Below are 53,857 nucleotides of genomic sequence, written 5' to 3'. Positions count from 1 at the left end.
CTATATTGCCGTGCTGCTGCCGTCCTACCTGCTGGCGCTTGGTTTCGATTCGATGGCAGTCGGGCTCATCAGCAGCGCGACACTGATCGGCTCGGCCCTCGCCACCATCCTGGTCGGGATCGTCGGGCACCGCTACCCGCAACGCCGCTTGCTGATGCTGGCGGCCGCCCTGATGTTTGCGACCGGCCTCGGCTTTGCAGGTTTCTCCACGCTGTGGCCGCTTCTGGTGATCGCCTTCATCGGCACGCTTAACCCTGGCTCTGGCGATGTCAGTGTCTTCCTGCCGCTGGAACACGCGCGGCTGGCGGAATCGGCATCGCCTGACGCCCGGACGGCGCTGTTCGCACGCTACGGCCTGATCGGCGCATTCTCATCCGCTTTGGGGGCGCTGGCAGCGGCGCTACCGGCATGGCTGGTCGAGCAATCCCGGCTGTCCTCGCTCGATGCGATGCGCCTGATGTTCGGTTTCTACGGGATCATAGGGCTGCTGCTGTGGCGTCTCTATGCGCGCGTACCTGCCACGCAGCCACATGGAGCGGCACCCACGCCGACAACCCCATTGGGCCCGTCCCGTCCGATCGTATTGCGCCTGGCCATGCTGTTCAGCGTGGACGCGTTCGCGGGCGGGCTCGTCGTCAATTCGCTACTGTCACTGTGGTTGATGCAGCGTTTCGGTCTGAGTCCTGCCGCGACCGGCCAGTTCTTCTTCCTGGCAGGAATGCTGACGACGCTCTCGCAGCTCGCGGCGGTGCCACTGGCGCGAAAGATCGGCCTGCTCAACACGATGGTGTTTACGCATATCCCGTCCAGCCTGTGCCTGATTGCGGCCGCCTTCGCGCCCACGCTGGCCCTGAGCCTGGCCTTGCTGCTGGCTCGCAGCGCGCTGTCGCAAATGGATGTGCCGACCCGGACGGCTTATGTCATGGCCGTTGTCACCCCGCCGGAACGGGCCGCGGCGGCAAGCCTGACCGCGGTGCCACGCAGCCTCGCCGCGGCACTCAGTCCTGCGCTCGCCGCCGCGTTGATGGCCTACGGCTATGCCAGCACGCCGCTGGTGGCCTGCGGGCTGCTGAAGATCGCCTACGACCTCGCGATGCTGCGGGCGTTCCGTCGGGTCAAGCCACTCCACTGACCCATCGCAGCCCTTCGTGAGCCGGCACGTCCTAGTATTACTTCGCCACAAAGCGTGCCGTCACGGTCTTGCCGTTGGCAAACTTGATCGTCGCGACCAGCTTGGAGCCGGCTTTGAGCTGCAGCTTGTCGGACGCTACCAGCGCATTGTCCGTCCCGGGGTTCAGCGCCGTTTCCGTCATCTGGGCGCCGGTCAGCATCGTCAGCTTGCCGCTGGCACCAGCCACCGGCAGCTTCTTGTCATGGTCGTCGACATAAATGGTGACGGCGCCATCCTTGTTGACCAACTCGAACTGCAGGTCGCTGGCGGTCTGCACGATGCCGCCGTATTGCGCGGGCCTGGCGCCGTGGGCCATGGCCAGACCGGAAAGGCCGGACAGTGCGAGGCTGCCGGCAAACAACATGGCTGAGATCTGTTTCTTCATCGAATCCTCCGTTGGTGCAGCGACTTGCGGGCGTCGCTGCCAAAGCCCGTAATCAGTACGCGTCGCCCGGCTGTTGCGACAGGATCCGCTCCAGCGGGCGGCGCCCGAACAACCAGAACGCCAAGGGAGTCAGCACGGAATCCAGGATGGTCGAGCTGACCAGCCCGCCGAAGATCACCACCGCCACCGGATGCAGGATTTCCTTGCCGGGCGCGTCGGCCGACACCAGCAATGGCACCAGCGCGAACGCCGCAACCAGCGCGGTCATCAGTACCGGCGTCAGTCGCTCCAGCGACCCACGCACGATCATCGGGATACCAAAGGTTTCCCCTTCAAAGCGGCACAGGTTGATGTAGTGGCTGACCTTCAGAATGCCATTGCGCGTGGCGATGCCCGTCAGCGTGATGAAGCCGACCATCGACGCCACCGACAGCGTCAGGCCGCCGAGCCACATGGCGATCACGCTGCCGATCAACGCCAGCGGGATGTTCGCCATGATGATCAGCGTGAGTGTCGCGGAGCGGTAGCGCGAGTAAAGCACCAGGTAGATCAGCGCCAGCGACACTAGCGCCAGCAACACGATCAACTGCGTCGCCTGCTCCTGCGCCTGGAACTGACCCTCGATGCTGACGAAATAGCCACCGGGCAACCCGGCGCGCGCGGCCGCGCTGCGCACATCGCCGATGATCTTTGACATATCCGAGCCGTCGGTATTGGCATAGACCACAATGCGCCGGCGGCCGTTCTCGCGCCCGATCTGGTTCGGGCCGTCGCCATCCTCGACGTTGGCGATTGCCGACAACGGCACTGCGCCACGCGGCGAATCCAGCATGACGCGGGACAGGTCCTGCGGCGTACGGCCGGCATCGGGCAACCGCACCACCAGGTCGTAGCGGCGCACGCCCTCGATCACCTGCGTGACGCGCGTGCCATCCGACAAGGTCTGCAAGGCCTTCAGCGCCTCGCCTGCCGGGATGCCGTATTGCGCGGCCTTGCGGTAATCGAGCCGCACATTGACTTGCGGTATCAATACCTGGCGCTCGACCGTGATATCGACGAGTCCTGGTATGGCAGCAAGCCGCCCGCGCACGCTCTCCGCCAGGCCGCGCAGCGTATCGAGATCGTCACCATAGATCTTCAGCGCGATCTGTGCCCGCACGCCGGAAAGCAAGTGATCCAGCCGGTGGGAAATCGGCTGGCCGATCGCCACCGACGCAGGGAGACCAGCAAGCTGGACGCGGATGGCGGCCATCACTTGCTCCCGGCTGCGGTCGGAGCGTTTCAGGTCGATATCGATTTCGGACGAATGCACGCCTTCGGCATGTTCGTCCAGTTCGGCACGGCCGGTGCGCCGCCCGACCTGCGTCACCTCCGGTACCTGCCGGATCAGGGTCTCCGCCAGGGCACCCATGCGGTTGGCTTCGGCCAGCGATGTGCCAGGATTGAACATCAGCGACATCACCAGCGAGCCTTCGTTGAAGGCTGGCAGGAAGGCCCGCGGCATGAAAGGCACGGTGGCGGCCGCGAGCGCGACGGTGACGGCGGCGACGGCAAGCACGGTCTTGGCGCGGGGGAACGACCAGTCCAGGATCCTGGTATCGACCCGCTTGAGCCATGCCACCAGCGGGCTGTCCGGATGCTCCAGCCGCTTCATCCGCGGCAACAGGTAGTACGACAGCACCGGCGTCACCGTCATCGACACCAGCATCGATGCCAGGACCGACACGATATAGGCGATGCCCAGCGGCGCGAACAGGCGCCCTTCGATGCCCGGCAGCGCGAACAGCGGCACGAACACCAGCACCACCACCAGGGTGGCATAGACGATGCCGGAGCGGACTTCGACCGAGGCGCGCCAGATGGTCTCCAGCACGGACGGCGGGTCCTCCAGGCTTGCGCGCTGCCTGAGCCGGCGCTGGATGTTCTCCACGTCGACTACCGCGTCGTCGACGAGCTCGCCGATGGCAATGGCTAGCCCCCCAAGCGTCATCACGTTGATCGACTGGCCCAGCAGGTGGAAGGCCAGCGCGGTGACGGCCAGCGACAGCGGAATCGCCACCAGCGAGATCGCGGTGGTGCGCGCGCTCAGCAGGAAGGCGAACAGGATCACGGCCACCATGATGGCGCCGTCACGCAGCGCCTCGACCACGTTGCCGATCGAGGCCTCGATAAAGTCCGCCTGCCGGAACAGCACCTGCGGCGCGGACAGGCCCGGCGGCAGTCCCTGCTTCAGTTCGCCGAGCGCTGCTTCCAGGTTCCGCGTCAGGCGCACCGTGTCGGCCGCGGGCTGCTTCTGCACGCTGACTATCACTGCCGGCTTGCCGTTGAATCCGGCATCGCCGCGCTTGAGCGCGGCGGCATAGCGCACACCGGCCACCTGCTCGAGCAGCACCGGCGCGCCTTCCTTGTAGGCAACCGCCAGTCCCTTCAGGTCGTCGAGCCGGTTGGTGCGGCCGAGGTTGCGGATCAGGTATTCGCGGCCGTTCAGGTCGATGAAGCCGCCGCTGGTATTGGCGGCGAAGTCGCGCAACGCGCTTTCCACCTGTGGCAGCGCCACGCCGAACTGCGCCATCCTGGCGGTGTCCGGTTCGACCCGGAGCTGGCGCACCTCGCCGCCGATCGGGATGACCTGCGACACGCCAGCCACCGACAGCAGGCGCGGCCGCAGCACGAAGTCGGCATACTCGCGCGCCTGCATCGGACTGGCCCGGGCCGGGTCGATCGGTAACGCAATCAGCATGATCTCGCCCATGATCGACGAGACCGGCCCGAGGATGGGCGTCAGCCCGCCGGGCAACTGTTCCTTCACCAGCGCCAGCCGTTCCGACACGAGCTGGCGGTTGCGATAGATATCGCTGCCCCAGTCGAACTCGGCATACACGATGGACAAGCCGACGCCCGACACCGAGCGGACCCGCGTGACGCCTGGCATGCCATTGAGCGCGGTCTCGAGCGGGAACGACACCAGCAGCTCCACTTCCTGCGGCGCCATGCCGCCGGCTTCGGTGATCACGGTCACCAGCGGTTTGTTCAGGTCCGGGAAAACATCCACCGGTGTGCGCCATGCGGTCACGCCGCCGTACACCATCAGGATTAGAGCGATGGCCAGTACCATCAGCCGGTTGCCGAGGCTCGCGCGAACGATCCAGTTGAACATGCGCGCCCCTCAGCGGATCTGGTTGATCAGTGCCGCCCCGGACACCACCACCCGGTTCTCCGGTGACAGTCCCTTGACCACGACAACCGTTCCCGCATCCAGCACGCGGGCTTCAACCGGCTGAGCGATAAAGCGCTGCGTGCCGGACTTGATCCACACCACCGGCAGGTTGCTGCCATTGCGCACCAGGGCCTCGCTTGGCAATGCGATGCCCTTGACCGTCTCGGTCAGCGTCGCAACCACCGTCACTGGCTGCCCGATGGCAAGTGGTGCCGCATTGCCCGTCAGCCGGAACATCAGCGGCACGGCGCCGTTCTTCAGGCTGCGGCCGGCGCCGATGAATTCCAGCTTACCTCCGTCCGACCGGCCCAGGGTCCCACCCTGGATACGGTTGGCAAGCGAGGCATCCGCGGTGCTGGCCTCGATCAGCATCCGGACCGGGTCAACCACTTCATACAGCACGTCGCCAGCAGAAACGACCTGGCCCGCCAGCACATTGGCAGTGGCGATAACGCCGCTGGCTGGCGCGGTCAGCGTGTCGGTCTGGTGCAGGCTCTTGCCCACCGCCTCGCGCTGGCCGGAAAGACTCTGGACCTCGGCGCGCGCGGCTTCGATCTCCTTGCGCGGGATGCTGTCCTGCAGCGATTCCAACCGCTGCAGCCGTTGCCGGGCCAGCTTCAGGTTGGCGCTCAGGTTGGCGAACTGCGCCTGCTGGTTGCCGATATCGAAGGGCTCGCTCTTGTGCCGCAGCACGGCCAGCACCTGGCCCTTGCTGACACGCTGCCCCAGCAGCGGGAAGCCTCCCGGCGGCGGCTCGATCCAGCCTGGGTGCCCTGCCTGCAGGCGCCCACCCGCATTGGGGTCGATCGCCACCACGGCATTCAGCTCTACGGTTACGGGGTGCAAGGCTGCCTGCGGCATCGTGGTTCGTATGCCCATACGGCGTTGCGCGAGCTTGGGCACCTGGACACTGCCGTCGGGCAGCCGGGCCAGGCCGCCGCTGCCGGACACCGCTCCCGGTGCATCAAGGTGTTCGCCACCGGGCCCGTGCGCACCGGGGCCGGCCAGTGCCGGCATGGTTGCGCAGGCAGCCAGCGCAATGGCGATCGTTGCAAACCTGGTTGTCTTCAGCATGTCGGGCCTCAGCTTTTCTTATGGACATTGCGGCGCCTCACGCGCCAGGCCGCGGCCGCCAGGACAACCGCCACAAGCAGGACGATCCACGGCCAGCGCGCTTGCCACAAAGCCCCGAGGCCATGGGCGTGCCCATCCGCGGCAACGTTCAGGCTGCCCTCGATCAGGTCCGACTCATCGCCGGCAACAAGCGTGAACACGAGCGCATGGTGGCCCGGTTGGCGCAGCGCCTTGAGGAGTTTCTCGTCGGTAAAGGAGTAATCGCCGAAGTCGGCATGCAGCTTGCCTTGTGCCTTGATGCCGTTGAACTCGACCTCCAGCGTGCCGTTCAGCACCGGTTCGTTGGTGACGTAGCGGTCGACCATCACCGACAGCTCATCGGGGGCCAGCGTGCCAACCAGCTCGAACGCTTCCGTATTGGCTTCGATGACGGGCTGGGCATTCGCCGCGGCGCCGGTGCTCGCCGGCGCATCCAGATGCTCGCCATTGGGGCCATGGGCGCCCGGCGCCGCATGCGCGGCGCAGGCGAGGGACAAGAGCAGGGTAAGGAAGAACTGGCGGATCATGGCAGGACTCCGAGAGCCTGGTTCAGGTTGGCAGTGGCGATGCCGCGCCGGGCACGCTGGCGCGCCAGGTCGGCTTCGGCTTCGAGGGCCTGGTTCTGTGCGCGCAGCACTTCAGGCAAGCCGATTTCGCCGGCATTGAAAGTTCTGCGCAGTAGTGCCGCCCGTTCGGACAGCGTGGCGTTGCGCTCTTCGGCAAGTCTGAGCTGCTGCTCTGAGAGCGACAGCGTCGCCTGTGCCGCGTCGATCGCGGAGCGGACGATACGTTCGGTGCGATCGAGCTCGGCCCGGGCTGTCATCAGTTCAGTCTGCGCGGCAGTCTCGCGTGGCAGGTTGCGCGCGTCGGTAGCGAACGGGATCCTGATGAACAGGCCGACGGTCTGGTCGCTGGGCATGCCGCCGCCCGCACGGTCGTTGCGGTACATCACGCCGACTTCCGGCGGGTCGCGGCGCGATTTGCGCAAGTAGCCCACCTGGCGCTCGCTGCGCAGCACGGCCTGCTGCGCAGCTTCCAGCCTTGGATGGTTCACGGCACCGGCGGCGGGATCGGTCACTGGCGCTGCCGCTTCGTCATATCGCAGCGGCAACGCCGATACGCCAGTCGCTTGCAGCAGCCGCGCCCTGGCATCCACCAGCCGGGCCTCGCTGTCCGCGAGCAGGCCCTGCGCCGCCAGGTAGTCCTGCTGCGCCAGCAGCAGGTCGGTGCGCGCCAGGTCGCCGGCGGTGACCCGCCGCCGAACATCGTCGCGCAGCGACGCGGCGATCTCTGTGCGGCGCCGCAGCACATCGCGTTCCCCTTCCACGGCCACGAGCTGCCAGACGCGCTCGCGCACCTCCGCGGCAACGTTCAGCCGCGCCAGGGCGGCGCCGGCTTCGGCCTCGGCCGCTTGTGCGTCGGCCAGGTCCCCGCGTGCCGCACGCTGGCCTGGCATCCACACCGGGACGCCAAGCTGGACCTCGCTCTCACGCAGGCCGCGCTTTTCAGTCCAGCGGTCATCGCGGTGCAGCAGGCCAAGCGTGGGCGGCCCGGCGATCAGCGAATCCGCCTGGACCCGGCTGGCCGCCGCCTCCAGGCGCCGCCCCTCGGTCGCCTGGAGGGCAACGGACCGGTCCCACGCGGTATTGAAAAGCGCGTGCAGATCCGCCGGCGCAGGCTGGCCATGGGCCGACGGTGCCAGCAGCGCGGACGCAACAATGGAAATGAAGAACTTCTGCATGGAATCCCCAACGCAAATCGCGATAACACAGGCAATGCGGCGGGGCGCGGCGCAAGCCATTGCGCCACGTCAGGCAATCAGGAGGTCAAATGCCCCGCCGTCAGGCGGGCGCGTGAGGGGGGCGTAAGGGTGGACTGCCGCCGGGGTCAGGCATGCGGCCGCCGAGGAATAACGGCTCGGGCTGCGTCTGCTGCGCCAGCGGCAACAGCAGGCCCGCGGGCAGCGGTGCCTGGAAGTGGGTGCCGTAGTCGAAGTCGAGTTGATGCGACGCGGATGCTGTGGAATCGTCGAACGCGATTTCCCCGTCGTCATCGTGGTGATGGGGGACATGCTCGGCGTGCGCCGCCATATGGTCCGGCGGGAAGCCCGCTGAATGCGTGAGTTGCCGCTGCGCTGCGGCCAGGGCCTGCAGCGGCAGGATCAGCATCAGGAGGATGGCAATCACGCGCGACATAGGGCGGGATTCTACCTGACCTAAAGGGGGCTGGCGCGGGACTGGCGGGACGACCGTGTAACCGATTGTGGCGGCAAGGCCGCCGAACGTTAATCTCTTCGTAGCTCTAGCTGACGTACGCTCTACCCACTGCGCAGCGCCTCACTTTCGCAGCAGGTACGAGCCTGTGGGTTCTTGGCCGATAGCAGGCGCACGTAGGCGGACCAAGGCAAGGAGAACGCCTGGGCAAGGGTGGTGAGCTCAAGTGATGTTCTGGGCGCACATTTGCCAGGCAGTGTCTGGAAAATTCCATGAACGGGCGATTTGGGCAGATACCGTCCGGCAGATCCGATCGAACGGCCACGCTTGATGCGGCTTTCACGAGGACTGTCTGACGGTGCCGAAGCACCGCCAGCCCAGAGGCACTGCTATGCCGCAAGCGGCCCGGCTGCCATCAAGGCATCCAGCTTTGCCTTCACCATTTCAAGCAGGCAGAGCGCGCTGAAGCACGCTTCCGAGCGCACGCTTTGCTGCTCCAGCAGCACGAGCACGCCTTCAATGCCGGCACGCACTTCATGCAGGCACGCGTTGGTTTCGATTGTATCGACCATTACTGACTCCTTACCGGGTTAATGCGCGCCACTCATTTGAAGGTGAGGGTGGCGGGCCAGACAGCGAGGGTGGAAACCCGGTTAGAACAGGGAAGAACCCGGTCAGCCTTTCAGCTGCCTCGCTCGGCCCGCCATAGAACCAGACATGTTCGTGCGAGCAGAGGCGTTGCCGTTTGAAAGCGCAACGCCTGTCCCTGTTCCGACCTTCGGGTTTCCACGCCCGGTCATCGGCGATCCGATGACGTGACCAGTATTTCCTGCCGGAGTCGTGCACGCGCTAAGAGATGTCGCATTTTGGAGCGGTTGGGCGAAGCTTGCCGCAACGCGATTGAGTAGGAAATCGCTGAGTCTTGGAATGCGAGGTGGTCGCTGTGCGGTTGGTTGTCGCTCTTGACTAGCGTGGGCTGTTTCGCCGGCTACGCCGGCGAAACAGCCACGCCCGCCAAGCACGACAACCGACCGCATGGAACCAAGCCAAATCATGAGTTCCCGATCCCGCCACCGATGATCTTGGCCAGAGATCCGTCCACACCATGCTCCCCCACCTGAGCCACAAAATCCTCCCCCTCCGGCAACCCCAACGAAAACCTCACCGGAAAATTCACAGCAATCCCGCCTTCCCCAGGCACCGGCCGAACCACCTCCCGCGCCTGCACATGCGGATCCTCAAACAGCGCCGTCGCCCCCAGCACCGGCGAGAACGGAACATCCAGCGGCCCGAAGAACGCCTCCCACTCGGCCAGGTCGCGCGTGCAGAACACCGCCGCCATCAGGTCATTGACCTCCAACTTGTGCCCGTACCGTCCAGCCCGCGTGGCAAAACGCGGATCGCGCAGGGCCGGGAATTCTTCGCCCAGCGCCTCGCACAGATTGACCCAGAACTTGTTCTCGAGGATGCCCATCGCCAGATGCAGGCCATCACGCGTTTCGAAGAGATCGTTCTCCGGCATCACGGTAGGGGATGCCTGCGGCGATGCCTCATGCCCGCGCGCGGCCCAGGCGCCATGGGCGGTCCACGACAGGATCGCGTCATGGATCGAGACATCCAGATGTTGACCCTGTCCGTTCTGGCGCGCACTCATGATTGCCACCGCAAGCGACAGCGCCGCGTAGCCGGAGGCGGCGTAATCCGACACCCGCACGCGCGGGCGCGAGACCTTGTCGTGCACCTGCACCGGCGTCGCCCAATAGCCGGCCAGCGCCAGGTAGTTCAGGTCATGCCCGGCGTGGCTGGCATAGGGGCCAGTCTGGCCGAAGCCCGAGACCGAACACAGCACGATGGCGGGATTGACCGCCGCCAGCGCTTCATAGCCCAGCCCGAGCCGCGCCATCACGCCGGGGCGGAAGCCTTCCACTACGGCATCGGCATTGCGCACCAGGTCAAAGAAGGCTTCACGGCCTGCATCGGTCTTCAAGTCCAGCGCAACCGAGCGCTTGCCGCGGTTGAACTGCGCGAATACCGTCGGACCGAGCTGCCGCGCAGTATCGCCGGTGCCGGGTTGCTCGACCTTGATCACATCCGCGCCCAGTTGCCGCAGCAGGCTGCATGCATGCGGACCGGGCAGCAACTGGCTGACGTCGATGATGGTGACGTCCTTGAGACAGGACCATTCTGGCTTCATACAGGGCCTTGGGGGAGAAGGAAAGAAGGGGTGCCGCACGCGCGGAAGGTGGCGTGCGGCGCGGGGCGGGCAGGGCGCTCAGCCCAGGTCGCCGACCATGCCGATCGACTTCATCAGGTCGCCGTAACGCGCGTTGTCGCTGACGACAATGGTGCCGAACTGCGCGGGCGAGGCGCTGCGGCGCAGTTCGCCGGCATTGGCCTTGAGCTGGGCATCAAACACGCCGGCCGTCTGCAGGGCACCAACGGCGGCGTGGAGCTTCTGCGCCAGTTCGGCCGGGAAGTTGGCCGGTGCGAACAGGCCGCTCCAGTTGTCGATGACGAAGCCCGGGGGCAGGGCTTCGGCCATGGTCGGCACGTCCGGGAAGAACGGCGAACGGGCGGCCGCAGTGACGGCAAGCACCCTGACCTGGTTATTGCGCACGTACTGTGTCGCGGTGCCGAGCACCGGCATGCCGAACTGGGTTTGTCCTGTCAGCATGGCGGTGATGATCTCCGGCGCACCCTTGTAAGGGATATGCACGGCGTCACAGCCGGTCTGGTGCAGCATGGTTTCCACCGCGAGATGGGCGATGCTGCCCTTGCCGCCGGAGCCGTAGTTGAACTTGCCCGGCGCCTTCTTCATGGCGGCGATCAGTTCGGCAGCGGTCTTGTAGGACGACGAGACCGGCACCACCAGCGCGGACGGCCCGCCAGACAGTGCGGTGATCGGCGTGAAATCCTGCGCCGGGTCATACGGCATCTTGCGGTACATGTGCACGTTGATCACGTGCGTATTGGCCAGGATGCCCAGCGTATAGCCATCGGGCGCGGCACGGCGCAGCGCGCTGGCGCCGATGATGCCGCCAGCGCCGGGCATGTTCTCGACCACCAGCGGCTGGCCGAGCTTCTTGCCCAGCTCCGCCGACAGCGTGCGGGCCACGTTGTCGGGCGTGCTGCCGGCGATAAACGGAACGATCAGCCGGATCGGGCGGCTGGGGTAGCTGGATGAAGCGCTGGCGGCGCGGGCCGGCAGCAGCAGGCTGCCCAGCGCGGCGGCGCCGGCGGTGGCAAGCCAGTTTCGGCGGTTCATGCTTGGTCTCCGTGGTCTTGTCTTATGGTCTTCATGCCGGCGGCGACCGTGCCGCCGGCACGGTCAGGCCTTCTGCTGCTGCAGCGGTTCAAGGATAGCGCGCGCAATGGTATTGCGCTGGATCTCGCTGGTGCCGGTGAAGATGCGGAACATGCGCAGCTTGCGGAAGGTCTGCTCCACCGGGTGGCCGCGCGTGACGCCGACGTTGCCGTGGATCTGCACTGCCTTGTCCGCCACCTCGAAGCAGCGTTCCGAGACAAAGAGCTTGCACGCCGCGGCCTTCATGCGCAGGTCGGCGCCGGCATCGGCCAGCGCGGCGGTATGCGTGATCATGCTCTCGCAGGCCCACAGCGCGGCGGCCATGTCGGCCAGCATGTGCTGGATCGCCTGGAAGCGCGCGATCGGCCCGCCGAACTGGCGGCGCTGGCCGGCATATGCCACCGACGACTCATATGCCCTGGTGGCCAGCCCCAGCATGCTGGGGCAGTGCAGCAGGCGGTTCACGTTGATGCGCGACATGCCCAGCTTGAAGCCGTTGCCTTCGCCGCCAAAGATATTGGCGCGCGGCACGCGCACGTTCTCGAAGCGGATGTCGCCGTCGATATGCTGGCCCGACATCGGCACGTACTCGTTGCTTACCGTCACGCCGGGCAGGTCCAAGTCGACCAGCACCGCGGTGATGGCCGGCGGCGTGGTGGTGGTGTCGGTCACGCACATGACGATGGCAAAGTCGGCGAACGGCGCGCCGCTGATGTAGTGCTTGCCGCCGTTGATGACCAGCTCGTCGCCATCGGCCACGGCCGAGGTCCTGATGCTTTGCGCGTCGGAGCCGGAATGCGTTTCCGTCAGTGCGAAGCAGGTCGATTTCTCGCCGCGGATCACGGGCTCGAAGTAGCGCTTGAGCTGGTCCGGGGTGGCGTACTTGAGCATATTGCCCACGCGCGGCGGGCCGCCCAGGTCGCCCAGCACGTGCGCGGCCAGGGTGGAGCCGCTGGCGGCCAGGTCGGCCTTGAGCGCGCATTGCTCCTGGATGTTCAGGCCCTTGCCGCCGAGCGATGTCGGCAGGCAGGCGGCGTAGAAGCCCAGTTCGCTGGAGCGGCGCCAGACCTTGCGCAGGGTCTCGCGCGGCCACGGGTCTTCAGAGCCCAGGCCGAGTTCCTGTTCCAGCGGGCGCAGTTCTTTGTCGATAAAGCGGCGGATGCCGGCGCGGGTTTCCAGCAGTACGGGATTGGTCAGGTGGTCGAACATGGCGGACTCCTTCAGTTCACGCGGCGCCCGACGCCTTGCCAGTAGCGTTCGCGCACGATCTTGCGGGCCAGCTTGCCGCTGGCGTTCTTGGGCAGCTCGGCGACAAAGTCCACCGAGCGCGGCGACTTGTAGTCGGCAATGCGCTCGCGGCAGTGCGCGATCAGCTGCTGCGCGGTGGCCTCGCGCCCGGGGCGCAGCGTGACCACGGCCTTGACGCTTTCGCCCCAGGTGTCGTCCGGCACGCTGATGACGCAGGCTTCCAGCACGTCGGGGTGCTGGTACAGCGCGGCTTCCACCTCGGTCGGATAGACGTTGAAACCGCCGGAGATGATCATGTCCTTCTTGCGGTCGACCAGGTACAGGTAGCCGGCCTCGTCCACGCGTGCCATGTCGCCGGTGTGCAGCCAGCCATCGATGATGGTCTCGCGCGTCAGCGCGGGCTCGTTGAAGTAGCCGTGGAACACGTCCTCGCCGCGGATCACCAGTTCGCCGATCTCGCCCACGGCGACCTCCTTGCCGTGCTCGTCGACCACGCGCACTTCGGTCTCGCCCAGGGCGCGGCCGCAGGAGGCCAGGCGCTCAGGATGGTTGGCAATGGCGTCGGCATGGTCGGTGGTGGACAGACGCGTCACGCCTGAGGTCGATTCGCTGGCGCCATAGCCCTGCGACAGGATCGGGCCGATGCGCTCCCAGGCCTCGCGGATGCGTGCCGGCGCCATCGGCGCGGCACCGTAGGCCAGGGTCTTCAGGCTGGACAGGTCGGCCTGGGCCAGCGTGGGCTCGGCCAGCAGCATGTTGATCATGGCCGGGACCATGAACACGTGGGTGATGCGCAGCCGCGCCACCTCGGCCAGGAAGTGCGCGGGCTCGAATTTCTCGAACAGCACCAGCGTGGCGCCCTGGTACAGGTAGGGCTGCATCAGCATGCCGGAGGCGTGCGTGACCGGCCCGATCAGCGCCAGCCGGTCGCCCGGGCGCGCCGGGCGGTCCATGCCGGACACCATCTTGCGCAGCGCCGCCATGCGGTTGCCGTAGCTCTGCATGGCAGCCTTGATCTTGCCGGTGGAGCCGGACGAGAAGTGCAGCACGGCCAGGTCGTCGGGGGCAGGGGTGATGTCAGGCGGCGTGGTGCCGGCGTTGGCCAGCAGCGCCTCATATTCGACATAGCCCGCCGGCGTATCGCCGATGGCGATAAAGGTCTCGATGCTGCCGAAGCCGGCCGTGGTGCGCGCATAGCCGGTGTAGCCGGGGCCGGCGATCAGCGCGCGCGGGGTGCAGTTCCCGACCACGTCGCTGGCCTCGGCCGCGGTGAAGCGCGGGTTGAGCGCCGCCTTGACCAGGCCGGCCTTGTACAGCGCGCATTCCAGTTCGACCAGCTCGGGCCGGTTGCGCGACTGCACCGCGACGCGGTCGCCGGGCCGCAGGCCCAGTGCCAGCAGCGCATTGGCCAGGCGCGTGGAACGTTCGTCCAGCTGGCGATAAGTCACCACCTGGTCCTGGTAGAGGATGGCGGGCTGGTCGCCCCAGTAGCGCGCGGCGCGGCGCAGGAAATACGCGAAACCCATGCTGTCTCCGTTGATGCCTGTTGATTCCGGTGAGCTTTTACGTGTGCTCGTGCGCCGTAGTCTGTAAGATGACAGGCATCACCACAATGACGCATTGGCTATAAAGTCATAACCATCAGGAATGTGAGGCAATGGAGACGCGGGATATCGAGTACATCCTTGCCGTGGCGGCGCACGGCGGCATCGGCCGTGCCGCGGACGCGCTGGGGATCAGCCAGCCGGCGCTGACCAAGGCGGTGCAGCGGGTGGAGACCCAGGCCGGGCTGCCGCTGTTCGAGCGCACCGCCAACGGCATGACCGCCACCTACGCCGGCACGCGCTTCCTGGAGCGGGCGCGGCGCATCCAGCTGGAATACGAGGACGGCATCAAGGAGATGCTGGGGATCCGCACCGGCGAGCAGGGCATCCTGCGCGTGGGCTATTCGCCGTCGATCCCGGGCAGCTTGATCCTGGGCGCTTGCCGGCAACTGGTGCGCGAGCGGCCCGTGGCACGGCTGCGGCTACGCCGCAGGCTGGCGCGCGACCTGCTGGACCTGCTGGCGGCCGGGGAACTGGATGTGGCGGTGGCGCCGGCGCCGTTGGCAGCCTCATCGACCGGCCTGGCGGTGCAGCCGCTCTTCGACGACCGGCTGGTGGTGGTGGCGGACGAAGGCCATGCCTTGCTGCAGCGGCGCAAGCTGCGGCTGGCGGACCTGGCGGACCAGGAATGGCTGCTGCCTGAAGGGCATATCACGCTGCGCCAGCAGGTCGACGCGGCGTTCCGCCAGCGCGGCCTGCCGCAGCCGCAGCCGCGCATCGAGATCGACTTTGGCAGCAGTTCGCTGTTTGCGCTGATGCAGGGCACGCAGATGCTGAGCATCGCCAATGAAGGCGGCGATGCCATGCAGCATGGCCTGCGTGTGCTGCCGCTGGGCGTGGAGGAACTGGACCTGCGCCGGAGCATCGGCGTGATCTCGCGCGAGGGCGCCTACCTGTCGCCGCTGGCGCAGCGCCTGACGGTGCTGCTGAGCGAGCACAGCCGCTGAGCCGTCAGGCCCCCCGGGCAAGCGGCTACTGCAGTGGAATCTTCGCCACCGTCGCCAGCCGCTTCCAGCGCTGGATCTCATCCTTCTGGTACTGCAGCATCTCGCCCGGTGACGACAGGATCAGCTTGGTCGACTGGCGCGTGTAGTACTCGCGCACATCCGGGGCGTTGCCGGCCTGCGCAAACAGGTCCTGCAGCCGTTTCACCACCGCCGGCGGCGTCTTTGCCGAGACCGCCGCGGCCACCCAGTTGTAGGCCAGGAAGTCCGGCAGGCCGGCTTCGACGATGGAAGGCACCTCCGGCAGCAGCGGCGAGCGCTGCGGCGCGGTGAAGGCCAGCGCGCGGACCTTGCCGCCACGGACCAGTTCGATGGCGCCGGTGGCATCCACCACGGCGAAGTCGACATTGGCCGCCATCACGCCGTTGATGGCATCGCCCGCGCCCTTGTACGGCACGGCGGTGGTCTTGATGCGGGCCAGTTCGTTGAGCCACTCGGAGTAGAGCGTGTAGGAGATAGAACCCGAGCCATAGTTGAGCGCACCAGGGCGCTTGCGGGCATCTTCCAGCAACTCGGCCAGGGAGCGGTAGGGCGAGCTTGCCGGCACGATGATCACGCATGGCCCGCGAGACAGCAGCGTGATCGGCGCGAAGTCCGTCAACGGGTCATATGGCAGCTTGCGGAAGGTGGCGGCATTGGTCGACAGCGTGGAATTGCTGCCGATAAAGACGGTGTAGCCGTCGGCCGGCGCGTTCAGCGCGGTCTGCACGCCGATAAAGCCGTTGCCGCCGGGCTTGTTCTCCACCACCACGCCCTGGCCGGTCAGCTCGCCGATCTTCTTGGCGAACATGCGCGCGGTGGTGTCGGTGCCGCTGCCGGAAGGGAAGGGCACGATAAAGCGGATAGGGCGGGCGGGGAAGGTGTCGGCGGACTCGGCGGCGGGCGCCGCCAGCGGCGTGGCGGTGCCGATGGCCGCGAGCGCGGCGGCAGCCAGTCCGAGGAAGCGGCGGCGGGAACGGAAGGCCTGTTGCATGGTGTCTCCTAAGCGTGGAAAGCCCGGCGTGTTCCCGCCGGTGCAAGGGATAAGCGAGGGCTTAGCGGCGCAGGCCGAGCAGGTCGCGGGCAATCACCCAGCGGTGCACCTCGCTGGGCCCTTCGTAGATGCGCATCAAACGGGTCTCGTTGGCCATCTGCTGCAGCGGCAGCTCCTTGGTCATGCCCATCGCACCGAAGGTCTGCATGGCATGGTCGATCACGTCCCAGGCCATCTCGGTGGCGAATACCTTGATCATCGATACCTGCGTGCGGGCCTCGTCGCCGGCGTCGATGCGGCTGGCGGCTTCGTAGGTCATCAGGCGACAGGCGTGGATGCGCGTGGCGGCGTCGGCCACCCACCACTGGATCGCCTGGCGCTGCGCCAGCGGCGCGCCGAAGGTCTGGCGCTGCGGCGCGTACTCGCAGATCATGTCCAGCGCCCGCTGCGCCCGGCCGATGCACCACGCGGCCATCTGCACGCGGCGCGTGGACAGCCGCGCCTGCATCGGCGCAAAGCCCTGGCCCTCGGTGCCCAGCAGCTGCGAGGCGGGGATGCGGCAGTCTTCCAGCACCACCTCGTAAGTCGATGCGCCGCCGATCATCGGGATGCGGCGCTCCACCTTGAAGCCCGGCGTGCCGCGCTCGACGATAAAGGCCGAGATGCCGCCGCGCGCGCCCCTGGCCTTGTCGGTCACGGCCATGACGATGGTCCAATCGGCGCGTGCCGCGCGGCTGATCCAGATCTTGCGGCCGTTGAGCACCCATTGGTCGCCGTCGCGTTCGGCGCGCGTGGTCATCATGGCGGGGTCGCCGCCGGCGCCGGGTTCGGAAATGGCGATGGCCGACACGGTCTCGCCGCGCGCGTAAGGGGCCAGGTAGCGCTCACGCTGGGCCTCGCTGGCGCTCAGCATCAGCATGCGCAGGTTGGGCGAGTCCGGCGGCAGTTCGTAGGGCGTGATGGTCTTGCCCAGTTCTTCGTTGACGCCCACCATGGCCACCGTGGGCAGGTCGGCGCCGCCCATCTCTGTGGGCGCATCCAGGCCCCACAGGCCCAGTTCGCGCGACATCGCGTCAAGCCGCGCGTGCTCTTCCGGCAGCAGCGTCATCTGCCCGCCGGCGGCTTCGCGCGCCAGCACCGCGGGTTCCAGCGGGATCAGCTGCTCGCGCACAAAGCGCGCGACCAGGTCCTTGAGCATCCGGTGTTCTTCGTCCAGTTCAAAGTTCATGCCCTGTCTCCTGCTGATTCGTTATGGTTGGCTGACGCCTTGTGCGAGGCCAGCTCCTGCAGGACTTCGGCGGTGTGTTCGCCCAGTCCCGGCGCATGGCGGCGCAGCGACAGCGGCGTGGCCGAGAAGCGCGCGGCGGGGCGCACTTCGCGCAGCGGGCCTTCGGTGGGGTGCTGCGTTTCCTGGAACAGGCCGACGGCGCGCAGATGCGGGTGGTCGACCAGCGCGTCCAGGCCATAGATCGGCGTGGCGGGGATGTCGAGCGACTCGAACAGCCCCATCCATTCATCGGTAGTGCGCGCCGGCGTCAGCTCGGCCAGGTGACCGTACAGCGCGCGGATATTGGCGTTGCGCTGCGCGCGGTCGGCCACCTCGTAGCGCTCGGCCAGGTCGTCGCGGCCCACCGCGCGGAAGAAGGCTTGCCAGTGGCGCTCGGTGTAGGGCAGGGCGCAGATCCAGCCGTCGCGGGTCGGCGCGGGGCGGCGCCCGCCCTGCAGCAGACGGGCGTAGCCGGCACCGGCGGGCGCGGGCTCGAAGGTCAGGCCGCCCAGGTGCTCGGCCATCACGAACGCGGTCATGGTCTCCAGCATCGGCACCTCCACCGACTGGCCGACGCCGTGGCGCTCGCGGTACAGCAGGGCTGCCAGCACGGCGTTGGCCAGTGCCAGCCCGGTGGTCTTGTCGGCGATCAGGCTGGGCACGTACTCCGGGCGATCGCCGGTGGTGGAACCCAGCGCGACCAGCCCGCAGCCGGCCTGGATGATGTCGTCGAAGGCCGGCTTGTCGCGGTGCGGACCGTCCTGGCCGAAGCCGGTGGCCACGCAGTAGACGATGCGCGGGTTGATGCGCGCCACTTCGGCATAGCCGAAGCCCAGCCGCTCGATCGCGGCTACGCGCATGTTGTGCACCAGCACGTCGGCGCTGGCGATCAGCCCGCGCAGCGCCTCGGCGCCCTCGGGGGTCTTCAGGTCGAGCACGACCGAGCGCTTGTTGCGGTTCAGCGCCAGGTAGATCGAGCTCATGCCGGCGTGCTGCGAGACGCCGTTGGCGCGCATCAGGTCGCCCTCGGGCCCTTCGATCTTGATCACGTCGGCGCCAAAGTCGGCCAGCACCTGCGTGGCCAGCGGCCCGAGCACGACCGCGGTGAGGTCCAGCACGCGGATGCCGTCCAGCGGGCCGGCCGGCGTGGCGCGGGTGTCTTGTTCGCTCATCGGGGCCACTCCTTCAACGGCGCTTGAAAACAGGGGCGCGGCGCGCGGCCATGGCGGCGACGCCCTCGCGGAAGTCTTCGCTGCGGAACTGTCCGTGCTGGATTGCCAGTTCGCGCTGGTTGATCTCGGCGATGCGGTCGGCCAGCCCTTCGCGCAGCGTGGCGCGCGTGGTTTCCACGGCCAGCGGGGCGGAGGCGGCGATCTCTTGCGCCAGGGCCATGGCGCGGGCATTGACCTGCGCCTTTTCCACCAGTTCATCGGCCAGGCCAATCTCGACCGCGTCGGTGCCGGTGATGCGCCGGCCGGTATAGAACAGCAGCGCGGCCTGCTGCTCGCCCACCAGCCGCGGCAGCGTCAGGCTCATGCCGAAACCGGGGTGGAATCCCAGCCGGTTGAAGTTGGCGCTGAAGCGCGCCTCGGCGCAGGTCACGCGGAAGTCCGCCACCAGCGCCAGCCCCATGCCGGCGCCGATGGCGGCGCCTTCCACCGCGGCCACGATCGGCTTGCGGTTGCGGTAGAGCCTCATCGCATGCGCGTAGAAGCCGCCCGGGTCGTTGGCAACCGCGCCCTGGTCGGCGCCGCTGAAGTCAGCCCCGGCGCAGAAAGCGCTGACGCCGGACGCCAGCACGATGGCGCGGCAGTTCTCGTCGTCGTCCAGCGCCTGCAGGGTGTCGGCCAGGCGCCGCATGATGTCGGCATCGACAAAATTGTGCGGCGGGCGGGACAGGACGATGCGGGCGACGTGGCCTTCATGGGTGACCTGGATATTGGCGTCGGCTGACATGCGGGGCGTTCCTCTGTGGTGGATCGGCTCGGGGGCCGGGATGGACACAGTATTCGCGCCGCGCGGCCGTACCGCTATACTCTAATTTCACTAACTGAAATTATTGGCGATGCCGGACGCCGTGCTGCCAGAGCCCTCCACCCGCCGCGTCACGCACCAGACCGGCCGCTTTACCCGCGACACCGCGGGCAGCCAGTCGCTGGAGCGCGGGCTGGTGCTGCTGCGGGCCTTCCGTGTTGGCACCACCAGCCTGACCAATGCCGAGCTGGCGGTGCGCACCGGCCTGCCGCGCCCCACCGTCAGCCGGCTGACGCGCTCGCTGGTGGATGCCGGCTTCCTGCGCTATGACGTGAACGAACGCGCCTACCGGCTGGCGCCGGTGGTGCTGAGCCTGGCCGATGCCTTCCACCAGTCAAGCCGCGCGCCGGACATTGCATTGCCGCTGATGCGCAAGGTAGCCGAGGCCGGCAAGGTCAACGTGGGGCTGGCCGTGGGCGACCAGCTGGAGATGGTGTACCTGGCGTCGATCCGGCACAGCCGCGACAGCGTGTCGCGCACGCGGCGCGTGGTGCCGGGAACCCGCGTGCCGATGGAGATGACGGCGATCGGGCTGTCATGGCTGGCGGCGCAGCCTGAGGGGGTGAGGGAGGACCTGCTGGCCGGCATTGCCGCGCGCCAGGGCGAGGCCTGGATCAATATGCGGGCCCAGGTGCTGCGCGGCATCGCGCAGGCGCAGCGGCACGGCTATTGCACCGCGGCCTACCAGCCCGGGCACCTGCTGGCCGTGGGGGCCGCATTTTCCGGGCCGGACCAGCAGCTGTACGGGCTCAATATCAGCTTCCCGTTCAACGAGAGCGAGCGCAGCCGCGACAATGCCCGCTATGCGGCCCAGCTGGCGCGGCTGGTGGCGGACATCCAGGAGGCCTGGCGCCGCGCCGCCGGATAATCCGGGTTCAGTACACCGACGGCATGCCTGCGGGCCGGTTCTTGAAGCGCCGGTGGATCCAGTAATACTGCTCCGGCATGGTGGCGATCTGGGCTTCGAGAAAGGCGTTCATGCGGCGCGAATCTTCCTCGACGCTGCCCGAGGGGAAGCCCTCCAGCGGATCGAACACGCGCAGCCGGTAGCCGCGGTAGTCGGGCAGCACCTCGGTGGTAAAGGGCACCACACGCGCGCCGGTCATGCTGGCCAGGCGCGAGGCCGAGGTCAGCGTGCAGGCCGGCACGCCAAAGAACGGCACGAACACCGAATCGTTGATGCCGAAATCCATGTCCGACGCCAGCATCACCGGGCAGCCGGCGCGCAGCGTGCGCACCACCTGCTTGCCGCTGCCGCTGCGCGGGATCATCTCGGCGCCAAAGCGCCCGCGCTGCGTGCGCGAGATTTCTTCCAGCATCGGGCTGGACATCCTGGTGTACAGCGAGGCCACCGGGTGGCGCATCGAATAGAACATGCAGCCGGCCTCGATGCCGACGAAATGGAAGCCCATGAAGATGGTCGGATGCTCCGCGCACGAGGCCAGGTCGATGCGGGTGTCCAGTTCCACCAGCTTGCCCAGGCGCTCGGCGCTGCCGAACCACTGCACGCCGCGCTCCAGATAGCTGCGCAGGACGTGGCCGAAGTGGTTGCGTGCCAGCTTGTCGCGCGTGTCTGCATCCATGTCCGGGAAGCACAGGGACAGGTTGGTATGGACAATGCGCCGGCGGCGGCTGGGGATGCGATACAGCAGCTTGCCGATCGCATCGCCCAGGCGTGCGGTGACACCGTATGGCAGGGCGGCGACGAGCTTGAAGACTGCGATGGTGAGCGCAGCCTGGAGCCGGTGTTTCATGAAGATCCTAGGGTCGGCAGCGGCGGCTCGGGCAATGGCCCCGGGCAGGCGGCTGCGCGGCAATAATTCGGCGCCACTGGCTGGTGGCGAACGGGATGCACCCGAACGACGGGAAGAGCGAGGGCCGGCCCCCGGCATATGCCTGGCGCCTGGCGCGGCACGGTGTGCGCGTCGGGGGCTGACAAAGCAAGGCGGGACGCCAGGGCGGCGCCCCCGGCACGGCGCGCGGGCCGAGGGGCGGCGTGGGTGCGCTATGCGTCGCTGCGCAAGCTTTCTCTGAAGGGCGCACTGTAGCACGATGGCCGCTGCCCGGCGATGACGGTTACTACCAGTAGCAAACAGGGGGAGATTATTGCAGCGCCTGGGTGATTCAGCGGAAATGCTCGGGCCGGGGGCAGGGCATTTCCGACTGTACCGAGAGCGATCCGGAGAAAGGAAAATGGCGCTGAATAATACGCGCAGGCGGCATCGCCACGCCTGCCAATAATGACCGGCGGGATTATCGGGCAGGAATTGCTCAGGGTTTTTTCAATTCGCCCAGGTAGTGATTGACCTCGGCCAGCAGGGCGCGGTGGAATTCCGCCGGCAGGACATGGTCGTCGGTCAGCGACATCAACTGGTTGATGCGCTGGCGGAAGCGCTGCTCGGCGCTGGCGCGTGCCGCCGGCGGCAGGCCTGTGGTCAGCGAGCACAGCAGCTCGCGCATCACCAGCAGGCGCGCGCCGTACTGGATCATGGCATCGCCTTGTGTCTTGAGGTTTTGCGCCAGCTGTTCCGGCATCGTCTTGCCCGGCTCGCCAGGCGCAGCCGGAGCGGGAGTTTCGGCGGGGTTGTGGTCATTGTTGTCGGGCGCGGCCGCGCCGGTCTTTTTTCCTAGCATGGTGATCCTGAACATGGGCGAGGCTCCCTGGTTCAAGCGGGGCCGGCCTGAAACGCCGGCGGCCTGGATGGCAGAAGCACTCATCATGGAAGCCTGCCGTGCACCGGACTGTGCGGCGGCAGACACTGGGACGCCTTGCGCGGCGTCAGCCGGCCAACGCCGCCGGCGCGGGTTTGCGGCCCTTGCCTGCGCGCGCCGGCGGCAGGCACAGTCCGCAGACGTAGCGGTGGCGCGCATCGTCGGCCTGCACGACATAATCGCCCCGGCAGTCCCTGCAGCGCGCCAGCCGCAGCATGCCGCGCTCATAGAAGCGCACCAGCGTCCAGGCGCGGGTAAAGCTCAGCTGCGAGGCCTCGCCGGTGGCGCACAGCTGTTCGCGGTACATGCGGTAGCTGGACAAGACCGCGCGGATTCCGTCCAGGATGCCGCGGCTGGTCATGAAGCGGTAGGCGCCAAGCAGCATCGAGGCATGGGCATTCGGGCGCCAGGAGACAAACCAGTCCGTGGAGAACGGCAGCATGCCCTTGGGCGGCGACACGCCGCACAGTTCCTTGTACAGCCGGATCAGGCGCACGCGTGGCAGCGACACTTCGGACTCCAGCACCTGCAGGCGGGCGCCCAGGCCGATCATCTCGATCGCCAGGCGGATCTGCTCAACATCCTGCAGCATGCTCTTGCCGCCAAGCGGGGTCCTGGCGCGCGGAACCGGGGCCGGTGAGCCGGCCACAGCCGTGCCGGCGATATCGTGTACATCCATTGGTCTCCTCCTGGAGATATATCGGAAATGGGCGCGGGCAAAGTGCCGGTTGCTGATCCGGCTTGCCCGGGCCTGTCACCGATAATCATGACCCGGCGTGTCACCGTGCGCGGCACGGTTTCTCTCGGGTCCGGGGCTCAGGTTTCTCGTAGTCGAGGAGGATTTTTGGATCGATCGGGGCGTTATAACCATGACATGCATCAACAATCATATTTCCGCGATTATTGTGTGTCAGGTACGGCGCCTGGATTTGACCGTCCTTATCCTGGTGTAGGAGAAGTGCCCGCACGCTATCGGACTGACGCCGATTTCATTGGCAGGCCCATGGACTACGCTGCAAGAAGACCAACGACGGAGCGATCCATGGCTGCGAACTTCCTGATCAGGCAGACGGCGCAAGGCTGGGAACTGGCGGTCGAAAGTGCCCGCAAGGGCCTGGTGCACTGCGAGGATCGCGAAATCGCCGTCAGTATCGGCATGGCTGCGGCCAGGCGGCGTGGCGTCGCGCTGATCGTGCAGGAGGAAGAGGGCGGCAATAACACCCCGAGCGGCATCACACCACTGGCTGCCTGAACGGGCCCGCCCCGCCCGATAGCGCGGTACGGCACCTAGCGTGCCATCAGAACACCCCAAGCCCCAATCCCGCTGCCAACCCCTCACCCAACTCCCCGCAACGCGCCAGGTCCCCGGCTTCGATCTGCTTGGGCGCAAGGATGCGCTCCGGTGTCTGCGCATGCGTACAGACGATCAGCCCCGGCGCCACGGCGTTGAGCCGCCAGCCAGTGGCGATGCGCTCGATCTGGCGCAGCGCATTCTGGCCATCGCTGCCGGCGCAGATCATGGTGGCGTAGGGGCGGCCGTTGATGCGGTCCAGCGCGGCGTAATAGCAGCGGTCGAAGAAGTCCTTCATCATCCCTGCCATGGCGGCCAGGTTCTCCGGCGTGGCGAAGAGATAGCCGTCGGCGGCAAGGACATCGTACGGGCCGGCCTCGGCAGCGGTCTTGAGCACGACCTTGACGCCGGGCTGCTGGCGGGCCGCGCCAGCGGCGGCCTCGGCCATCTGCCGGGTGCCTCCGGTCATGGTGTGATAGACGATCAGCAGCGTTTTCATGCTTGCGTGTGGGCTGTGTGCCGTACGTTGAAGACTGTATCACGCAGGCCGGCGACGACACTTATCGTAGAATCCGGGGCAGCCATCCTGCGCGCCCGGCGCACGTGCCACCCCTTCATGCCGAAAGCCAAAGCCCCCGCCCTTGACCGCTCCGCCAGCGAGCAGGCCATCCAGTTGCTGGATGCCGCCACCGATCATGTTCTCGCCAATGGCTTGGGCGATCTGTCTTTGCGCAGCGTGGCGGACGCGCTCGGCACGAGCCACCGCATGCTGATCTACTACTTCGGCTCCGGGGATGGCTTCTGGCAGGCACTGTTGCATCGCATCCGCCATGCCGAGCAGGCCGCCCGCGAGCGCATGATGGTGGAAGGCATGGCTCCCGAAGCCGCGATGGAGGCGGCGTGGGAGCGCTATTCCGCCCCAGGCTACCTGCCGATCATGCAGCTGATGTTCGAGATCTACGGCAAGGCCATCCGCGACCGCGAGCGCTTCAGCGGCTTTCTGGAGGACGTCGTCGGCAGCTGGACAACCACGCTGGCGGCACGCCTGCAGCGCGACCTCGGTCTTGGCGCTGCCGAGGCCGGGCTGCGCGCGCGGGTGGAACTTGCCACCATGCGCGGGCTGCTGCTGGACCTGGTCACCACGGGTGACCGCAAGGGCACGACGGCCGCGCTGAAGTACTTCGCCGCCAGGATGGCGGCGCTTCCCCAAACCGGCAAGTAACGGCTTTTTTCCCCGGAAATCCGCGTAAACCCCGATTTTTTCCATTCGTGTACCACATGGTACATTGCATCCCACGCCTTGCGGACGAGGCGAATCGTGGCAAACCAACAGGGTGCAATATGGATCGGCGACAACTACTGGCCTGGGTGGCCGGGACTGCGGTGGCGATGGCGCTGCCAGGGATCGGGCAGGCGCAAACCTTCCCTTCGAAGCCAGTGCGGCTGGTGGTGCCGCAGGCCGGCGGCACCGGCAATGATGTGCTGGCGCGCGCGCTTGCGGAAAAGCTCAGTCGTGCCTGGAACCAGCCGGTGGTGGTGGAGAACAAGCCCGGGGCCAACGGGACGCTGGCGATCAGCTATGTGATCGGGCAGCCCGCCGATGGCTACACGCTGTTCTTCGCCGGCGTTTCCAACCTGAGCTTCAATCCCTTCCTGTATCCGAAGCTGCCCTATAACCCGGGTCGGGACCTGACTGGCGTGGCGATGCTCGCCAACTCGCCCTTTGTCTTTGTCGCGGCGCCGTCGCTCAAGGCCGATACGTTCCCGGATTTCGTGCGGATGGCCAAGGCTCGCCCCGGCGAGATCAGCTTCGCGTCGGGCGGCATCGGCAACTCCACCCACCTGGCGATGGAACTGGTCGCGCAACGCACCGGAGTCCGGCTGCAGCACGTGCCGTTCAATGGCAGCGGCGGCTCGACCAGCCTGATGAACGGGCAGACCCCGGTGATGATGAATGTGCTCGCGGGCGTGCAGCCTTACATCGCCGGCAAGAAGCTGATACCGCTGGCGGTCACCGGCGACAAGCGGCAGCCAGCCTTGCCCGCGGTGCCCACCTTCAAGGAGCTTGGCTATGACGTGCAGGTACCCGGGTGGTACGCGATCGTGGCCCGCGCAGGCACGCCCGCAGGCGTCATCCGCAAGGTCAATGCCGACATCAACCAGATCCTGGACGACCCGCAATTCCAGGGGAAGCTTGCCTTCCAGTTCCTGGATGCAATCAAGGGGCCGCCGACCGAGGTGGAGCGCTACATGAAGCGCGACGCCGATACCTGGGGCCCGATCATCCGCAACCTTGCCATTTCTCTCTGAGGACCGCTGCCATGGCACATCTCACCAAGGCCGTGCACGATTATCGCCTGGCGGCGATGCACAGGCTGATGGACAAGCTGCGCGTCGACGCGCTGGTGTTCGGCACGCCTGACTTCTTCCAGTACGCCACCAATTTCCAGCTCGATGTCTGGCCGTGGGAGCGCCCGGTGTTCGTGGTGGTGCCGCGCAATGGCGACACCTTCGCGGTCATGAACGAGCTGTCGACCAACCATATGCGCTTTGCGACGGAGAAGGGCACGGTCTGGCTTGCCGATGTCACCTACTACGCCGAGCATCCCCGTGTCTCGAACCGCCTGCCGCTGCCGGCGCAGCTGCCGGAAGTGGTTGCTGCGCTGCTGGGTGCCAGGGGGCTCGGCATGTCGCGGATTGCGGTCGACGTCCAGCATCCGATCCTGGCCGGTGCGCAGCGCTACCTGCCTGAACTCACGCTGCGGCCCGCCATGGCGGAGATGCGCAGCCTGCGCTGGGTCAAGCATGCGGAGGAGCTGCAGGTCATGCGCGAGCTAGGTGCGCTGACGGACTGGGTGCAGGATCGCTACCGCGAGAACTTCCGGCCAGGGCGGCTGGTGCAGGAGCTTGACCACGCCATGGCGGCGCTGATGTCGGAGGAGGCGGCGCGGCGCTTTCCGGGGGAGGACTTCGACATCCTCAAATGCTGGACGCTGACCGGGCCCGCTTCGGCATCGCCGCATGGCGATGGCGCCGGATGCGGCGCACGGATTTCCGCCGGCGACACCATCGTCAACCTGGTGCTGCCGCGCCTGAACGGGCTTTATGTCGAGAACGAGCGCACCTGGTTTTGCGGCCGGCCCGGCGACGAGCAGGCGCGGCTCTACCAGGTTGCGGCAAAGGCCACCGACGCCGCCGTTGCCGCGGCGGTGGTGGGCAAGCGCGTCTGCGACATGGATGCGGCCGCGCAGGCTGTGATCGAGCAGGCCGGCTGCGGGGACTACGTGTTCCATCGCACCGGCCACGCGGTCGGGCTGATGCTGCACGAATACCCGGAGGACATGGCATTCAATACCCGCCCGCTGCTTGCGGGAGAGGTGTATTCGGCGGAGCCGGGCCTCTATGTCTACGGCCTGGGCGGCTTCCGGCTGGACGATACCGTGGTGGTTGGCGACCAGCCGGAAGTCATCATCAAGACGCCGAAGACGCTGGAATACGCCACCGTGGACTAGGCGCCTGCCGCGTAGCTCAGTCGAGCGTCACCCCCGTATCCGCCGTCAGCTTGAGCACCACCGGCAGGTACGCCTTGTACGCCGCCTCCGCCTGTGCCGGCGTATTGCCGAGCGGTTCCGCGCCCATGTCCACGATGCGCCGCTGCATGTCGGCGCTGGCGACCAGGCTGGCGGTCTCGCGGCCCAGGCGGTCGATGATGTCCTGCGGTGTCTTCGCGGGCGCCATCAGCGTGATCGGGCCGGTCAGCCGGAACGGTTCGTCGGCGTAGCCGGCCTCGGCGAAGGTCGGCACGTCTGGCAGGCCCTGTGCGCGGCGCGTGCCGGTGACCGCGAGGGGTCGCAGCTTGCCGGTGGCGAAGTGTTGCTTGAGCGCGGTCACGGAGCCCACCGTCACGTTGACCTGGCCGGCGAGCAGGTCGGTCACCATCGGCCCTTCGCCGCGGTAGGGCACATGCAGCATGTCAGCCTGGTACTGCCTGGCGAGGTAGGTCTGGATCGTATGCGGCTGCGTGCCCGCGCCCCACGACCCCATGCGCAGCTTGCCCGGCGATGCCTTGGCATAGGCCAGCAGTTCGGCAACGGTCCTGGCCGGCACGCTGCTGTTGACCGCCAGCACGGTGCGCGCGGTGGCGATGTCGGAGATCGGGCGCAGCTCAGTGCGCGGATCGTAGGGCAGCTTCTTGTACAGCGCCAGGTTGGACGTGATCGGGCCGGGAATGGTCATCAGCAGCGTATAGCCGTCAGGCGCCGACTTGGCGACGTAGTCGGTGCCGATGATGCCGCCGGCACCGCCCTTGTTCTCCACCACCACCGTCTTGCCGAGCTGGCGCGACAGGCCATCGCCGATGGCGCGCGCCAGCGTGTCGGTCAGCCCGCCCGGCGGGTAGGCGACGATCAGGTGGATGGGCTTGGCCGGGTAGGCGCCCTGTGCGCCGGCCGGGGCGGGCGCGGCGGCCAGGGCCAGCACGGTGAGCAGGGGCAGGGCGGCTTGCAGCAGCGGGCCGCGCAGCAGGGGGGCAGCGGTCATCATGACGGCGTTGTCTCCTTGGGATGAATGGTCACGTATTGCCCTATGTCGAAGGGAAGGTCTCACTCCAGCCTGATGCCGCGCGCCTTGATCAGCTTGCCCCATTTTCCGATCTCCTGGTCGATGAAGGCGGAAAACGCGCTGCCCGGCTCCGGCTGCGGCTCGAGCCCCAGCCCCAGCAGCTTCTTGCGGATCTCGGCATCGGCCAGCACGGCCGATGCCTCGCGGTTCAGGCGCTCGGAGACGGCGGGCGGCGTGCCGGCCGGCGCGACCAGGCCGAACCAGCCGTAGCCGACCATGCCCGGGTAACCCTGCTCGGCAAAGGTGGGCGCATCCGGATAGACCGGCGAACGCTGCTCCGAGGCCACTGCCAGCACGCGCAGCTTGCCGGCCTTGATAAAGGGCAGCGCCGAGGTGATGGCGGTCAGGGTGGCGTCCGCGCGGCCGGCCAGCAGTTCGGTATAGGCGGTGGCGTCGCCGCGGTAATGGACATTCAGCAGCTTGAACTTGCCGACCTGCCCGAATAGCTCGGCGGTCAGGTGCGGGCCGGAGCCTGCGCCCGGGGAGGCCAGCGTCACGCCATCCGGCTTGTCCCGGGCCATGCGCACGAAGTCGGCAACGGTGCGAGCCGGCGAGCTGGCATTGACGATCAGGAAGACCGGGCCCAGCACGCGCGGCCCCACCGGCACGAAGTCCTTGTGGACGTCGTAGCGCTGGGCGATACCTGCCGCGGTATTGATGGCGAAGGGCGCGGCGGCCCACAGCAGGGTGTAGCCGTCCGGCGCGGCATGGGCCACCTGCTCGGTGGCCAGCCGCGTGCCGGCGCCAGGCTTGTTCTCCACCACCACCTGCTGGCCCAGCTTGTGGCCAAGTGCCTCGGCAAGGATGCGGGCAGAGATGTCATTGGAGCCGCCGGCGCCATATGGCGACACCAGCTTGACCGGCCGCGACGGATAGGCTTGCGCCTGCGCCGGGCTGGCCAGGCACAGCATCGCCAGGCCGGCCGTCAGCACGGCCCGGGCGAAGATTGAGGTCCGATTCATGATGCTTCCTTCATGCGGCGGATGGGTGGATAGCTGAAGCTGCGTTCCAGGTGCGTGGCGCCGGGCACGTAGAGGCGCAACGCTACATAGAACGGCTCAGCGGGGGCCGGCAGCCAGTTGCCGGCGAGGGCGTTCTCCGTAGGTGGCTGCGCGCCCAGCACGATGCGCAGGCTGCCATCGGGCGCCGGGCGCAGGGCCGGCGAGCGGTCGCCCAGCGAGTAGCGCTGCAGGGAGTTCTCGACCAGCATGCAGTCCGATTTACGGTACATGGTCAGCGACCAGAATGCGCCCACCTGGGGTAGTCCTTGCCGGGGAAACACCAGTTCATACTGGCGCCTGCCGTCCAGCGGCAAGCCGTCGCCATCGCAATCGGCCATCAGGTACATGGCTTCCTCAACGCCCAGCGCACCGATGTAGTTGCGCGCCACTTCGGCGCGCAGGGCGTAGTGGGTGCCGAACGAGGTGCGGATTTCCACCGGCAGGAACCAGCCGCCGCCCAGCGCGGAGGCCCTGGGCGCGGCCAGTTCCGCGTCGACCTGCGTCAGCGCGGTGGCCAGTGCCGCGCGCTGCTCTTCGGTCAGCGGCGCATTGCTGCCGATGCCGGCCCGGGCAAAGCTGCGGACCAGTTCCGCTTCGGCGGCGGGTGGCGGGTTCTCGCGCAGCATGCGGGTGACGACGGCGGCGTAGCGGTCGGGATCGGCCGGCCGCTCGGCGGCTTGCATGCCCGCATCGAATACGGTTGCTGCGCTGGTGCCGTCTGGCCGGCGCAGGCGGATGCCGTCCTGCAGGGCATGTGCACCCGGCAAATCGGCTTCGCCATCGGCCAGGATGCGGCCGATGATCCAGGCCGCGTTGGTGGGGCAGGGCAGCGGCGTTGCGCCGGCTGGCACCTCGCCCCGCCAGGCTGGCCCATGCAGCAGCCAGGTGCCGCCTTGCGTGCCGGTGGTGCGGGTGCCGATATAGCCGAACGGGTTGGTATAGGCGTCGAGCAGGCCTAGCACGTAGTAGCGGCCGTGGCAGTCGGGCACGTCGAGCAGCAGCGGGCCGCCGGACAGGTCGAGCCACGCATTGGTGTAGAGCGTGTCGTTGTTCGGCGTGACGACCTGCCGGTGCTGCGGGCCGAGCAGCGCGCGCACGTGCGTGACGGTGTTGATCCAGCGCTGCGTGGAATCGGGCCCGTCGCCGGCGAAGACCCCGGCGCCATCGCGCCGCGGGCAGGTGGCGGCGCGCATGCGCGCCATCTCGTACAGCGGCAGCGTGTAGCGCACCGCGTCGCACGCCAGCGTGCCGAGCAGGTTGTCGTGGTGTTCCATGGCGCGCTCCATCAGGCAACGCGCCGCAAGGGCGGGATCACGTAGCCGCCGGCCATGAAGCCATCGGTCGGGTGGTAGAGCCGCAGGATCAGGTAGAACGGGCCGTCCGGTGCCGGCAGCCAGTTGTCCTGCGCCCGCGTGGGGCGCTGGTGCGAGATGGTCAGCGTGAGGCCACCGTCGGCATCGTATTGCAGACCGGGGCTGCGGTCGCCCAGCGCATAGCGCCCGATGGCGTTGTCGGTGAAGAAGCGGTCGGCGCCGTAGAGCGAGACCGACCAGAACGCCTGCGCCGGCGGCAGGTGTCCCGCGGGAAAGTGCAGGGCGTAGGTGTGGCGGCCGTGCAGCGGTTCGCCATCGGCGTCGTAGTCGGCAGCGGCATAGACGGCCTCGTCGGCGCGCAGTGCGCCCAGGCCCTTCATCGCGGTGACCGCGCGCTGCATCCAGTCGTCGCCATAGCGGCCCAGCAGCAGGCTGTAGGTCCAGCTCTTGCGCGCATGGCTGCGGGTGTTGGCTTCGATCAGGGCCATGCCTTCGTGCCAGGCGCGGACCAGGCCCTGTTGCACCGCAGGCCGCAGCGCACCCACATCGACGGCGTCGCCGGCGCGGATGCCGCATTTGCGCAGCAGCGACAGCAGGCCGGCGGCGGAAGGCTCGGCGGGATACTCGCGCAGGGCGTTGAAGATGTTGGCGAAGAAGTCCAGCGCGGGCTCGCCGCCCTCCTGCCAGTCGCGCACGCAGGCGGGCTGCATCCTGGTGCCGCCGGACAGGCGGAAACCGTTCTCGAAGGCGCTCGCCGCCGGCAGGTCGTCGGCACCGGTCACCAGCACGCGGCCCAGCAGCCAGACCAGTGAGGTGGGGCAGCGCACCACGCGGTCGCCTTCGGCGTGCTGCCCGGGGCCGGCCAGCACGATGTCGGCGCCGGCCGCGGGCACGTTGCGCGGGCCCAGGTTCTCGAAGTTGTTGGTCCAGGCGTCCAGCAACTCCACCACGTAATAGCGGCTGGCATCCGGCAGCGCCGGCACGTGCAGCGTGACCGGGCCGTCGGCCAGGTTGGCCCAGGCGCAGAAGTAGAGCAGGTCATTGGCCGGGGTGACGATGTCGCGGTCCTTGTGCGTCCACTGGTGGGTGCTGGCCGACAGCACGTTGACGGGGGCACGGCCGTAGCCCGTGGCCTGCGCTACTGAGGTCTGCAGCCGGCAGGTGCGCAGGCTTTCAAACAGCGGATAGGTGGCGAGCACCAGCGGCAACGCCGCCGCGGCGGTGAGGGCTTCCTGGGGCGTGTCGATGGGTGCGCCGGCAAGGAAGGGCGCAGCGGGTTGGTTCATGGCGTTGTCTCCGTCGGGTTTTGCTTTACTCGTTGATGCCGTCCCCGGCATGCAGCGTGACCACGGCATCGGCCGCGACCACGCCCTGGGCGGTGACGATCAGCGGATTGATCTCCAGCGTGTCCAGCCGCGGCCCGAGTGCGGCGGCGGCCTGCGACACGCGCACCAGCACTTCGGCCACGGCATCGGCGTCGACTGCGGGATGGCCGCGATGGCCGCACAGCAGCGCTTCGGCACGGCTTGCGCGCAGCATGGTGCAGGCGCGGGCATGGGTCAGCGGGGCCAGGCCGAACGCGGTCTGCCGGAAGATCTCAACTGCCGTGCCGCCGATGCCGGCCAGCGCTACCAGCCCGAAGACCGGGTCACGCCGCACGCCCACCATCAGTTCGCCCCAGCCGCGCACCATGCCGGCGACCAGCGCGCCGTCGAAGCGCGCCGGGCTGCCGTGGTTGGTAGCGGCGGCCTGCACCTGCGCAAACGCCGCACGCACCGCCTGCGCATCGGCCACGTTCAGCACCACGCCGCCTACGTCGCTCTTGTGCAGGATGTCGGGCGAACACAGCTTGACGGCAACCGGGTAGCCGATGCCTTCGGCGATGCGCACGGCCTCGTCGGCATCGCGCGCCAGTCCGTGGGGTGCGGTGGGGATGCCGCAGGCGTTGAGCCACTGCATGGCATCGAACTCGGACAGCGACGTGGTGTCGCGCGGGAGGTCCGGCGCAGCCAGGGCCGCGGCAGCTACGGCGGGCTTCGCTTGTGCTGCCGCTGCCTGCGCGGCGGCGCGGGCCAGCACGGCCACGGCCTGCACCGCGTGGGCGGGTTCGCGGAAGACCAGCGCGCCGCGCGCTTCGAGCCAGCGGCGCTTTTCGTCATCGACCAGCCCGCTGAACAGCAGCGGCGCCGCGGTGCCGCTGCGGTGCAGGGTCTCGACAGCTTCCTGCAGGCCAGGCCAGATGCGCGGCGCACCAACGCCGCCCGCCAGGAAGGCGACGACACTGCCGTAGTCGGGGCTTTGCGCCGCGGCGGCAATCGCGTCCAGCAGCACTTCCGGCTGCGCCACGATCTGCCCGGTGACATCGATGGGATTGGCCGTGCTGGCAAAGGGGATGGCGCTGCGCAGCGCCGTGGCCGCGGCTTCCGGCATGGGCGGCAGGGGCAGGTCCAGCGCCTCGGCCTGGTCGGCCATCATGATGCCGACGCCGCCCGAAACCGTGACCAATGCGACCGGCGTGACGGCGCTTTCCGGCTCTTTCGCCGAGGGCTGCCAGCGCGTCGGCCGGCGCCCGCGCGAGAGCACGTAGCCCAGCCGGAAGAAGTCATCCAGCGTATGGGCGCGGAATACGCCGTACTCGTCGAAGACCGCCTGGTAGACGGCGTCCTCGCCGGCCAGGCTGGCCGTGTGCGATTGCGCGGAGCGGGCCCCGGCCTCGGTGGTGCCGACCTTGGTCACCACCACCGGCTTGCCCGCGGCACGCGCCGCCGCCAGCGCGCGGCGCAGGCGGGTGCCGTCGCGGCAGCCTTCCAGGTAGGCCAGGATCACGCGGGTGGCGTCGTCGTGCGCCAGCCATTCGATCACGTCGGCCACGTGCAGGCCGGCTTCGTTGCCGGTGGTGACCCAGTGGCTCAGCCCCAGCGATGCCTCGCGCGCCAGCCCAAAGGCATAGGCGCCGAAGGCGCCGCTCTGGCTGACCAGCCCGACATCGCCCAGCGGCGGCAGCCCGCTCAGCGGCATCGGCGAGAAGGTGGCAAAGACGCGCTCGCGCAGGTTCATCGCGCCCAGGCAGTTGGGCCCCAGCAGCGTGATGCCGTGCGCTTGCGCCAGGGCCGCCAGCTCCGCCTGCATGGCGATGCCGTCGCCGCCGGTTTCAGCAAAGCCCGAAGTGAAGAACACCGCGGCGCGCGTGTCGTTGCGCGCCAGCTGGCGCATGGCGTTCAGGCTGGCACTGACCGGCAGCGCCACGATGGCGAGGTCGGCCGGTGTGTCCAGCGCATCCAGCGAGGGCACCGCAGCCAGCCCCTGTACTTCACGCGCCGTGGCATGCACGGGAATGATGCGGCCGGCGTAGCCCAGTTCGCTCAGCAGCCGCACCGGCATGCCGCCCACCTTGTCGGGCTGGGTGGAGGCGCCGATCACGGCGATGGTGCGCGGCTGCAACAGGGCGCAGAGGTCTGGCATCGCTTGTCTCCGTATGCCTGCGCCATGACTTCCAAGACGGCGCAGCGAATCTTGTCATTGGTGTGTCCGAGCATGTTGTCATGACATGTTATGATGAGTCAATGTTGTTATGATAAGTAGAAGCCCGCATCGGACATGCCGTGAACACCATCAATCTCGTGACAACAAGCTCCCTGCCTCGCTTCAAGCAGATCGAAGGCGCGCTGCGCCAGCGCATCATCAACAACGAATGGACTCCGGGCATCAAGCTGCCGTCCGAGTCTGAGCTGATGGCTGAATTCGGCGTCAGCCGCATCACCGTGCGCCAGTCGCTGGCATCGCTGCTCGCCGAAGGGCTGATCGAGACGGTGCACGGCAAGGGCAGCTTTGTCAGCCGTCCGGCGGGGCAGGCGGACCTGGGGCCGTTGACTGGCTTTTTCGACTACATGCGCGCGCGCGGGCACGAAGCGCACGGCAAGCTGCTGTCGACGCGGCTGATCGCGGCGCCGGCCATCGCCACCGATGCGCTGCGCCTGCCGCCGGGAACCAGGCTGCTGTGCGTGACCATGCTCAAGTCAGTGGCCGGCGCGCCGGTGGCGGTCGGCATGACGATGGCGCCCGAACCCCTGATGCGCGCGATCCTGGAGCACGATCTGGAAAACCACGATGCCCTGATGATCGTGGAAGCCCGCCTGGGTTATCGCCTCAAGTACCTGCATACGGAGAGCGCAGCAATCCCTGCCAATGCCGAAACCGCGCGCCGGCTCAAGGTGGCGCCGGGCGAGCCGCTGCTGCGCATCCGGTTCACGCCGCACGACATCGACGACAAGCCGCTGGCTTACTCCGAATTCATGTTTCGTGGCGACAAGTTCACCTACAAGGCCTGCGTGCGGCGCTAGCGCCGCCTGGCAGTGGCGCCGGGGGAACTTTTGTGCCGGTGCCGTGGCCTGAACGGCATCGGCGCTGGCGTTAGAATGTGGCGCCCAGTTCTGCCCCAGCCCAGGAGTCCAAGATGCTTTCGCCGCTTTTCCCGCGTTCCCTGTCCACCGCGCTGGTGATGGCGTTGTCGGTCACGTGCGCGTCGGCGGCGCTGGCCGCCGGGCAGGATGAAGCGCCAAAGCCGCGCGGCAAGGACGAGGCCCCGGAGGCCCCGGTCGCCTGCATGAAGGCGGTCAAGGCAGCGCTGCCCAATCCCGCCAGCTTCAAGTGGGTCGGCGGCAAGACCCGCAAGGTGGCCGAAGACGCCTACAGCGTGGTGGCCGACGTCGAATACCTGGCGCAGGACGGCGCCGTGCGCAAGGCCAAGGTCCAGTGCGACGTGCTGCGCGCCCCGGGCAACCAGTTCGTGGTGCCCAAGGTCAGGCTGCCGCAGCACTAGGGCCTGCCTGGCACTAGCCGGCCGGCATCCGCTCGAATGCCTGCAACGAAGAATCGATGGCGTCCCACGCTGGCCCGCGCACGCTGTAGGTGAGTACCTGCGGCATGAAGCGGTCCGGGTCGTCCAGGCTGCCCGCGTGGACCGCGATCAGCTCCGGCATCGCGGCAAAGCGCAGGAAGACCGGCGTGCCGCACGCCGGGCAGAAGGCGTGGACCTTCACGTTGCCGCTGTCGCCCGCGACCTCCCAGTGCGTCGCCTCGCCGGTGATGGTCATCTCGGCGCGCGCGGGAAAAGTCAGGTAGGAGCCATGCCCGGTGCCGCTGCGCCGCTGGCAGTCGCGGCACTGGCAGTGGTTCTGGAAGACGGGCGCGTGCCTGGTTGCGTAGCGAATCGCGCCGCACGCGCATCCGCCGGTGTAGGGCTGGGTCATGAGCAACTCCCGGTTCAGGCCGCCTTCGGCTTGGCGAAGACATCGATGCCTTTCCCAGTTTCCAGCAGGGACTTCAGGCTGGAAAGGACGATCGGCCAGCCCTGCTTGACGCCCTTGGCCATCCCGCTGCCGGCCTCCAGTTCGTCGTGGGTGACGGTCAGCCGGACCATCTCCTCGTATGCCTCGATGTCGAAGCTCACGCGGCTGTAGCTGGCAGGATCGGCGGCCTGCGAGGGGCTCGCCCACGTGATGACCAGGCGCGCCGGCGGCGCGGCCTCGACGACCTTGCCGACCACCTGGACCAGGCGCTGCTCGTTGGCGCGCACGTGCTCCCAGGCCGATCCGGGCTTCCAGTCGGAGACGTTCTCGTGGCCCCAGTAGCGCCGCGCGATCTCCGGCTTCGTGATGGCCTCGAACACCTTTTCCGGCGTCGAGCGGATGTAGGTCACATAAACGAAGCTGGTTTTCTCCTGGGTCATTGCGGATCTCCTTCGAGTTCGTTCTTCAGGTCGTGCAGCAGGCTGAGCCGCTGACGTTCGAATTTCCGCACCCAGCGCTCGTAGACCTCGTGCAGCGGCACCGGGTTGATGAAATGCAGCTTCTCCCGGCCACGCCGGACCGTGCTCACCAGATTGGCCGCCTCGAGGATCCCGATGTGCTGGGTGGCCGATTGCCGTGCCATGTTCAGGTGCTCGCAGAGCTCGCCCAGCGTCTGCCCGTTCCTCTCGTACAGCAGGTCGAGCAGCTTTCTGCGTGTCGGGTCGCCCAGCGCCTTGAAAACCTTGTCAGCGTCCATCCGGTCCGTTGTGTTTGTGCGTGAGGGGAGTATATGCAGGTAAATACCTGCATGTCAATCAGCGCATCGCCCTGGCGGCGCGGTTGTTGGCTTGAAGCGATGCGGTGGCAGGCCAACGCAGCGCAGTAGATCGCAGACAAAAGTGGACGCCGTCCATTTCATTTGCTAGGCTATGTGTACGGCATCCACAAACGTTCGTGGATGCAACCCAAGGAGACCGCGAATGAAGACCGAAGCGCAGAAGGAGCACCGCTGGCTGCAACGGCTGGTGGGCAACTGGATCGCCGAAGGCGAGGCATCGATGGGGCCGGACCAGCCAGTGCAGAAGTGGGAGATCCCCGAGCGCGTGAGCAGCGTCGGCGACGTCTGGGTCCAGTGCGTGACGCAGGGGGACATGCCCGGCTGCGGCCCGTCCACCACGGTCATGACGCTGGGCTACGATCCTGCCCGCAAGCATTTCGTCGGGACCTTCATCGGCTCGATGATGACCCACCTGTGGATCTATGAAGGCGACCTCGATACCGGCGGCCAGCAACTGACGCTGCGTGCCGAGGGGCCGGATTGCTCCGGCAATGGCCGCATGGCCCAGTACCGCGACGTGATCACCTTCACCGACGACGACCACCGCACGCTGACGTCCTACATGCTGGGCGAGAACGGCGAGTGGACCCAGTTCATGAACGCCGGCTATCGCCGCCAGCGCTAGGCCTGGCGGCGCAGTGCCGCCAGCCGTGCCAGCCGGCCGCGGGGGCCGGGCGGATCGTCGTGCGGACGCGCGGCGCCACCCTCGGCATGGCGCCTGCGCCGGCGGCGCAGCACCAGCAGCAGCGACGCCGGCACCAGCAGCACCAGCGCCAGCAAGGCGAACGTGAACAGGCCCGGATCGCGCGCCGCGGCGGCGACCCGGTTCACCAGGCAGGCAGCGACCACGATGCCGGGCAGCATGCCCAGCGCGGTGCCGACCAGGCAGTCGCGCAGGCTGATGCGCGATGCGCCGATCACCAGGTTGACCAGCGCGAACGGTGCAATCGGTACCAGCCGCAGCACCACCATTGCCACCACCCCGTGTTTGCCCAGCTGGTGGCTGACCCGGTTCAGCCGCCTGCCGCCAAAGCGGCGCACGGCATTGCGCCCCAGCAAGCGGCCGGCCAGGTAGCCTGCGACGGTGCTCAGCACGGTGCCGCACAGCGCCAGCGCGGCGCCGTAGAGCGGGCCGAATATGACCACGGTCAGCAGGATCAGCAGCGTCACCGGCAGCATTGTCACCGCGCCGGCCAGGTAGACGCCCATCATCGCCAGCGGTGCCAGCGGCATCTCGTCCAGCTGCTCGACCACGCCGAGCAGTGCGCGGAAGTCCGCCCATTCGCGCAGCGGCGTATGGCGCCACGCAAATGCCAGCCCCGCCAGCAGCAGCGCCAGCACCACCATCATCCCGACGCGCCCGAGCACGCGCGGGCGTGCCTCATGGCTGACGAACTCGGCCAGCACCTGGTCGCTGTCGATCGGCTCGATCGGGTCCAGCAGGTTGGCCGCCGGCGAAGCGGCATCGACATCGTCCGGCAACGGCGGCTCGTAGGCTTCCAGCGAGCGCCCGTCCGCGCGCTGCAGGTTGCGGATGGCCGCAAGCACGCTGCGGGTGGCGGCGACCTCGGCCTGGAAGGTTTCAGGTGCCACATCCAGGTGCTCGCCTAGCAGCCGTGCGCGCATGCCGGCAATGGCCGCCTGCACGCGCGCGTCGCCGCCCGACATCACCACGACATTGCACTCGGTATCCAGCCCCAGCGAGCGGTTGCTGAGGTTGGACGAGCCGATGGTGATGAGATCGTCGTCGATCACCGTGACCTTGCTATGCACATTGACGCATTCGGGCATCAGGCCGGGAATCGACGGGCAGTACAGGCAGAAGCGTTCGTGCGTGTCGGCCGCGCGCAGGCGGCGGTACAGGCGCGCGCGCAGCACGCCCATGCTGTGCGCTTCCAGCCAGCCGCTCTCGTTGCGTCTCGACACCAGCACGATATCGGGGCCATCCTCGTGCCCCAGCCGTGCCTCCAGCGCGTTGGCGATCTCGCGCGAGCTGAAGTACTGGTTCTCCATGTAGATGCTGTGCCGGGCCGAGGCGATGGCATCGTGCAGCAGCATGCGGATCTCGCTGACACCGGGCTCGTCCTCGCACATGGGCATGGTGCGGGCGATGGCGACGCGCACATCGGTCAGTTCCGGTGCCAGGCCTGGCGGCCACGGGTCTGACGAGGTGGCCGCAACCGGGCGCGGCTCGCTGCCGCTGGCGCGCAGCCAGCGCGCCGCGCACAGGGTGCCCAGCGCCGCCGCGGCAGGGCCGTCGAGCGCGCACTGCACGTCATGGAAGGGCGGGTAGGGCTTGCCTTCGGCCATGCGCAGCGGCGCGCCGGGGGCATGGTGGTTGTCGTCCCAGCGGCGCAGCGTCAGGTCCAGCCCGCCGACAAAGGCGAGCTTGTTGTCGATCACCACTACCTTCTGGTGGTGCGAGGCGCCGGGGGGATGGTTGCCGTCAAGCCGGAACGACAGGTGCCGGTGCGCCTGCCAGTGCGCGCTGGCCGACGGCAGCCACTCGCGCTCCATCGCCATCACCATGGCGTAGTCCCAGCTGAGGATATAGATGCGCAGTTCGGGGCGCTGGTCCGCCAGCGCGCACAGGAAGTCGCGCAGGCCCGCTGGCAGGCCGTCCTGTGCGCCCTGTGGCACCAGTTCCATGCGGCTGTCGATATCCCAGCCCAGGATGAAGATGGTGTGCTCGGCGCGCGGCAGCGCTTCGCGCAACGCGCGGAAGTAGGCGTCGGCGTCGACCAGCATGGCAAAGCGCTGGCAGGGCTCGACGCGCCAGCAGTTGCGCCCCGGCTCCGGCGTAAAGGCGGCCGGGGCCTGGCGATCATGCGGAGGGCCAGTGGCGGGAGACGCGGTGGTGCCGGGCGGGTTGCGTTGCCTCATGTCGCACGCTTCGGGGAGGTTCAGCCAGAAACGTCGCGCAAGTTCCGTACCGGTGCGGCAAGTGGGCTGGCCCAGGCGTGCAGGCGGTGCCCCGGGGGACAAGGGCGAGCCGTGGGCGGCTCAGGCGCGTGTGCGCTTTACCTGCCTTTGTAAGAACGGCATGCCGGCGCGGGCGGGTCGGAAGACCCCGGCATGCGGCGAAGACGCTACGACGGATGGCCGCGCCGCAGCGCCGTGGGGCGCGCAATGCCCCAGACATCCAGCAGCGGCTCGAAATGCGGTTTGCTTTCGCGCGGTGCCGGTGCCACGCGGCGCGGCGGCGGCAAGGGCCGGCCGGTCAGCACTAGCGGGGTATCGGCCTCTGCCGGCGATTCAGGCTCGCCGGCGTAGGCCACTACGCCCATCTGGCGGGCGGACTTCAGCGCGCGCGTCAGTTCCGCGGCGTTAAGGCGGCTGGCGGCGGCAAGCTGGTGCCGGGGCATGGGCCCCTTGGCACGCAGGCTGGAAATCAACGCCATCACGCATTCCCGGGTGGTTCGATTCATTTCGCTGCGTCAGGAAAAAGGGTACAGCGGTGGGCTCGCCAATCGAGCCCGCCGCGTACGGTACCCATTCTTTCGCAGGGGTCATATCCTTGCCAACCGGATATGACACTTGTTCACATTTCCTAGCGCAGAGAGAGGAATCGTCCCTAGGTTAATGCCGCGTTTCCGGGTCGCCGGTCGGAAATCTGCGATCCGCGCGGTCGCGCGGGGTCAGCATCGTGCCATGCCGGCGCCACTTGCGTGCGTGCCTGGCATGGATGTCTTCGGCAAGTTCGTGCAGCTCGGCAACCCTGGCGTCGATCGGGTCGGGATAGATGTCCAGCGGGCGGTACCTGAGGAACAGGCGCATGGGGGTCTCGGTTGGTCCTGGATAATGGCGTGCTGCCTTGGTTCCAGTATCGGTGACAGACCCGTAGCTTTCACGAGCGCAGGCGTAACACATTGATTTCACTCAATGTGTTTCCCGCAATGGATTGTTGTGGCCCGCGTTCGCCGCGGGCCCGGGGGATACAGGGGGAACCGGCCGTTGACGGTGGCCGGGGTGGTCAGAAGCCGATGCGGGCGGTGCCGCGTGCGTCCCGGCAATAGATCTTGCGTTCGCGCACCAGGCCATCGCGGCCGTGGATGCACAACGGCAGGCCATCCTCGCGCGCGCGCATCCAGCCGGCCGCGATCGCAGCTTCCTGGGTCGGGAAATGCAGCGCGGTGTCGTCACCACCGTTCTCCAGGCCTTCGATGGTGAGTGCCCATCCGCCGTCGCCGGCGTATTCGGCGTTGTCGGTTGCGGCGGGAAGCACGTGGATGCTGCGTGACGTCATGGTGTTCTCCGGAGGGCGTGGGCTGACTCTTGATTTTTAAGCGACGGCGCCGCCGCGGGTATCCGTCGATGTCCTACAAGCGCACGCGGTGACCGCCGGTCGCGCCGTCGGCTGACATCCCGGTAGGACGAAAGCCGACTTTTTGCGCTGCGGTGCGTTGCTACGATCCAATTGCCGGTCGGGCAAGCGGCTGCCCGGTCCCAAGCCATTCCGATCCACTCCATCCTGGCGGCGCATGCCGCATCCACACGAAGCAAGGAGATCGTCATGAGAAAGCTATTTGCACTGTTTGCCCTCGCTGGCGTGATGCTGGTCACGGGTTGCAACACCATGGCCGGCGCAGGCAAGGATATCGAGCGCGGCGGCGAGAAGGTACAAGGCGCGGCGGAAAGCACCAAGCAGAAGATGTAAGTCCCGCTGCCTGCCGCCCTGGCATTGCTACGGCCCGCGTCTGGTGACGCGGGCCGTTGTCTTTGCCACGGCGAATTCAATGTGCGGCCGCCGCCGGGGCCTGCGCCGCATCGAGGTGGTTGCGGCGCCAGCTGGCGGGCGGCAGGCCGAACTCGCGCTTGAACGCGCGGCTGAACGCGGCCTCGGAATCGTAGCCGACCGCGCCCGCGACCTCGCTGATGGAACGGTTGCCACTGCGCAGTTCGGCGGCCGCGGAGCGCAGCCGCCAGTGCGCCAGGTACTGCATCGGTGGCTGCCCCAGCAGGTCGGTAAAGCGCTGCGCCAGCGCCGAGCGCGACAGGCCCACGTTGCCCGCCAGCTCATCGACCGTCCACGGGTAGGCCGGCCGCGCGTGCATGCGCGACAGCGCCCGCCCCACATAGCGGTCGCGCAGGGCGGCAAGCCAGCCGCTTTCATTGTCAGGCAGGGTGTCGATGCAGCGCCGCACTGCCTGCACGAACAGCAGCTCTGACAGCTTGGCCAGCACCGTGGCGGTGCCCGCACGCGGTTCCGCCGCTTCAGACGTGGCAAAGGCCAGCGCCGACGCCAGCCATGCCGATTCCAGCCCGCTGCCCAGCCCCACCTTGAACAGCCGCGGCAGCGACGTCAGCAAGGGGTTGCCCATGGTGTCGTCGAACCCCAGGAAGCCGCACACCATGCGCGTGGTCTCGCCGCCGCCGCCGTAGGACACGCGCATGACCTCGCCCGGGCTGTTGCGCAGCATGTCGTACACCAGCGGAGCGGATGGCAGTGGCTGCAGGCGCAGGTCGCTGCCCAGCACGTGCGGCTCGCCCTGCGGCACCACCAGCAGTTCGCCGGTGTCGACGCGCAGGCCCGGGCCGGTGCCGTCGACCAGGCGCGCCCAGCAGACGCCTTCGGTAATCAGGTGGTAGGAGACGACGCGGTCGGCGCGGGGCAGGAAGGCGGCGCGCAATTCAGCATCCGCTTCACTGATCAGGCACCACGGCGACTTGAACTCGCCGTTCAGGAACACGGCGCCGCTGAGCTGCACGGCGCGCAAGAGGTCGGACAAGGCATCCATGGTCACATTCCTCCAGATCCGGTGTTTCGCGCAAGAAAGCCGGACGCCCGATCATACGGGCAAGGGGACCGGGCTCCGATACTAGCACCGTGCCTGGCGCCATACAACGCCGCAGCGCACGTATCAGACTAGCCGGAGACAACACCATGGAAACCCTTTCCGCAGCGGATGCCAGCGCAGGCGCACAGGCCGACTGGCTCGGCCTGGCCGCGACCCTGGGCCGCACCTTCGACGCACGCGCGCCAGAGATCGATGCCAGCGGGCAGTTCGTCAGCGCCAACTACGACGACCTGCGCGCGCACCGCTTCTTTGCCGCGGCCGTGCCGCAGGAACTTGGCGGCGCCGGGCTGTCGCACCAGGAGCTGGGCGCGGTGCTGCGCGAGCTGGGCAAGTACTGCGGATCGACCGCGCTGGCGTTTGCCATGCACACCCACCCGGTGGCCACGGCCGCGTGGCGCTGGCGCAATCAGCAAGCGCCGGTGGAGGGGCTGCTCAAGCGCGTGGCGGGCGAGCAGATGGTGCTGCTGGGCAGCGGCGGTTCGGACTGGCTGCAGGGCAGCGGCAAGGCTACGCGCGTGGATGGCGGCTATCGCGTGGATGCGCGCAAGATCTTCGCCAGCGGCGCGCCGGCGGCGGACCTGTTCATGACCTGCGCCGTCCATGACGATCCGGAGACCGGGCCCACGGTGCTGCATTTCGCGCTGCCGATGAAGTCGCCGGGCGTACGCGTGCTGTCGAACTGGCACACGCTGGGCATGCGCGGCACCGGCTCGCACGATGTGCTGCTGGAAGGCGTGCTGGTTCCGGATACCGCCATTGCCGCCCGCCGCCCGCAAGGCGTGTGGCATCCGATGATGCATACGGTGGCGATGATCGCGCTGCCGCTGATCTATGCGGTCTACGTCGGCGTGGCCGAGGCCGCGCGCGATATCGCGCTGCAGCTGGCGCGCCAGCGGCGCCTGAGCGCGCATGCGGTGGAAGCCGCCGGGCGCCTGTGCAACGAGGCCGATGCCGCGCAGCTGGCGCTGGATGCGATGTTCGCGGCGGCATCGGGGCAGGCGCCGGGCGCGGTCACCACCAACCGCATCATGTGTGCCCGCACGCTGGCCGCGCGCGCGGTGCTGGCAACGGTCGAGGCGGCGATGGACCTGGCCGGCGGCGCGGGCTTCTATCGCGATGCCGGGCTGGAGCGGCGCTTTCGCGATGCGCAGGGCGCGCGCTTCCATCCGCTGCAGGCCGGTGCCCAGCAGGAGTACGCAGGGCGCATGGCACTGGGGCTGGATCTCGACGCGCCGCCCGGCGAGGTGCGGCCTGCCGCGCAATGATCCCCGCCCTGGCGCCGCTGCCGTATGACACGCAAGCCTGCAACGACAGCGGCCAGGACGACCCGGCCCGCGCCATCAGCCACGACGGCGCGGCGCGGCGGGCCTTGCGCGATGCGCTGGGGCAGTTTGCCACGGGCGTCACCATCGTCACGGCCGCGGACGCCGACGGCCAGCCGGTCGGCGTCACGATCAATGCCTTTACCTCGGTGTCGCTCGCACCGCCGTTGCTGTTGTGGTGCCTGGCACGCAGCTCCGGCAGCCTGGCGGCGCTGCGTGCGGCGCCTTGCCACGCGATCAATGTGCTGGGGAGCGGGCAGCAGGCCTTGTGCCGGCGCTTCGACCGCTTCGCGGGCGTCGATTGCCGCCCCGGGCCGTTCGGCACGGTGCTGATCGGCGGCACGCTGGCGTACTTTATCTGCCGGCACCACTCGGTGCGCGTGGTGGGCGACCACGTGATCTTTGTCGTGGAGGTGGTGGCCTATGGATCGACGCCGGGCGCGCCGCTGGTGTTCCACGCAGGCGGGTTTGACGTACCAGCGCCTTAGCCGCGCTTGCCCGCGATCACCAGCGCAATGCCGCCCAGCACCGCGGCAGCGCTCAATGCCAGCCGCAGGCTCAGGGCTTCACCGAGCAGCGCGATGCCGCCTGCCGCCGTAATGACCGGCACGCTCAGTTGCACGGTGGCGGCGGTGGCGGCCTTCAGCTGCGGCACCACGGCATACCAGATGACATAGCCCAGCCCGGAGGTGATGGCGCCGGACAACAGCGCATAGGCCAGCCCAGCGCCGTCCAGTGAACGCTGCGCCTGCATCACCGCACCCAGTGCCAGCGCCATCGGCACCGCGCGCAGGAAATTGCCCGCGGTGGTGGAAGCGGGATCCGCGGCGCGCCTGCCGCGCAGCGAATAAACGCCCCACGCGATGCCGGCCGCGATCATCAGCAGCGAGGACAGCAGCGGCGGCGTGGCCAGCCCCGGCAGCAACAGCCACACCAGCCCGGCCAGCGCCAGGGCCAGGCCAATCCATTGCTGCAAGCGCATGGGCTCGCCGGCATAGAGGCCATAGCCGGTCATGGTGGCCTGCACCGCCGCGAACAGCAGCAGCGCGCCGGTCCCCGCGGTGAGGCGCACATAGGCAAAGGAAAAGGCCGCGGCATAGCAGAACAGCGCAAGCGCGGAGATCCAGTTGCCTTCCACCTGCGGCAGCCGCTGCGCCACGACCGTGCGCACCAACTGGTGCCGCGCCACGACGATGACCCACAGCACCAGCGCCGCCGCGGCGACGCGGGCCAGCGTAAAGCTGGCCGCGTCGATGGTGGTGCCTTTCAGCGCGAGCCGGCACAGCAGTGAATTGCCGGCAAAGGCGAGCATCGCCAGCGCGGTCAGCACCACGGTGTTCGCGCGCGGCATGCGGCGGGGCGGCGGCGGCTGCGTGGTTCAGGCTGCGGGCGGTTCGTCACCGATGGCGAACGAGGACAGGTGCTCGATCGCCCTGACCAGTCCGGAATGATCCCAGCCCGCGCCGCCCAGCCCGCTGCAGACATTGAACAGCTGCTGGCACGACGCCGTGTTGGGCAGGCCCACGCCGAGCTGGCGCGCGGTGGACAGCGCCAGTTCCAGGTCCTTCTGGTGCAGCGCGATGCGGAAGCCCGGGTCGAAGGTGCGCTTGATCATGCGTTCGCCATGCACTTCCAGGATGCGCGAGCTGGCAAAGCCGCCCATCAGCGCCTCGCGCACGCGCGCGGGATCGGCGCCGGCGCGGGCGGCCAGCACCAGCGCTTCGCTGACCGCCTCGATGGTCAGCGCCACGATCACCTGGTTGGCCACCTTGGCCACCTGGCCGTCGCCGGCCTCGCCCACGCGCGTGATGTTCTTGCCCATCAGCTGCAGGATCGGCAGCACGCGGTCGAATACTTCCTGCTTGCCGCCGGCCATGATCGACAGCGTGCCCGCCTTGGCCCCGACCTCGCCGCCGGAGACCGGCGCATCGATATAGTCGGCGCCGAGCGCTTCGATGCAGCGCGCGAACTCGCGCGTGGCGATCGGCGAGATCGAGCTCATGTCGATCACGGTAACGCCGCCTGCCGTGTCGGCAAGGCCGTCAGCGACCCCCTTCTCGCCAAACAGCACCCGCTCCACGTCGGGCGTGTCAGGCAGCATCAGGATGATGGTTTCCGACTGCTTCGCCACCTCCTCGGCGCTGGCGCAGGCATTCACGCCAGCGTCCTGCAGGTCTTGCGGCACGCCGCTGCGCGTATGGGCGAACACGGTATGCCCGCCGTCGACAAGGTGCTGCACCATGGGCTTGCCCATCACGCCAAGTCCGATAAAGCCGATCTTGCTCATGTCAGTGTCCGGTAGTGGTCAGGCGCGAGGCCGGCCGTGCGTCGCGCACGACGCCGGGTTCATCTCTGATGATAGTCAGTCGCACGCCAGCGCAGACAGCGGCCCCGGCGCAGGCTGCGCGCCGGCGCGCGCGGCCGCCACCCGCGCGGCGGCATCGTCCAGCTGCGCCAGCGTACCGGCGTCAACCGGGACATGGGCGGCGCGGGCGGCGCGCCAGGCCCGTTCGGGCTCGCCCGGCAGGCGGATGCCATCCTGCCCCGGCTGCAGCCGCGACGCCTTCATCCAGTCGGCGAACGCCGCCACTTCATGCCCGAATGACGTGCTGGTGCCCAGGCGTGCGGGATCGAACACGATCGCCAGCATGTTGTTCCAGACCGCATGCTGATGCCGCAGCGTTTCGGGGCGGATGGTGTGGCCGCCGGTGACCGCGGCGCCCAGCAGCTCGCACATCACGGCCAGCACATGGCCCTTGTGTTCGCCAAAAGGCCGCAGCGCGCCTGGCGGCGCGCCGTCGGCGGGGTACATCACGGCAGGGTCGGCGCTGGGCTCGCCATGCGCGTCCAGCAGGCAGCCGGGCGCCACCGGCACGCCCTTGTTGTGGGCCACGCGCACCTTGCCCAGCGCGATCGCGCTGGTGGCGAAGTCCAGCACCAGCGGCGGCTCGCCCGCCACCGGCACGCCGATGGTGAACGGGTTGGTGCCGTAGCGCGCATCGTAGCCGCCGTGCGGCGCCACGATGGGCTTGGACAGCACGTTGACGAAGTGGATCGAGATCATGCCGGCAGCGGTGGCCTGCTCGGCCCAGTGGCCCACGCGGCCCAGGTGGTGCGACTGCCGCAGGCCCATCACGCAGACGCCATGCTCGCGCGCGCGGCCGATGGCCATTGCCATGGCCTGCGCCGTCACCGCCTGGCCCATGCCGCGGTTGCCGTCCAGGCTCAGCATGCTGCCGGCATCGTGCAGCACCCTGGCCTGCTGGTTCAGCTGCAGCTCGTCGGCCTGCCAGGCCAGCACATAGCGCGGGATCATGCCGACGCCGTGCGAGTCATGCCCGCTCAGGTTGGCGCCGACCAGGTGGTCGGCCGTCAGGCTCGCCTCTTGCGTGCTGCTGCCCGCGGCAAGCCAGAGATCGGCCACCCACTGGTGCAGGGCGGCGGTAGGGATGCGGTGTTCGCTCATATCGGCCTTGGCTAGGGATGAAAAAAGCCCCGTGCCGTGTGACGGCAACGGGGCTTCATGATACGGCCGGCGCGAGCCCGGTGGCGCCGGCATGGCCGGTGATCGGCTACTGCTTACTGGCGCAGCACAGCTTCGGCAGGTGACTGGCCAAGGATTTCGCGGATACGGGCCAGGTAGGTATCGCCTACTGCGCGGTGCATGCGCGCCGCCTCGGCCGCGAACTGGCGGCGGCTGGGCGGGCGGATGCCCAGGCTGCGGCAGATCGTTGACAGGTAAGGCTTGCGCTGGCCGCCCAGGCGCAGCGCCGCGGTCTGCAGCGCGGCATCGCCGATGCGCCCGCGCAGCCAGGCCAGCACCTGGCGGTCATAGTCGTTTTGCACACGGATCAGGTGTTCCATGGACGGGACTCCTACTGTTCATCCATACAGGTACTGTAAATATATACAGTATCCAGCGGGACGCAAGGAGTTTGTCCAGGAACACTTCGGGCGCACGGCCAAGTCGACTACAAGCCACCCAGGGCATTCACAGTGAACGCCAGAATCCCCATGTTGAAAAGGAACGCGGCCACGCAGTGGCCCAGGACCACCCTGCGCATGTGGGCGCCGGCGATGGTCACGTCAGAAGTCTGGAAAGTCATGCCCAGCGTGAAGCTGAAATAGAGGAAGTCCCAATAGCTGGGGTGCTGCACGCCTGGCACCTGCAGCCCGCCCTGGTCGCCGGTAGCGGTCTGGAGATAGTAGAGATGTGCATAGTGCAGCGTGAAAACGGTGTTGGCAAAAAGCCAGGACAGGATGAGCGTGGCGACGATCAGCGCGATGTCGGCCCAGTGCGGTGTCTCGGGGCGCGCGATCAGCGTACCGATTGCGACCAGGATCACCATCGAGAGCAGCACCGTGATCGTGAGCAGCGCTGTGCGGTTGGCATCGTTGTGTTCCGCCGTGCGCCGCATGGCAGCAGGATCGGCGCGCAACAGTGGCAGCGCGGCGCCAAGGAAGACAAGGGCCGCGAGATCGAAACCGATCAGCAGGGCGATGCGTGGCTCCGCGCCGAGCGCACCCGCGGCAACGGTCGCAACGATCAATATGGCGCCGCACAGCAGAAAGCGTGCGGGTGCAATGCGCTTGCCGATAGCGAAGCGGGCGGGTCTGTTCATGGGGGTATTCATCCGGATGACCCTTCGTCAGGAAAGGAGGCTGGTCTTCCGTGAATAATATCCGTGCCGTCGCGCAGTTTGTAACGCTGCATGCGCCTTTCATTTGGCGGCATCGAGGTCGATAATGGCCCTGTGCCATGACCGGCAAGGAGAGACGCCATGACCAAAAGCTCTTCCTCCACGGATAAGCCCGATCTCGCCCAGGGCGTGCCGCTGGCTGACATTGCTGACGGCGGCATGGTGACAGGCCAGGTTGGCGGCAAGCCGGTCTTGCTTGTGCGTTGGGCTGATGAACTGTTTGCCATCGGTGCGACCTGTACCCACTATGGCGCGCCACTGGCGGACGGCCTGCTGGTCGGCGACACGATCCGATGTCCGTGGCATCACGCCTGCTTCAGTCTTCGCACCGGCGAGGTCCTCGGGCCGCCCGCCCAGGACGATCTGAAATGCTGGCGCGTGGAACAGCAAGACGGGAAGGCCTTCGTCCGCGAAGCGCTGCCGGCGATGCGGCCACCGAGGCTTGCCTCGGCCCGACTCCCTGAATCCGTGGTGATCATCGGCGGCGCCGCCGCCGGGACTGCCGCGGTCGAAACCCTGCGGCGCGAAGGCTATAGCGGCCCAGTCACGCTGCTGAGCGCCGATCGCTCATTGCCGTACGATCGGCCGAATCTGTCGAAAGACTACCTCGCCGGGACAGCAAACGCGGACTGGCTGCCAATGCGGCCACCGACGTTCTACGCGGATCACGACATCGACGTGCGCTCTAACAACCGTGTCGTCAAGCTCAGCCCCGCGCAAAAATCCGTCACGCTCTCGGATGGCAGCAACGTGAGCTACGGCGCGCTTCTGCTTGCCGTCGGTGCCGTGCCGATACGGCTCGACGTTCCTGGCGCAACCTTGCCGCACGTGAGCGTGCTCCGTACGCTGGCCGACTGCGACGCCTTGATCGCGCGTCTCGGCATGGCACGCCGATGCGTCGTGGTGGGCGCAAGCTTTATCGGGATGGAAGTCGCGGCGGCGCTGCGAACGCGAGGACTGGAAGTGCATGTTGTCGCGCCCGAAGCGCATCCGATGGAGCGGGTCCTGGGCGCGACGCTCGGCGACATGATCAAGGCGCTTCATGAATCGCACGGGGTAACGTTCCATCTCGGGGCCACGGTGGCAGAGATTCAACCGGATCGGGTGAGATTGTCGACCGGCGCGGAGCTGGCCGCCGACCTGGTCGTGACCGGGATCGGCGTTCGCCCCGACGTGGGCTTGGCGCAGGACGCCGGCCTCGCGCTGGACAAGGGCGTGGCGGTCGATGAATTTCTCCAGACCAGCGAACCTGGCATCTATGCCGCGGGCGATATTGCGCGCTGGCCCGACCCGGGAACGGGCCAGCGTATCCGCGTCGAACACTGGGTGGTCGCCGAGCGCCAGGGCGTGGTGGCAGCGCGAAATATCCTGGGACAGCGGCAACGCTTTGCGGCAGTGCCTTTCTTCTGGACCCAGCACTATGATGTGGCCATCAACTACGTGGGCCATGCGGAGCAATGGGATCGTTTCGATGTCGACGGCGATCCCGCCGCGCATGACTGCACGGTGACCTATTGGAACAAGGACAAGCGGCTTGCGGTTGCCACGGTCGGGCGCGATCTGGCGAGTCTTCGGGCGGAGGTCGCGATCGAGCAGCAGGCGACAGGAACCGGGGCGTGATCGACTGACCGTGGCCGCGCGCGCCTGCGAGCGCGGTGCAGGTTATTCAAATTGGCGGCTCCCTTTGAGCGATCGGGCAGCAGGGGCTTCGCGGTCCGCAAGTCCTTCAAGCAGGTCGGCCGACGGGACAAAGAACAGGCTACCGGTGACTGCCTTGCTGAAATCGAGCAGCCGGTCGTAATTGCCGGGCGGCAATCCGACGAACATGTTCTCGAGCATCTTCTCGATCGGCGCGGGCGAACGGGCGTAGCCGATGAAGTAGGTGCCGAACTCGCCCGCGCCCGGGCGGCCGAACGGCATGTTGTCACGCAGGATCTTCACCTCCTGCCCGTTCTCGACCAGCGTGGTCAGTGAACTGTGCGATGACGATGGCTTGACCTCTTCGTCCAGTTCGATGTCGGACAGCTTCTTGCGCCCGATGATCAGTTCCTGCGTTTCCACGGGAAGGGCATTCCACCCGGCCATGTCGTGCAGATACTTCTGCACGATGACGTAGCTGCCACCGGCAAACTCGGCATCCTCGTCGCCGATCACCGTGAAATCGACCGCCTCGCGTCCGGCCGGATTCTCCGTGCCATCGACAAAGCCGATCAACGCCCGCATGTCGAAGTTGCGAAAGCCGTGCACCTCGTCGACAACCTGGATTGCATTGCCAAGCTTGCCGAGCAGTTGCGTGGCAAGCTCGAAGCAGAGGTCCATCGATTCGGCGCGGATGTGCAACAGAAGGTCGCCCGGCGTGGCGATGGCGACGCGATCGCCGGTGCCGAACTCCCGGAACGGGTGCAGTGCCGCGGGACGGGGCTTGCCGAACAGCCTGTCCCAGGCGTCGGCGCCGAAGCCGCAGACACAGGACAGGTTGCCCGACGGCAAACGATGGCCAACCGCGCGCACGACGGCGGCAACGTCGGCACACCACGCGCGGACGGTGTCGGCGTGGTCGTCACCGTCGGTGAGTGTCGCAACGATGAATATGGCGCTGCGGGTGACCGTGCCGGAAACGGCCTGTGGTTCGGGAACCTTTGTAGGCATCGGGCTCTTCATGTTGGTTATACCGAATCGGTTTGCGGGCTGACGGAAGAGAATTCAACGCATAAGCCTACACGAATTGAGTGGTGCCTCTGACCTTTCATTTTCTCCTGGCCAGGAAGTGTCAGTTGCGGTTGCCAATCCAGCCAGCTGGAGCAAGGCCTGTGCCCGTGGCGGCATCCTTGGAAAGTCAGGCGGTCCGGCGCGCCGCAAGCGCTGCAGGGCCTGCGCGATGGACAAAATGTCCATGTTGAGCCAGGTCTCTCGGGTCAATCTGTCCATCTAGCTGCCACTTAAGGCATCGCTTATAGGCACGCAAAGAATCGCTGAATTTACCTTAGGTGGCCAGGCAATTATCTTGTCTCCAACGATGCAGGAACACTAAGCACAGCGGCATGGATGCACGCATCAGCAAGCCTCATCGGCCATTCAAACAAGGATAGGGGAGACCATGCATGATCACGACGAGGAAACCCCGACGACAGTCCCTGATGGTCTCCGTCACGTCAGGCTGGCGGGCTATCTGACGCGGCCATGATCGTCGGCACGGCAGGACATATCGATCACGGCAAGACCAGCCTGGTCAGGGCGCTGTCGGGCATGAATACCGACCGCCTGAAGGAAAGGAAGGCGCGCGGTTTCTCGATCGAGCTTGGCTATGCGTACGTGCCGCTCGAGAACGGCGACGTGCTCGGCCTGGTCGATGTCCCGGGCCACCAAAAGCTGATTCACACCATGGCCGCGGGCGCGAGCGGCATCGACTTCGCGCTGCTGGTGGTCGCCGCCGATGACGGCGTGATGCCGCAAACGCGCGAGCACCTGGCGATTGTGCAGCTGCTCGGCATCCGGCGCGGCGCGATTGCGCTGACCAAGGTCGATCGCGTGAATGACGCGCGGCTGCGGCAGGTGCGTGAGGAGATCGCGTCTTTCCGGCGCGGCAGCATGCTGGAAGACGCACCGGTTTTTGAAACCTGTGCAATGCGCGCCGACGATCCGGGTGTGAACGCGTTGAAGCGGCACCTGCATGCGGCGGCGGCCGCGTCGCGAACGAAGCGCGACGACGGGCTGTTCCGCCTTGCGGTTGACCGGGTCTTCACGCTTGCCGGGCAGGGGACGATCGTGACGGGAACCGTGGTGTCCGGGCGCATCCATGTCGGCGACAGGGTGTTGCTCGCGCCGAAGAACGAGTCTGTGCGCGTGAGCGGCATCCATGCGCAGAATCGTTCTGCTGCTACCGGGCGGGCAGGACAGCGCTGCGCGCTGAACCTGGCCGGCATCGACAAGGGCGCGATCGAGCGCGGTGACTGGGTGGTCGATGTGCGCCTGGCGCAGGCGTCGGTGCGCATCGATGTGATGCTGACCCTGTTGCCGGACGCCCCTGCGCTGGAGCACTGGGCGCCCATGCATGTTCACCTGGGCACGCAGCATCAGGTGGCGCATGTCGCGCTGCTCGATGGCCCGACGCTTGCCCCCGGCCAGCGCGCGCGCGTGCAGCTTGTGTTCGAGCGGCCTGTGTGCGCGCTGCCTGGCGATCCCTTTGTCGTGCGGAACGCGCAGGCCAGCCGCACCATCGGCGGCGGCGATGTACTGGATCCGTTCGCGCCCGCGCGCAAGCGCCGTTCCCCGGCGCGGCTGGCGTGGCTCGACGCGATGCAGGCCATGCTTGACACCGGCTCGGTTGGCACATTGCTCGAGCAGGCGCCAAACGGGCTGTCGCGCGCGCTGCTGGAACGGCTGAGCGGCATGCCGGCGGCGGCAATCGAGCTGCCGCGGGACACGCGCGTGATCGAACTTGCGAACGACGATGCCTTGCTGGTGTCGAGCGCGGCGTGGCGGGCGCTGGCGGCGCGACTGACCACTGCGCTCCGGCAATTCCACCAACGCTCGCCGGATGTGCTGGGCCCGGAGGTGGCGCGTTTGCGCAGGATCGCCGCACCGCTCGCGCAAGACGCGTTGTGGAGTGCGATCGTCGATGACGCCTGCGCGCGCGGCGAGATCGTCAGGAACGGCCCCTGGCTACACCTGCCCGGGCACACCGTGACGCTCGACGATGCGGATCGCTCGCTTGCCGCGACACTGCAGCAGGACATGAAAGCGGGGCGCTTCGATCCGCCATGGGTGCGCGAGCTGGCGAGCGCGCATGGCGTGCCGGAGGACAGGGTGCGGCAACTGATGCGCAAGCTCGCGCGTCATGGCGAGACGTTTCAGGTCGTGCATGATCTCTTCTACGATCCGGAGGCCATTCGGGAGCTGGCCTTGCTTGCCGCTGCCGACGCCAGCAGGAACGCCGGCACGGTCGTCGCCGCGGCGTTTCGCAACACCACCGGGCTCGGACGCAAACGTGCGATCCAGGTCCTGGAGTTCTTCGATCGCGTTGGCTATACACGCTTCGACCGTGGCCGGCACATGGTGCGCACGGACAGTCGTTGGCTGGAGTTGCTTTGACAGGCGACGACTGCCTCCCTACATTCATCAGCAGCGGAGTATGTCTTGAGCGTCAGCACTGAGCAGGTCACCGAAGCCCTGCGCACCGTCATCGACCCCAATACGGGCAAGGACCTGGTCTCCACCCGCTCGGCCAGGAATATCCGTGTCGACGGCGGCGATGTCTCGCTGGAAGTCGAACTCGGCTACCCCGCGAAGAGCCAGCTTGATCCGATCCGCAAGCTGGTGGTGGCTGCGGTGCGGCAAGTGCCGGGCGTGAGCAATGTCAGCGTGGCCGTGACCATGAAGATCGTCGCGCACGCGGTGCAGCGCGGGGTCAAGCTGCTGCCGGGCGTGAAGAACGTGATTGC

54 protein-coding genes (1 of these 54 cut by a window edge) are annotated in these 53,857 nt (G+C 67.7%); 16 read left to right on the top strand and 38 right to left on the bottom strand.

Annotated elements, in window-relative coordinates:
- Positions 1 to 1,132 carry the 3' portion of an MFS transporter gene (locus tag AC3WLE_RS22105; protein ID WP_492319188.1) on the top strand. Its footprint begins 131 nt before the window's first position, so only the last 1,132 of its 1,263 coding nucleotides appear in the window; the start codon falls outside the window, past its left edge; its stop codon occupies positions 1,130 to 1,132.
- 37 nt (positions 1,133 to 1,169) lie between these two features.
- Here the strand turns inward: AC3WLE_RS22105 and AC3WLE_RS22100 are convergent, their stop codons facing one another.
- From AC3WLE_RS22100 to AC3WLE_RS22050, 11 genes are all read right to left on the bottom strand, one after another.
- The gene (locus tag AC3WLE_RS22100; RefSeq protein ID WP_492356138.1) at positions 1,170 to 1,556 is read right to left on the bottom strand and encodes a hypothetical protein; all 387 of its coding nucleotides are present in this window, start codon (positions 1,554 to 1,556) and stop codon (positions 1,170 to 1,172) included.
- 52 nt (positions 1,557 to 1,608) lie between these two features.
- Complete coding sequence (locus AC3WLE_RS22095; RefSeq protein ID WP_492356139.1) at positions 1,609 to 4,713, bottom strand: efflux RND transporter permease subunit; 3,105 nt, start codon at positions 4,711 to 4,713, stop codon at positions 1,609 to 1,611.
- 9 nt (positions 4,714 to 4,722) lie between these two features.
- The gene (locus tag AC3WLE_RS22090) at positions 4,723 to 5,847 is read right to left on the bottom strand and encodes an efflux RND transporter periplasmic adaptor subunit (protein WP_492319191.1); all 1,125 of its coding nucleotides are present in this window, start codon (positions 5,845 to 5,847) and stop codon (positions 4,723 to 4,725) included.
- An 8-nt stretch (positions 5,848 to 5,855) separates the two neighbouring features.
- Entirely contained in the window at positions 5,856 to 6,413 is a 558-nt protein-coding gene (locus AC3WLE_RS22085; protein WP_492350919.1) for a hypothetical protein, read from the bottom strand.
- Positions 6,410 to 7,627, bottom strand: coding sequence for a TolC family protein (locus tag AC3WLE_RS22080; protein ID WP_492356140.1), 1,218 nt, complete (start codon positions 7,625 to 7,627; stop codon positions 6,410 to 6,412). Before AC3WLE_RS22080 ends, AC3WLE_RS22085 begins: the two co-directional genes overlap by 4 nt.
- 100 nt (positions 7,628 to 7,727) lie before the next feature.
- Positions 7,728 to 8,081 (bottom strand): hypothetical protein, encoded by a 354-nt coding sequence (locus tag AC3WLE_RS22075; RefSeq protein ID WP_492319194.1) that lies wholly within the window; start codon positions 8,079 to 8,081, stop codon positions 7,728 to 7,730.
- A gap of 407 nt (positions 8,082 to 8,488) precedes the next feature.
- A complete protein-coding gene (locus AC3WLE_RS22070; protein WP_492319195.1) occupies positions 8,489 to 8,671 on the bottom strand; it encodes a hypothetical protein in 183 nt (60 codons plus the stop codon).
- 479 nt (positions 8,672 to 9,150) lie between these two features.
- Complete coding sequence (locus tag AC3WLE_RS22065) at positions 9,151 to 10,293, bottom strand: CaiB/BaiF CoA transferase family protein (RefSeq protein ID WP_492356196.1); 1,143 nt, start codon at positions 10,291 to 10,293, stop codon at positions 9,151 to 9,153.
- A gap of 78 nt (positions 10,294 to 10,371) precedes the next feature.
- Positions 10,372 to 11,364 carry a tripartite tricarboxylate transporter substrate binding protein gene (locus tag AC3WLE_RS22060; RefSeq protein WP_492350917.1) on the bottom strand — a complete coding sequence of 331 codons (993 nt, stop codon included), beginning with the start codon at positions 11,362 to 11,364 and terminating at the stop codon, positions 10,372 to 10,374.
- A gap of 63 nt (positions 11,365 to 11,427) precedes the next feature.
- Entirely contained in the window at positions 11,428 to 12,612 is a 1,185-nt protein-coding gene (locus AC3WLE_RS22055; RefSeq protein ID WP_492356141.1) for an acyl-CoA dehydrogenase family protein, read from the bottom strand.
- A gap of 11 nt (positions 12,613 to 12,623) precedes the next feature.
- On the bottom strand, positions 12,624 to 14,177 hold the full coding sequence (locus tag AC3WLE_RS22050) for an AMP-binding protein (protein WP_492356142.1): 1,554 nt from the start codon (positions 14,175 to 14,177) through the stop codon (positions 12,624 to 12,626).
- 131 nt (positions 14,178 to 14,308) lie between these two features.
- Here AC3WLE_RS22050 and AC3WLE_RS22045 point away from each other — a divergent pair, with 131 nt between their 5' ends.
- Positions 14,309 to 15,202 (top strand): LysR family transcriptional regulator, encoded by an 894-nt coding sequence (locus tag AC3WLE_RS22045; protein ID WP_492356143.1) that lies wholly within the window; start codon positions 14,309 to 14,311, stop codon positions 15,200 to 15,202.
- A gap of 25 nt (positions 15,203 to 15,227) precedes the next feature.
- On the opposite strand, the gene AC3WLE_RS22040 is transcribed toward AC3WLE_RS22045, so the two are convergent.
- The 4 genes from AC3WLE_RS22040 to AC3WLE_RS22025 all read right to left on the bottom strand — a co-directional run bounded on the left by AC3WLE_RS22040 (position 15,228) and on the right by AC3WLE_RS22025 (position 19,455).
- Positions 15,228 to 16,232 carry a Bug family tripartite tricarboxylate transporter substrate binding protein gene (locus AC3WLE_RS22040; protein ID WP_492356144.1) on the bottom strand — a complete coding sequence of 335 codons (1,005 nt, stop codon included), beginning with the start codon at positions 16,230 to 16,232 and terminating at the stop codon, positions 15,228 to 15,230.
- Between the two features lie 61 nt (positions 16,233 to 16,293).
- Complete coding sequence (locus AC3WLE_RS22035; protein WP_492356145.1) at positions 16,294 to 17,460, bottom strand: acyl-CoA dehydrogenase family protein; 1,167 nt, start codon at positions 17,458 to 17,460, stop codon at positions 16,294 to 16,296.
- Complete coding sequence (locus AC3WLE_RS22030) at positions 17,457 to 18,671, bottom strand: CaiB/BaiF CoA transferase family protein (protein WP_492356146.1); 1,215 nt, start codon at positions 18,669 to 18,671, stop codon at positions 17,457 to 17,459. Before AC3WLE_RS22030 ends, AC3WLE_RS22035 begins: the two co-directional genes overlap by 4 nt.
- 13 nt (positions 18,672 to 18,684) lie before the next feature.
- Complete coding sequence (locus tag AC3WLE_RS22025) at positions 18,685 to 19,455, bottom strand: enoyl-CoA hydratase/isomerase family protein (RefSeq protein ID WP_035826248.1); 771 nt, start codon at positions 19,453 to 19,455, stop codon at positions 18,685 to 18,687.
- Between the two features lie 109 nt (positions 19,456 to 19,564).
- On the opposite strand from AC3WLE_RS22025, the gene AC3WLE_RS22020 reads away from it, so the two are divergent.
- Positions 19,565 to 20,401 (top strand): IclR family transcriptional regulator, encoded by an 837-nt coding sequence (locus tag AC3WLE_RS22020; protein WP_492319204.1) that lies wholly within the window; start codon positions 19,565 to 19,567, stop codon positions 20,399 to 20,401.
- Positions 20,402 to 20,408: 7 nt separating this feature from the next.
- On the opposite strand, the gene AC3WLE_RS22015 is transcribed toward AC3WLE_RS22020, so the two are convergent.
- From AC3WLE_RS22015 to flhC, 3 genes are all read right to left on the bottom strand, one after another.
- On the bottom strand, positions 20,409 to 21,287 hold the full coding sequence (locus AC3WLE_RS22015) for a lipid A biosynthesis lauroyl acyltransferase (RefSeq protein WP_492319205.1): 879 nt from the start codon (positions 21,285 to 21,287) through the stop codon (positions 20,409 to 20,411).
- Between the two features lie 517 nt (positions 21,288 to 21,804).
- Complete coding sequence (locus tag AC3WLE_RS22010; protein ID WP_492356147.1) at positions 21,805 to 22,182, bottom strand: hypothetical protein; 378 nt, start codon at positions 22,180 to 22,182, stop codon at positions 21,805 to 21,807.
- A gap of 130 nt (positions 22,183 to 22,312) precedes the next feature.
- On the bottom strand, positions 22,313 to 22,924 hold the full coding sequence (flhC, locus tag AC3WLE_RS22005; protein WP_492356148.1) for a flagellar transcriptional regulator FlhC: 612 nt from the start codon (positions 22,922 to 22,924) through the stop codon (positions 22,313 to 22,315).
- Positions 22,925 to 23,287: 363 nt separating this feature from the next.
- Here flhC and AC3WLE_RS22000 point away from each other — a divergent pair, with 363 nt between their 5' ends.
- Positions 23,288 to 23,497, top strand: coding sequence for a hypothetical protein (locus AC3WLE_RS22000; protein ID WP_492319208.1), 210 nt, complete (start codon positions 23,288 to 23,290; stop codon positions 23,495 to 23,497).
- Positions 23,498 to 23,543: 46 nt separating this feature from the next.
- On the opposite strand, the gene AC3WLE_RS21995 is transcribed toward AC3WLE_RS22000, so the two are convergent.
- Positions 23,544 to 24,035, bottom strand: coding sequence for a flavodoxin family protein (locus tag AC3WLE_RS21995; RefSeq protein WP_492319209.1), 492 nt, complete (start codon positions 24,033 to 24,035; stop codon positions 23,544 to 23,546).
- Between the two features lie 117 nt (positions 24,036 to 24,152).
- Here AC3WLE_RS21995 and AC3WLE_RS21990 point away from each other — a divergent pair, with 117 nt between their 5' ends.
- From AC3WLE_RS21990 to AC3WLE_RS21980, 3 genes are all read left to right on the top strand, one after another.
- On the top strand, positions 24,153 to 24,758 hold the full coding sequence (locus AC3WLE_RS21990) for a TetR/AcrR family transcriptional regulator (RefSeq protein WP_492319210.1): 606 nt from the start codon (positions 24,153 to 24,155) through the stop codon (positions 24,756 to 24,758).
- Positions 24,759 to 24,877: 119 nt separating this feature from the next.
- Positions 24,878 to 25,846 (top strand): Bug family tripartite tricarboxylate transporter substrate binding protein, encoded by a 969-nt coding sequence (locus AC3WLE_RS21985; protein ID WP_492319211.1) that lies wholly within the window; start codon positions 24,878 to 24,880, stop codon positions 25,844 to 25,846.
- Between the two features lie 11 nt (positions 25,847 to 25,857).
- The gene (locus AC3WLE_RS21980; protein ID WP_492319212.1) at positions 25,858 to 27,048 is read left to right on the top strand and encodes a M24 family metallopeptidase; all 1,191 of its coding nucleotides are present in this window, start codon (positions 25,858 to 25,860) and stop codon (positions 27,046 to 27,048) included.
- A gap of 16 nt (positions 27,049 to 27,064) precedes the next feature.
- On the opposite strand, the gene AC3WLE_RS21975 is transcribed toward AC3WLE_RS21980, so the two are convergent.
- The 5 genes from AC3WLE_RS21975 to AC3WLE_RS21955 are packed head-to-tail and all read right to left on the bottom strand — an operon-like array spanning position 27,065 to position 33,932.
- Positions 27,065 to 28,078 carry a Bug family tripartite tricarboxylate transporter substrate binding protein gene (locus AC3WLE_RS21975; RefSeq protein ID WP_492319213.1) on the bottom strand — a complete coding sequence of 338 codons (1,014 nt, stop codon included), beginning with the start codon at positions 28,076 to 28,078 and terminating at the stop codon, positions 27,065 to 27,067.
- A gap of 59 nt (positions 28,079 to 28,137) precedes the next feature.
- Complete coding sequence (locus AC3WLE_RS21970; protein ID WP_492319214.1) at positions 28,138 to 29,118, bottom strand: Bug family tripartite tricarboxylate transporter substrate binding protein; 981 nt, start codon at positions 29,116 to 29,118, stop codon at positions 28,138 to 28,140.
- Positions 29,115 to 30,431 (bottom strand): DUF1254 domain-containing protein, encoded by a 1,317-nt coding sequence (locus AC3WLE_RS21965; RefSeq protein WP_492319215.1) that lies wholly within the window; start codon positions 30,429 to 30,431, stop codon positions 29,115 to 29,117. Before AC3WLE_RS21965 ends, AC3WLE_RS21970 begins: the two co-directional genes overlap by 4 nt.
- 11 nt (positions 30,432 to 30,442) lie before the next feature.
- On the bottom strand, positions 30,443 to 31,756 hold the full coding sequence (locus tag AC3WLE_RS21960; protein WP_492319216.1) for a DUF1254 domain-containing protein: 1,314 nt from the start codon (positions 31,754 to 31,756) through the stop codon (positions 30,443 to 30,445).
- Positions 31,757 to 31,781: 25 nt separating this feature from the next.
- Positions 31,782 to 33,932 carry an acetate--CoA ligase family protein gene (locus tag AC3WLE_RS21955; RefSeq protein WP_492350905.1) on the bottom strand — a complete coding sequence of 717 codons (2,151 nt, stop codon included), beginning with the start codon at positions 33,930 to 33,932 and terminating at the stop codon, positions 31,782 to 31,784.
- Positions 33,933 to 34,072: 140 nt separating this feature from the next.
- Between AC3WLE_RS21955 and AC3WLE_RS21950 the strand changes: the two genes are divergently transcribed.
- Positions 34,073 to 34,810 (top strand): GntR family transcriptional regulator, encoded by a 738-nt coding sequence (locus AC3WLE_RS21950; protein WP_492350904.1) that lies wholly within the window; start codon positions 34,073 to 34,075, stop codon positions 34,808 to 34,810.
- A 113-nt stretch (positions 34,811 to 34,923) separates the two neighbouring features.
- Positions 34,924 to 35,289: a DUF2880 domain-containing protein gene (locus AC3WLE_RS21945; RefSeq protein ID WP_340521852.1), complete on the top strand. Its 366-nt coding sequence runs from the start codon at positions 34,924 to 34,926 to the stop codon at positions 35,287 to 35,289.
- A gap of 13 nt (positions 35,290 to 35,302) precedes the next feature.
- Here the strand turns inward: AC3WLE_RS21945 and AC3WLE_RS21940 are convergent, their stop codons facing one another.
- The 3 genes from AC3WLE_RS21940 to AC3WLE_RS21930 are packed head-to-tail and all read right to left on the bottom strand — an operon-like array spanning position 35,303 to position 36,515.
- A complete protein-coding gene (locus tag AC3WLE_RS21940) occupies positions 35,303 to 35,719 on the bottom strand; it encodes a GFA family protein (RefSeq protein ID WP_492350903.1) in 417 nt (138 codons plus the stop codon).
- 14 nt (positions 35,720 to 35,733) lie between these two features.
- Positions 35,734 to 36,198, bottom strand: coding sequence for an SRPBCC family protein (locus AC3WLE_RS21935; RefSeq protein ID WP_492356149.1), 465 nt, complete (start codon positions 36,196 to 36,198; stop codon positions 35,734 to 35,736).
- Positions 36,195 to 36,515 (bottom strand): ArsR/SmtB family transcription factor, encoded by a 321-nt coding sequence (locus AC3WLE_RS21930; RefSeq protein ID WP_492319221.1) that lies wholly within the window; start codon positions 36,513 to 36,515, stop codon positions 36,195 to 36,197. Before AC3WLE_RS21930 ends, AC3WLE_RS21935 begins: the two co-directional genes overlap by 4 nt.
- A gap of 223 nt (positions 36,516 to 36,738) precedes the next feature.
- Here AC3WLE_RS21930 and AC3WLE_RS21925 point away from each other — a divergent pair, with 223 nt between their 5' ends.
- Entirely contained in the window at positions 36,739 to 37,221 is a 483-nt protein-coding gene (locus tag AC3WLE_RS21925) for a DUF1579 domain-containing protein (protein WP_492319222.1), read from the top strand.
- Here the strand turns inward: AC3WLE_RS21925 and AC3WLE_RS21920 are convergent.
- The 4 genes from AC3WLE_RS21920 to AC3WLE_RS21905 all read right to left on the bottom strand — a co-directional run bounded on the left by AC3WLE_RS21920 (position 37,218) and on the right by AC3WLE_RS21905 (position 40,842).
- A complete protein-coding gene (locus AC3WLE_RS21920) occupies positions 37,218 to 39,479 on the bottom strand; it encodes a VTT domain-containing protein (RefSeq protein WP_492356150.1) in 2,262 nt (753 codons plus the stop codon). The genes AC3WLE_RS21925 and AC3WLE_RS21920 overlap by 4 nt on opposite strands.
- 206 nt (positions 39,480 to 39,685) lie before the next feature.
- Complete coding sequence (locus tag AC3WLE_RS21915; protein ID WP_231881494.1) at positions 39,686 to 40,024, bottom strand: hypothetical protein; 339 nt, start codon at positions 40,022 to 40,024, stop codon at positions 39,686 to 39,688.
- A 151-nt stretch (positions 40,025 to 40,175) separates the two neighbouring features.
- A complete protein-coding gene (locus AC3WLE_RS21910; protein ID WP_010809653.1) occupies positions 40,176 to 40,373 on the bottom strand; it encodes a hypothetical protein in 198 nt (65 codons plus the stop codon).
- 196 nt (positions 40,374 to 40,569) lie between these two features.
- Positions 40,570 to 40,842, bottom strand: coding sequence for a DUF2188 domain-containing protein (locus AC3WLE_RS21905; protein ID WP_492319224.1), 273 nt, complete (start codon positions 40,840 to 40,842; stop codon positions 40,570 to 40,572).
- A gap of 267 nt (positions 40,843 to 41,109) precedes the next feature.
- On the opposite strand from AC3WLE_RS21905, the gene AC3WLE_RS21900 reads away from it, so the two are divergent.
- Positions 41,110 to 41,253, top strand: coding sequence for an entericidin A/B family lipoprotein (locus AC3WLE_RS21900; RefSeq protein WP_010809655.1), 144 nt, complete (start codon positions 41,110 to 41,112; stop codon positions 41,251 to 41,253).
- Between the two features lie 76 nt (positions 41,254 to 41,329).
- Here the strand turns inward: AC3WLE_RS21900 and AC3WLE_RS21895 are convergent, their stop codons facing one another.
- Positions 41,330 to 42,334, bottom strand: a complete 1,005-nt coding sequence (locus tag AC3WLE_RS21895) for an AraC family transcriptional regulator (RefSeq protein WP_492319225.1) — start codon at positions 42,332 to 42,334, stop codon at positions 41,330 to 41,332.
- A 146-nt stretch (positions 42,335 to 42,480) separates the two neighbouring features.
- Here AC3WLE_RS21895 and AC3WLE_RS21890 point away from each other — a divergent pair, with 146 nt between their 5' ends.
- Both AC3WLE_RS21890 and AC3WLE_RS21885 read left to right on the top strand, forming a co-directional pair.
- Positions 42,481 to 43,659, top strand: coding sequence for an acyl-CoA dehydrogenase family protein (locus AC3WLE_RS21890; protein ID WP_492319226.1), 1,179 nt, complete (start codon positions 42,481 to 42,483; stop codon positions 43,657 to 43,659).
- On the top strand, positions 43,656 to 44,204 hold the full coding sequence (locus tag AC3WLE_RS21885; protein WP_492356151.1) for a flavin reductase family protein: 549 nt from the start codon (positions 43,656 to 43,658) through the stop codon (positions 44,202 to 44,204). Before AC3WLE_RS21890 ends, AC3WLE_RS21885 begins: the two co-directional genes overlap by 4 nt.
- On the opposite strand, the gene AC3WLE_RS21880 is transcribed toward AC3WLE_RS21885, so the two are convergent.
- The 5 genes from AC3WLE_RS21880 to AC3WLE_RS21860 form a co-directional block, all read right to left on the bottom strand.
- Positions 44,201 to 45,067 carry a DMT family transporter gene (locus AC3WLE_RS21880; protein ID WP_492350900.1) on the bottom strand — a complete coding sequence of 289 codons (867 nt, stop codon included), beginning with the start codon at positions 45,065 to 45,067 and terminating at the stop codon, positions 44,201 to 44,203. The genes AC3WLE_RS21885 and AC3WLE_RS21880 overlap by 4 nt on opposite strands.
- 27 nt (positions 45,068 to 45,094) lie before the next feature.
- A complete protein-coding gene (locus AC3WLE_RS21875) occupies positions 45,095 to 46,003 on the bottom strand; it encodes a 2-hydroxy-3-oxopropionate reductase (protein WP_492319229.1) in 909 nt (302 codons plus the stop codon).
- A gap of 75 nt (positions 46,004 to 46,078) precedes the next feature.
- Positions 46,079 to 47,182 carry a malate/lactate/ureidoglycolate dehydrogenase gene (locus AC3WLE_RS21870; RefSeq protein ID WP_492356152.1) on the bottom strand — a complete coding sequence of 368 codons (1,104 nt, stop codon included), beginning with the start codon at positions 47,180 to 47,182 and terminating at the stop codon, positions 46,079 to 46,081.
- 113 nt (positions 47,183 to 47,295) lie between these two features.
- Positions 47,296 to 47,580, bottom strand: a complete 285-nt coding sequence (locus AC3WLE_RS21865; protein WP_492319231.1) for a CppA family protein — start codon at positions 47,578 to 47,580, stop codon at positions 47,296 to 47,298.
- 107 nt (positions 47,581 to 47,687) lie between these two features.
- Positions 47,688 to 48,338, bottom strand: a complete 651-nt coding sequence (locus AC3WLE_RS21860) for a DUF1345 domain-containing protein (protein ID WP_492319262.1) — start codon at positions 48,336 to 48,338, stop codon at positions 47,688 to 47,690.
- Between the two features lie 159 nt (positions 48,339 to 48,497).
- Between AC3WLE_RS21860 and AC3WLE_RS21855 the strand changes: the two genes are divergently transcribed.
- The gene (locus AC3WLE_RS21855) at positions 48,498 to 50,036 is read left to right on the top strand and encodes an FAD-dependent oxidoreductase (RefSeq protein WP_492356153.1); all 1,539 of its coding nucleotides are present in this window, start codon (positions 48,498 to 48,500) and stop codon (positions 50,034 to 50,036) included.
- A 42-nt stretch (positions 50,037 to 50,078) separates the two neighbouring features.
- Here the strand turns inward: AC3WLE_RS21855 and AC3WLE_RS21850 are convergent, their stop codons facing one another.
- Positions 50,079 to 51,077: a Dyp-type peroxidase gene (locus tag AC3WLE_RS21850; protein WP_492356154.1), complete on the bottom strand. Its 999-nt coding sequence runs from the start codon at positions 51,075 to 51,077 to the stop codon at positions 50,079 to 50,081.
- 519 nt (positions 51,078 to 51,596) lie between these two features.
- Between AC3WLE_RS21850 and selB the strand changes: the two genes are divergently transcribed.
- Both selB and AC3WLE_RS21840 read left to right on the top strand, forming a co-directional pair.
- On the top strand, positions 51,597 to 53,507 hold the full coding sequence (gene selB / locus AC3WLE_RS21845; protein WP_492350898.1) for a selenocysteine-specific translation elongation factor: 1,911 nt from the start codon (positions 51,597 to 51,599) through the stop codon (positions 53,505 to 53,507).
- 45 nt (positions 53,508 to 53,552) lie between these two features.
- Positions 53,553 to 53,857, top strand: a 305-nt coding sequence (locus tag AC3WLE_RS21840) for an iron-sulfur cluster assembly protein (protein ID WP_492350897.1), incomplete at its 3' end; no start/stop codon positions are given.

The organism is Cupriavidus sp. FW306-1B-F12B, from assembly GCF_058781795.1.
The sequence above is the reverse complement of the archived record's forward strand: the minus strand, read 5'-3'. Positions and strand labels throughout refer to the sequence as shown.

What these genes read in the sequence shown, in the direction of transcription:
- AC3WLE_RS22100 (WP_492356138.1), bottom strand. Translation starts at nt 1,556, where the DNA reads ATGAAGAAACAGATCTCAGCCATGTTGTTTGCCGGCAGCCTCGCACTG.
- AC3WLE_RS22095 (WP_492356139.1), bottom strand. Translation starts at nt 4,713, where the DNA reads ATGTTCAACTGGATCGTTCGCGCGAGCCTCGGCAACCGGCTGATGGTA.
- AC3WLE_RS22090 (WP_492319191.1), bottom strand. Translation starts at nt 5,847, where the DNA reads ATGCTGAAGACAACCAGGTTTGCAACGATCGCCATTGCGCTGGCTGCC.
- AC3WLE_RS22085 (WP_492350919.1), bottom strand. Translation starts at nt 6,413, where the DNA reads ATGATCCGCCAGTTCTTCCTTACCCTGCTCTTGTCCCTCGCCTGCGCC.
- AC3WLE_RS22080 (WP_492356140.1), bottom strand. Translation starts at nt 7,627, where the DNA reads ATGCAGAAGTTCTTCATTTCCATTGTTGCGTCCGCGCTGCTGGCACCG.
- AC3WLE_RS22075 (WP_492319194.1), bottom strand. Translation starts at nt 8,081, where the DNA reads ATGTCGCGCGTGATTGCCATCCTCCTGATGCTGATCCTGCCGCTGCAG.
- AC3WLE_RS22070 (WP_492319195.1), bottom strand. Translation starts at nt 8,671, where the DNA reads ATGGTCGATACAATCGAAACCAACGCGTGCCTGCATGAAGTGCGTGCC.
- AC3WLE_RS22065 (WP_492356196.1), bottom strand. Translation starts at nt 10,293, where the DNA reads ATGAAGCCAGAATGGTCCTGTCTCAAGGACGTCACCATCATCGACGTC.
- AC3WLE_RS22060 (WP_492350917.1), bottom strand. Translation starts at nt 11,364, where the DNA reads ATGAACCGCCGAAACTGGCTTGCCACCGCCGGCGCCGCCGCGCTGGGC.
- AC3WLE_RS22055 (WP_492356141.1), bottom strand. Translation starts at nt 12,612, where the DNA reads ATGTTCGACCACCTGACCAATCCCGTACTGCTGGAAACCCGCGCCGGC.
- AC3WLE_RS22050 (WP_492356142.1), bottom strand. Translation starts at nt 14,177, where the DNA reads ATGGGTTTCGCGTATTTCCTGCGCCGCGCCGCGCGCTACTGGGGCGAC.
- AC3WLE_RS22045 (WP_492356143.1), top strand. Translation starts at nt 14,309, where the DNA reads ATGGAGACGCGGGATATCGAGTACATCCTTGCCGTGGCGGCGCACGGC.
- AC3WLE_RS22040 (WP_492356144.1), bottom strand. Translation starts at nt 16,232, where the DNA reads ATGCAACAGGCCTTCCGTTCCCGCCGCCGCTTCCTCGGACTGGCTGCC.
- AC3WLE_RS22035 (WP_492356145.1), bottom strand. Translation starts at nt 17,460, where the DNA reads ATGAACTTTGAACTGGACGAAGAACACCGGATGCTCAAGGACCTGGTC.
- AC3WLE_RS22030 (WP_492356146.1), bottom strand. Translation starts at nt 18,671, where the DNA reads ATGAGCGAACAAGACACCCGCGCCACGCCGGCCGGCCCGCTGGACGGC.
- AC3WLE_RS22025 (WP_035826248.1), bottom strand. Translation starts at nt 19,455, where the DNA reads ATGTCAGCCGACGCCAATATCCAGGTCACCCATGAAGGCCACGTCGCC.
- AC3WLE_RS22020 (WP_492319204.1), top strand. Translation starts at nt 19,565, where the DNA reads ATGCCGGACGCCGTGCTGCCAGAGCCCTCCACCCGCCGCGTCACGCAC.
- AC3WLE_RS22015 (WP_492319205.1), bottom strand. Translation starts at nt 21,287, where the DNA reads ATGAAACACCGGCTCCAGGCTGCGCTCACCATCGCAGTCTTCAAGCTC.
- AC3WLE_RS22010 (WP_492356147.1), bottom strand. Translation starts at nt 22,182, where the DNA reads ATGTTCAGGATCACCATGCTAGGAAAAAAGACCGGCGCGGCCGCGCCC.
- flhC (WP_492356148.1), bottom strand. Translation starts at nt 22,924, where the DNA reads ATGGATGTACACGATATCGCCGGCACGGCTGTGGCCGGCTCACCGGCC.
- AC3WLE_RS22000 (WP_492319208.1), top strand. Translation starts at nt 23,288, where the DNA reads ATGGCTGCGAACTTCCTGATCAGGCAGACGGCGCAAGGCTGGGAACTG.
- AC3WLE_RS21995 (WP_492319209.1), bottom strand. Translation starts at nt 24,035, where the DNA reads ATGAAAACGCTGCTGATCGTCTATCACACCATGACCGGAGGCACCCGG.
- AC3WLE_RS21990 (WP_492319210.1), top strand. Translation starts at nt 24,153, where the DNA reads ATGCCGAAAGCCAAAGCCCCCGCCCTTGACCGCTCCGCCAGCGAGCAG.
- AC3WLE_RS21985 (WP_492319211.1), top strand. Translation starts at nt 24,878, where the DNA reads ATGGATCGGCGACAACTACTGGCCTGGGTGGCCGGGACTGCGGTGGCG.
- AC3WLE_RS21980 (WP_492319212.1), top strand. Translation starts at nt 25,858, where the DNA reads ATGGCACATCTCACCAAGGCCGTGCACGATTATCGCCTGGCGGCGATG.
- AC3WLE_RS21975 (WP_492319213.1), bottom strand. Translation starts at nt 28,078, where the DNA reads ATGATGACCGCTGCCCCCCTGCTGCGCGGCCCGCTGCTGCAAGCCGCC.
- AC3WLE_RS21970 (WP_492319214.1), bottom strand. Translation starts at nt 29,118, where the DNA reads ATGAATCGGACCTCAATCTTCGCCCGGGCCGTGCTGACGGCCGGCCTG.
- AC3WLE_RS21965 (WP_492319215.1), bottom strand. Translation starts at nt 30,431, where the DNA reads ATGGAACACCACGACAACCTGCTCGGCACGCTGGCGTGCGACGCGGTG.
- AC3WLE_RS21960 (WP_492319216.1), bottom strand. Translation starts at nt 31,756, where the DNA reads ATGAACCAACCCGCTGCGCCCTTCCTTGCCGGCGCACCCATCGACACG.
- AC3WLE_RS21955 (WP_492350905.1), bottom strand. Translation starts at nt 33,932, where the DNA reads ATGCCAGACCTCTGCGCCCTGTTGCAGCCGCGCACCATCGCCGTGATC.
- AC3WLE_RS21945 (WP_340521852.1), top strand. Translation starts at nt 34,924, where the DNA reads ATGCTTTCGCCGCTTTTCCCGCGTTCCCTGTCCACCGCGCTGGTGATG.
- AC3WLE_RS21940 (WP_492350903.1), bottom strand. Translation starts at nt 35,719, where the DNA reads ATGACCCAGCCCTACACCGGCGGATGCGCGTGCGGCGCGATTCGCTAC.
- AC3WLE_RS21935 (WP_492356149.1), bottom strand. Translation starts at nt 36,198, where the DNA reads ATGACCCAGGAGAAAACCAGCTTCGTTTATGTGACCTACATCCGCTCG.
- AC3WLE_RS21930 (WP_492319221.1), bottom strand. Translation starts at nt 36,515, where the DNA reads ATGGACGCTGACAAGGTTTTCAAGGCGCTGGGCGACCCGACACGCAGA.
- AC3WLE_RS21925 (WP_492319222.1), top strand. Translation starts at nt 36,739, where the DNA reads ATGAAGACCGAAGCGCAGAAGGAGCACCGCTGGCTGCAACGGCTGGTG.
- AC3WLE_RS21920 (WP_492356150.1), bottom strand. Translation starts at nt 39,479, where the DNA reads ATGAGGCAACGCAACCCGCCCGGCACCACCGCGTCTCCCGCCACTGGC.
- AC3WLE_RS21915 (WP_231881494.1), bottom strand. Translation starts at nt 40,024, where the DNA reads ATGAATCGAACCACCCGGGAATGCGTGATGGCGTTGATTTCCAGCCTG.
- AC3WLE_RS21910 (WP_010809653.1), bottom strand. Translation starts at nt 40,373, where the DNA reads ATGCGCCTGTTCCTCAGGTACCGCCCGCTGGACATCTATCCCGACCCG.
- AC3WLE_RS21905 (WP_492319224.1), bottom strand. Translation starts at nt 40,842, where the DNA reads ATGACGTCACGCAGCATCCACGTGCTTCCCGCCGCAACCGACAACGCC.
- AC3WLE_RS21900 (WP_010809655.1), top strand. Translation starts at nt 41,110, where the DNA reads ATGAGAAAGCTATTTGCACTGTTTGCCCTCGCTGGCGTGATGCTGGTC.
- AC3WLE_RS21895 (WP_492319225.1), bottom strand. Translation starts at nt 42,334, where the DNA reads ATGGATGCCTTGTCCGACCTCTTGCGCGCCGTGCAGCTCAGCGGCGCC.
- AC3WLE_RS21890 (WP_492319226.1), top strand. Translation starts at nt 42,481, where the DNA reads ATGGAAACCCTTTCCGCAGCGGATGCCAGCGCAGGCGCACAGGCCGAC.
- AC3WLE_RS21885 (WP_492356151.1), top strand. Translation starts at nt 43,656, where the DNA reads ATGATCCCCGCCCTGGCGCCGCTGCCGTATGACACGCAAGCCTGCAAC.
- AC3WLE_RS21880 (WP_492350900.1), bottom strand. Translation starts at nt 45,067, where the DNA reads ATGCCGCGCGCGAACACCGTGGTGCTGACCGCGCTGGCGATGCTCGCC.
- AC3WLE_RS21875 (WP_492319229.1), bottom strand. Translation starts at nt 46,003, where the DNA reads ATGAGCAAGATCGGCTTTATCGGACTTGGCGTGATGGGCAAGCCCATG.
- AC3WLE_RS21870 (WP_492356152.1), bottom strand. Translation starts at nt 47,182, where the DNA reads ATGAGCGAACACCGCATCCCTACCGCCGCCCTGCACCAGTGGGTGGCC.
- AC3WLE_RS21865 (WP_492319231.1), bottom strand. Translation starts at nt 47,580, where the DNA reads ATGGAACACCTGATCCGTGTGCAAAACGACTATGACCGCCAGGTGCTG.
- AC3WLE_RS21860 (WP_492319262.1), bottom strand. Translation starts at nt 48,338, where the DNA reads ATGAACAGACCCGCCCGCTTCGCTATCGGCAAGCGCATTGCACCCGCA.
- AC3WLE_RS21855 (WP_492356153.1), top strand. Translation starts at nt 48,498, where the DNA reads ATGACCAAAAGCTCTTCCTCCACGGATAAGCCCGATCTCGCCCAGGGC.
- AC3WLE_RS21850 (WP_492356154.1), bottom strand. Translation starts at nt 51,077, where the DNA reads ATGAAGAGCCCGATGCCTACAAAGGTTCCCGAACCACAGGCCGTTTCC.
- selB (WP_492350898.1), top strand. Translation starts at nt 51,597, where the DNA reads ATGATCGTCGGCACGGCAGGACATATCGATCACGGCAAGACCAGCCTG.